This is a genomic window from Pseudomonas viciae (assembly GCF_004786035.1).
Lineage (GTDB): Bacteria > Pseudomonadota > Gammaproteobacteria > Pseudomonadales > Pseudomonadaceae > Aquipseudomonas > Aquipseudomonas viciae.
In genome coordinates, this window is sequence record NZ_CP035088.1 from 4,330,806 (window position 1) to 4,384,185 (window position 53,380).

General features: G+C 57.5%; 68 protein-coding genes and 1 tRNA gene (1 of these 69 running past the window's edge). 35 read left to right on the top strand and 34 right to left on the bottom strand.

What is annotated here, in order from left to right:
* Positions 1-194 carry the 3' end of a hypothetical protein gene (locus tag EPZ47_RS18700; protein ID WP_135846168.1) on the top strand. The gene continues 340 nt to the left of window position 1, outside the view, so only the last 194 of its 534 coding nucleotides appear in the window; the start codon falls outside the window, past its left edge; the stop codon is at positions 192-194.
* A gap of 132 nt (positions 195-326) precedes the next feature.
* Here EPZ47_RS18700 and EPZ47_RS18705 read toward each other — a convergent pair whose 3' ends face one another.
* A complete protein-coding gene (locus tag EPZ47_RS18705) occupies positions 327-872 on the bottom strand; it encodes a hypothetical protein (RefSeq protein WP_135846169.1) in 546 nt (181 codons plus the stop codon).
* Between the two features lie 306 nt (positions 873-1,178).
* Entirely contained in the window at positions 1,179-2,102 is a 924-nt protein-coding gene (locus EPZ47_RS18710; RefSeq protein WP_135846170.1) for a LysR family transcriptional regulator, read from the bottom strand.
* 504 nt (positions 2,103-2,606) lie between these two features.
* On the opposite strand from EPZ47_RS18710, the gene EPZ47_RS18715 reads away from it, so the two are divergent.
* The 11 genes from EPZ47_RS18715 (at position 2,607) to EPZ47_RS18765 (ending at position 13,929) form a co-directional block, all read left to right on the top strand.
* Positions 2,607-3,983 carry an MFS family transporter gene (locus EPZ47_RS18715; protein ID WP_135846171.1) on the top strand — a complete coding sequence of 459 codons (1,377 nt, stop codon included), beginning with the start codon at positions 2,607-2,609 and terminating at the stop codon, positions 3,981-3,983.
* Between the two features lie 427 nt (positions 3,984-4,410).
* Entirely contained in the window at positions 4,411-4,950 is a 540-nt protein-coding gene (locus tag EPZ47_RS18720) for a thiamine pyrophosphate-binding protein (protein WP_135846172.1), read from the top strand.
* Entirely contained in the window at positions 4,938-5,534 is a 597-nt protein-coding gene (locus EPZ47_RS18725; RefSeq protein ID WP_056854421.1) for a thiamine pyrophosphate-dependent enzyme, read from the top strand. The genes EPZ47_RS18720 and EPZ47_RS18725 overlap by 13 nt, the downstream gene beginning before the upstream one ends.
* A gap of 66 nt (positions 5,535-5,600) precedes the next feature.
* A complete protein-coding gene (locus EPZ47_RS18730; RefSeq protein ID WP_135846173.1) occupies positions 5,601-6,764 on the top strand; it encodes an acyl-CoA dehydrogenase family protein in 1,164 nt (387 codons plus the stop codon).
* A 74-nt stretch (positions 6,765-6,838) separates the two neighbouring features.
* Positions 6,839-8,041, top strand: a complete 1,203-nt coding sequence (locus EPZ47_RS18735) for a CaiB/BaiF CoA transferase family protein (protein ID WP_178084268.1) — start codon at positions 6,839-6,841, stop codon at positions 8,039-8,041.
* Between the two features lie 62 nt (positions 8,042-8,103).
* Complete coding sequence (locus EPZ47_RS18740) at positions 8,104-8,853, top strand: electron transfer flavoprotein subunit beta/FixA family protein (RefSeq protein WP_003179445.1); 750 nt, start codon at positions 8,104-8,106, stop codon at positions 8,851-8,853.
* A gap of 1 nt (position 8,854) precedes the next feature.
* A complete protein-coding gene (locus EPZ47_RS18745; protein ID WP_135846175.1) occupies positions 8,855-9,784 on the top strand; it encodes an electron transfer flavoprotein subunit alpha/FixB family protein in 930 nt (309 codons plus the stop codon).
* Between the two features lie 25 nt (positions 9,785-9,809).
* Positions 9,810-10,655 (top strand): HTD2 family dehydratase, encoded by an 846-nt coding sequence (locus tag EPZ47_RS18750; RefSeq protein ID WP_135846176.1) that lies wholly within the window; start codon positions 9,810-9,812, stop codon positions 10,653-10,655.
* The gene (locus tag EPZ47_RS18755) at positions 10,652-11,467 is read left to right on the top strand and encodes an HpcH/HpaI aldolase/citrate lyase family protein (RefSeq protein ID WP_135846177.1); all 816 of its coding nucleotides are present in this window, start codon (positions 10,652-10,654) and stop codon (positions 11,465-11,467) included. The genes EPZ47_RS18750 and EPZ47_RS18755 overlap by 4 nt, the downstream gene beginning before the upstream one ends.
* A 60-nt stretch (positions 11,468-11,527) precedes the next feature.
* Positions 11,528-12,919, top strand: a complete 1,392-nt coding sequence (locus EPZ47_RS18760) for an aldehyde dehydrogenase family protein (protein ID WP_135846178.1) — start codon at positions 11,528-11,530, stop codon at positions 12,917-12,919.
* Positions 12,920-13,014: 95 nt separating this feature from the next.
* On the top strand, positions 13,015-13,929 hold the full coding sequence (locus tag EPZ47_RS18765; RefSeq protein WP_135846179.1) for a transporter substrate-binding domain-containing protein: 915 nt from the start codon (positions 13,015-13,017) through the stop codon (positions 13,927-13,929).
* Positions 13,930-14,274: 345 nt separating this feature from the next.
* Here the strand turns inward: EPZ47_RS18765 and EPZ47_RS18770 are convergent, their stop codons facing one another.
* Positions 14,275-14,535: a hypothetical protein gene (locus EPZ47_RS18770; RefSeq protein ID WP_135846180.1), complete on the bottom strand. Its 261-nt coding sequence runs from the start codon at positions 14,533-14,535 to the stop codon at positions 14,275-14,277.
* Positions 14,536-14,914: 379 nt separating this feature from the next.
* On the opposite strand from EPZ47_RS18770, the gene EPZ47_RS30475 reads away from it, so the two are divergent.
* From EPZ47_RS30475 to EPZ47_RS18800, 6 genes are all read left to right on the top strand, one after another.
* Complete coding sequence (locus EPZ47_RS30475; protein ID WP_238346658.1) at positions 14,915-15,181, top strand: hypothetical protein; 267 nt, start codon at positions 14,915-14,917, stop codon at positions 15,179-15,181.
* Positions 15,178-15,360, top strand: a complete 183-nt coding sequence (locus EPZ47_RS18780) for a hypothetical protein (protein ID WP_135846181.1) — start codon at positions 15,178-15,180, stop codon at positions 15,358-15,360. The genes EPZ47_RS30475 and EPZ47_RS18780 overlap by 4 nt, the downstream gene beginning before the upstream one ends.
* Positions 15,361-15,365: 5 nt before the next feature.
* Positions 15,366-15,689 (top strand): hypothetical protein, encoded by a 324-nt coding sequence (locus EPZ47_RS18785; RefSeq protein ID WP_420825041.1) that lies wholly within the window; start codon positions 15,366-15,368, stop codon positions 15,687-15,689.
* Positions 15,690-15,727: 38 nt separating this feature from the next.
* Positions 15,728-16,291 (top strand): siphovirus Gp157 family protein, encoded by a 564-nt coding sequence (locus tag EPZ47_RS18790; protein ID WP_135846182.1) that lies wholly within the window; start codon positions 15,728-15,730, stop codon positions 16,289-16,291.
* 7 nt (positions 16,292-16,298) lie between these two features.
* Positions 16,299-16,892: a hypothetical protein gene (locus EPZ47_RS18795; RefSeq protein WP_135846183.1), complete on the top strand. Its 594-nt coding sequence runs from the start codon at positions 16,299-16,301 to the stop codon at positions 16,890-16,892.
* Between the two features lie 69 nt (positions 16,893-16,961).
* Positions 16,962-17,447, top strand: a complete 486-nt coding sequence (locus tag EPZ47_RS18800) for a hypothetical protein (protein ID WP_135846184.1) — start codon at positions 16,962-16,964, stop codon at positions 17,445-17,447.
* 53 nt (positions 17,448-17,500) lie between these two features.
* On the opposite strand, the gene EPZ47_RS18805 is transcribed toward EPZ47_RS18800, so the two are convergent.
* From EPZ47_RS18805 to EPZ47_RS18815, 3 genes are all read right to left on the bottom strand, one after another.
* On the bottom strand, positions 17,501-18,154 hold the full coding sequence (locus EPZ47_RS18805; RefSeq protein ID WP_135846185.1) for a hypothetical protein: 654 nt from the start codon (positions 18,152-18,154) through the stop codon (positions 17,501-17,503).
* Positions 18,155-18,239: 85 nt separating this feature from the next.
* Entirely contained in the window at positions 18,240-18,578 is a 339-nt protein-coding gene (locus tag EPZ47_RS18810) for a hypothetical protein (protein WP_135846186.1), read from the bottom strand.
* 116 nt (positions 18,579-18,694) lie between these two features.
* Positions 18,695-18,952, bottom strand: coding sequence for a hypothetical protein (locus EPZ47_RS18815; protein ID WP_135846187.1), 258 nt, complete (start codon positions 18,950-18,952; stop codon positions 18,695-18,697).
* A 312-nt stretch (positions 18,953-19,264) separates the two neighbouring features.
* Here EPZ47_RS18815 and EPZ47_RS18820 point away from each other — a divergent pair, with 312 nt between their 5' ends.
* On the top strand, positions 19,265-19,768 hold the full coding sequence (locus tag EPZ47_RS18820) for a hypothetical protein (RefSeq protein ID WP_135846188.1): 504 nt from the start codon (positions 19,265-19,267) through the stop codon (positions 19,766-19,768).
* Between the two features lie 110 nt (positions 19,769-19,878).
* Here the strand turns inward: EPZ47_RS18820 and EPZ47_RS18825 are convergent, their stop codons facing one another.
* The 3 genes from EPZ47_RS18825 to EPZ47_RS18835 form a co-directional block, all read right to left on the bottom strand.
* Positions 19,879-20,067, bottom strand: coding sequence for a hypothetical protein (locus tag EPZ47_RS18825; RefSeq protein ID WP_135846189.1), 189 nt, complete (start codon positions 20,065-20,067; stop codon positions 19,879-19,881).
* 91 nt (positions 20,068-20,158) lie between these two features.
* Positions 20,159-20,347 carry a hypothetical protein gene (locus tag EPZ47_RS18830; protein ID WP_135846190.1) on the bottom strand — a complete coding sequence of 63 codons (189 nt, stop codon included), beginning with the start codon at positions 20,345-20,347 and terminating at the stop codon, positions 20,159-20,161.
* 220 nt (positions 20,348-20,567) lie between these two features.
* Positions 20,568-21,089, bottom strand: a complete 522-nt coding sequence (locus EPZ47_RS18835) for a hypothetical protein (protein WP_135846191.1) — start codon at positions 21,087-21,089, stop codon at positions 20,568-20,570.
* A 96-nt stretch (positions 21,090-21,185) separates the two neighbouring features.
* Between EPZ47_RS18835 and EPZ47_RS18840 the strand changes: the two genes are divergently transcribed.
* Positions 21,186-22,109: a DNA cytosine methyltransferase gene (locus EPZ47_RS18840; RefSeq protein ID WP_135846192.1), complete on the top strand. Its 924-nt coding sequence runs from the start codon at positions 21,186-21,188 to the stop codon at positions 22,107-22,109.
* Positions 22,110-22,144: 35 nt separating this feature from the next.
* On the opposite strand, the gene EPZ47_RS18845 is transcribed toward EPZ47_RS18840, so the two are convergent.
* Positions 22,145-22,903 (bottom strand): hypothetical protein, encoded by a 759-nt coding sequence (locus EPZ47_RS18845; RefSeq protein ID WP_135846193.1) that lies wholly within the window; start codon positions 22,901-22,903, stop codon positions 22,145-22,147.
* Between the two features lie 107 nt (positions 22,904-23,010).
* Between EPZ47_RS18845 and EPZ47_RS18850 the strand changes: the two genes are divergently transcribed.
* The gene (locus EPZ47_RS18850) at positions 23,011-23,589 is read left to right on the top strand and encodes a phiTE_072 family protein (RefSeq protein ID WP_135846194.1); all 579 of its coding nucleotides are present in this window, start codon (positions 23,011-23,013) and stop codon (positions 23,587-23,589) included.
* A gap of 36 nt (positions 23,590-23,625) precedes the next feature.
* Here the strand turns inward: EPZ47_RS18850 and EPZ47_RS18855 are convergent, their stop codons facing one another.
* Complete coding sequence (locus tag EPZ47_RS18855) at positions 23,626-24,291, bottom strand: DUF4145 domain-containing protein (protein WP_135848035.1); 666 nt, start codon at positions 24,289-24,291, stop codon at positions 23,626-23,628.
* A 91-nt stretch (positions 24,292-24,382) separates the two neighbouring features.
* Between EPZ47_RS18855 and EPZ47_RS18860 the strand changes: the two genes are divergently transcribed.
* Genes EPZ47_RS18860 through EPZ47_RS18885 form a run of 6 tightly spaced genes read left to right on the top strand, consistent with a single transcriptional unit; the run spans position 24,383 to position 27,212 of the window.
* A complete protein-coding gene (locus EPZ47_RS18860) occupies positions 24,383-24,580 on the top strand; it encodes a hypothetical protein (protein WP_135846195.1) in 198 nt (65 codons plus the stop codon).
* 4 nt (positions 24,581-24,584) lie between these two features.
* The gene (locus EPZ47_RS18865) at positions 24,585-24,959 is read left to right on the top strand and encodes a hypothetical protein (protein WP_135846196.1); all 375 of its coding nucleotides are present in this window, start codon (positions 24,585-24,587) and stop codon (positions 24,957-24,959) included.
* 49 nt (positions 24,960-25,008) lie between these two features.
* Entirely contained in the window at positions 25,009-25,341 is a 333-nt protein-coding gene (locus EPZ47_RS18870; RefSeq protein WP_135846197.1) for a hypothetical protein, read from the top strand.
* A gap of 48 nt (positions 25,342-25,389) precedes the next feature.
* The gene (locus EPZ47_RS18875) at positions 25,390-25,851 is read left to right on the top strand and encodes a hypothetical protein (RefSeq protein ID WP_135846198.1); all 462 of its coding nucleotides are present in this window, start codon (positions 25,390-25,392) and stop codon (positions 25,849-25,851) included.
* Between the two features lie 36 nt (positions 25,852-25,887).
* On the top strand, positions 25,888-26,100 hold the full coding sequence (locus EPZ47_RS18880) for a hypothetical protein (RefSeq protein ID WP_135846199.1): 213 nt from the start codon (positions 25,888-25,890) through the stop codon (positions 26,098-26,100).
* Positions 26,100-27,212, top strand: a complete 1,113-nt coding sequence (locus EPZ47_RS18885; RefSeq protein WP_135848036.1) for a phage integrase Arm DNA-binding domain-containing protein — start codon at positions 26,100-26,102, stop codon at positions 27,210-27,212. Before EPZ47_RS18880 ends, EPZ47_RS18885 begins: the two co-directional genes overlap by 1 nt.
* An 89-nt stretch (positions 27,213-27,301) precedes the next feature.
* On the opposite strand, the gene EPZ47_RS18890 is transcribed toward EPZ47_RS18885, so the two are convergent.
* The 9 genes from EPZ47_RS18890 to thrS form a co-directional block, all read right to left on the bottom strand.
* A tRNA-Pro gene (locus tag EPZ47_RS18890) sits at positions 27,302-27,378 on the bottom strand.
* Between the two features lie 89 nt (positions 27,379-27,467).
* Positions 27,468-27,824: a MerR family transcriptional regulator gene (locus EPZ47_RS18895; RefSeq protein WP_003179985.1), complete on the bottom strand. Its 357-nt coding sequence runs from the start codon at positions 27,822-27,824 to the stop codon at positions 27,468-27,470.
* A complete protein-coding gene (gene ihfA / locus EPZ47_RS18900; protein WP_002553164.1) occupies positions 27,805-28,107 on the bottom strand; it encodes an integration host factor subunit alpha in 303 nt (100 codons plus the stop codon). Before ihfA ends, EPZ47_RS18895 begins: the two co-directional genes overlap by 20 nt.
* Positions 28,108-28,110: 3 nt before the next feature.
* Entirely contained in the window at positions 28,111-30,489 is a 2,379-nt protein-coding gene (gene pheT, locus EPZ47_RS18905) for a phenylalanine--tRNA ligase subunit beta (RefSeq protein ID WP_135846200.1), read from the bottom strand.
* 35 nt (positions 30,490-30,524) lie between these two features.
* Positions 30,525-31,541, bottom strand: a complete 1,017-nt coding sequence (gene pheS / locus EPZ47_RS18910) for a phenylalanine--tRNA ligase subunit alpha (RefSeq protein WP_135846201.1) — start codon at positions 31,539-31,541, stop codon at positions 30,525-30,527.
* Positions 31,542-31,650: 109 nt separating this feature from the next.
* Positions 31,651-32,007: a 50S ribosomal protein L20 gene (gene rplT, locus EPZ47_RS18915; protein WP_002553161.1), complete on the bottom strand. Its 357-nt coding sequence runs from the start codon at positions 32,005-32,007 to the stop codon at positions 31,651-31,653.
* A 30-nt stretch (positions 32,008-32,037) separates the two neighbouring features.
* Positions 32,038-32,232: a 50S ribosomal protein L35 gene (gene rpmI / locus EPZ47_RS18920; RefSeq protein WP_002553160.1), complete on the bottom strand. Its 195-nt coding sequence runs from the start codon at positions 32,230-32,232 to the stop codon at positions 32,038-32,040.
* Positions 32,233-32,292: 60 nt separating this feature from the next.
* Positions 32,293-32,844: a translation initiation factor IF-3 gene (gene infC / locus EPZ47_RS18925; RefSeq protein WP_178084319.1), complete on the bottom strand. Its 552-nt coding sequence runs from the start codon at positions 32,842-32,844 to the stop codon at positions 32,293-32,295.
* On the bottom strand, positions 32,844-34,766 hold the full coding sequence (gene thrS, locus EPZ47_RS18930) for a threonine--tRNA ligase (RefSeq protein WP_014337550.1): 1,923 nt from the start codon (positions 34,764-34,766) through the stop codon (positions 32,844-32,846). Before thrS ends, infC begins: the two co-directional genes overlap by 1 nt.
* A gap of 370 nt (positions 34,767-35,136) precedes the next feature.
* Here thrS and EPZ47_RS18935 point away from each other — a divergent pair, with 370 nt between their 5' ends.
* Both EPZ47_RS18935 and EPZ47_RS18940 read left to right on the top strand, forming a co-directional pair.
* Positions 35,137-35,439 (top strand): hypothetical protein, encoded by a 303-nt coding sequence (locus EPZ47_RS18935; RefSeq protein WP_135846203.1) that lies wholly within the window; start codon positions 35,137-35,139, stop codon positions 35,437-35,439.
* A gap of 289 nt (positions 35,440-35,728) precedes the next feature.
* Positions 35,729-35,941: a cold-shock protein gene (locus tag EPZ47_RS18940; protein WP_003179963.1), complete on the top strand. Its 213-nt coding sequence runs from the start codon at positions 35,729-35,731 to the stop codon at positions 35,939-35,941.
* A gap of 68 nt (positions 35,942-36,009) precedes the next feature.
* Here EPZ47_RS18940 and EPZ47_RS18945 read toward each other — a convergent pair whose 3' ends face one another.
* Positions 36,010-36,324 carry an I78 family peptidase inhibitor gene (locus tag EPZ47_RS18945; RefSeq protein WP_135846204.1) on the bottom strand — a complete coding sequence of 105 codons (315 nt, stop codon included), beginning with the start codon at positions 36,322-36,324 and terminating at the stop codon, positions 36,010-36,012.
* Positions 36,325-36,489: 165 nt separating this feature from the next.
* Positions 36,490-36,795: a hypothetical protein gene (locus tag EPZ47_RS18950; protein WP_135846205.1), complete on the bottom strand. Its 306-nt coding sequence runs from the start codon at positions 36,793-36,795 to the stop codon at positions 36,490-36,492.
* A 129-nt stretch (positions 36,796-36,924) separates the two neighbouring features.
* Between EPZ47_RS18950 and EPZ47_RS18955 the strand changes: the two genes are divergently transcribed.
* Entirely contained in the window at positions 36,925-37,122 is a 198-nt protein-coding gene (locus EPZ47_RS18955) for a hypothetical protein (protein WP_135846206.1), read from the top strand.
* Between the two features lie 48 nt (positions 37,123-37,170).
* Here the strand turns inward: EPZ47_RS18955 and EPZ47_RS18960 are convergent, their stop codons facing one another.
* From EPZ47_RS18960 to EPZ47_RS18990, 7 genes are read right to left on the bottom strand one after another with little or no spacing between them, the layout of a single operon-like run.
* Positions 37,171-38,199: a nucleoside hydrolase gene (locus EPZ47_RS18960; protein WP_135846207.1), complete on the bottom strand. Its 1,029-nt coding sequence runs from the start codon at positions 38,197-38,199 to the stop codon at positions 37,171-37,173.
* Between the two features lie 28 nt (positions 38,200-38,227).
* Entirely contained in the window at positions 38,228-38,632 is a 405-nt protein-coding gene (gene rbsD / locus EPZ47_RS18965; RefSeq protein WP_135846208.1) for a D-ribose pyranase, read from the bottom strand.
* On the bottom strand, positions 38,629-39,543 hold the full coding sequence (gene rbsK, locus EPZ47_RS18970; protein ID WP_135846209.1) for a ribokinase: 915 nt from the start codon (positions 39,541-39,543) through the stop codon (positions 38,629-38,631). The genes rbsD and rbsK overlap by 4 nt, the downstream gene beginning before the upstream one ends.
* Positions 39,544-39,566: 23 nt before the next feature.
* Positions 39,567-40,586, bottom strand: a complete 1,020-nt coding sequence (locus EPZ47_RS18975; protein ID WP_135846210.1) for a LacI family DNA-binding transcriptional regulator — start codon at positions 40,584-40,586, stop codon at positions 39,567-39,569.
* Positions 40,587-40,589: 3 nt separating this feature from the next.
* The gene (locus EPZ47_RS18980; protein WP_135846211.1) at positions 40,590-41,567 is read right to left on the bottom strand and encodes an ABC transporter permease; all 978 of its coding nucleotides are present in this window, start codon (positions 41,565-41,567) and stop codon (positions 40,590-40,592) included.
* Positions 41,564-43,117: a sugar ABC transporter ATP-binding protein gene (locus EPZ47_RS18985; RefSeq protein ID WP_135846212.1), complete on the bottom strand. Its 1,554-nt coding sequence runs from the start codon at positions 43,115-43,117 to the stop codon at positions 41,564-41,566. The genes EPZ47_RS18980 and EPZ47_RS18985 overlap by 4 nt, the downstream gene beginning before the upstream one ends.
* A gap of 58 nt (positions 43,118-43,175) precedes the next feature.
* Entirely contained in the window at positions 43,176-44,132 is a 957-nt protein-coding gene (locus EPZ47_RS18990; protein WP_135846213.1) for a sugar ABC transporter substrate-binding protein, read from the bottom strand.
* Between the two features lie 268 nt (positions 44,133-44,400).
* Between EPZ47_RS18990 and EPZ47_RS18995 the strand changes: the two genes are divergently transcribed.
* Positions 44,401-44,700 carry a DUF1654 domain-containing protein gene (locus tag EPZ47_RS18995; RefSeq protein WP_135846214.1) on the top strand — a complete coding sequence of 100 codons (300 nt, stop codon included), beginning with the start codon at positions 44,401-44,403 and terminating at the stop codon, positions 44,698-44,700.
* Between the two features lie 5 nt (positions 44,701-44,705).
* Entirely contained in the window at positions 44,706-45,395 is a 690-nt protein-coding gene (locus tag EPZ47_RS19000) for an endonuclease (protein WP_135846215.1), read from the top strand.
* A 97-nt stretch (positions 45,396-45,492) separates the two neighbouring features.
* On the opposite strand, the gene EPZ47_RS19005 is transcribed toward EPZ47_RS19000, so the two are convergent.
* Positions 45,493-45,858 (bottom strand): SPOR domain-containing protein, encoded by a 366-nt coding sequence (locus EPZ47_RS19005; protein ID WP_135846216.1) that lies wholly within the window; start codon positions 45,856-45,858, stop codon positions 45,493-45,495.
* 248 nt (positions 45,859-46,106) lie between these two features.
* Here EPZ47_RS19005 and csrA point away from each other — a divergent pair, with 248 nt between their 5' ends.
* Positions 46,107-46,301 (top strand): carbon storage regulator CsrA, encoded by a 195-nt coding sequence (gene csrA, locus EPZ47_RS19010; protein ID WP_003179932.1) that lies wholly within the window; start codon positions 46,107-46,109, stop codon positions 46,299-46,301.
* A 198-nt stretch (positions 46,302-46,499) separates the two neighbouring features.
* On the opposite strand, the gene EPZ47_RS19015 is transcribed toward csrA, so the two are convergent.
* From EPZ47_RS19015 to EPZ47_RS19025, 3 genes are all read right to left on the bottom strand, one after another.
* On the bottom strand, positions 46,500-46,955 hold the full coding sequence (locus EPZ47_RS19015; RefSeq protein ID WP_135846217.1) for a DUF2214 family protein: 456 nt from the start codon (positions 46,953-46,955) through the stop codon (positions 46,500-46,502).
* Between the two features lie 199 nt (positions 46,956-47,154).
* A complete protein-coding gene (gene cysS, locus EPZ47_RS19020; protein WP_135846218.1) occupies positions 47,155-48,537 on the bottom strand; it encodes a cysteine--tRNA ligase in 1,383 nt (460 codons plus the stop codon).
* Positions 48,538-48,558: 21 nt separating this feature from the next.
* Positions 48,559-50,256 (bottom strand): glutamine--tRNA ligase/YqeY domain fusion protein, encoded by a 1,698-nt coding sequence (locus tag EPZ47_RS19025; protein WP_135846219.1) that lies wholly within the window; start codon positions 50,254-50,256, stop codon positions 48,559-48,561.
* 249 nt (positions 50,257-50,505) lie between these two features.
* Between EPZ47_RS19025 and EPZ47_RS19030 the strand changes: the two genes are divergently transcribed.
* Both EPZ47_RS19030 and EPZ47_RS19035 read left to right on the top strand, forming a co-directional pair.
* Positions 50,506-51,009, top strand: coding sequence for a peptidylprolyl isomerase (locus EPZ47_RS19030; protein WP_135846220.1), 504 nt, complete (start codon positions 50,506-50,508; stop codon positions 51,007-51,009).
* Entirely contained in the window at positions 51,006-51,755 is a 750-nt protein-coding gene (locus EPZ47_RS19035) for a UDP-2,3-diacylglucosamine diphosphatase (RefSeq protein ID WP_135846221.1), read from the top strand. The genes EPZ47_RS19030 and EPZ47_RS19035 overlap by 4 nt, the downstream gene beginning before the upstream one ends.
* Positions 51,756-51,833: 78 nt before the next feature.
* On the opposite strand, the gene EPZ47_RS19040 is transcribed toward EPZ47_RS19035, so the two are convergent.
* A complete protein-coding gene (locus EPZ47_RS19040; protein WP_135846222.1) occupies positions 51,834-53,363 on the bottom strand; it encodes a DHA2 family efflux MFS transporter permease subunit in 1,530 nt (509 codons plus the stop codon).
* Positions 53,364-53,380: the final 17 nt, after the last annotated feature.

The window sequence follows — 53,380 nt, forward strand, 5'->3', positions numbered from 1 at the left end:
AAACCTACAAAGCACTTACGGCTTCTGATAAGCGCTGCGCACCTTATCGGGAGGACATCTCACGACTGGAAAGTAAACTCGCTATTTCGGCACTGGATGTATTCTCGTCTCGAGGAGAGCAGCGTAAAGAAACACTGGCGTCGTTGGAGCGAAGCAAAGACTCACTGGATGCATGCATGGGGATCAGACGCTGACAGCGCTTGACCTAAAAGGACCCTAACGGCCATGCGGTCATGGCCAATCAGCTCAATGGCTTTGAACACAAGCCGCCCTTTTGGGTACAACTGAAATACCCCCGCCTCCCCTTACTGTGCGGGTGTTGTCTCTCAGAAAAACTGGTCAAAGAAATCTGGACCTACTTTCGTGCGCGTAGAAGCTTTCGCCCACATTTTTAACGCCGCCAACAGTTGAGGTTTCCTGTCCCTCGCCGCTTCTGCTTGGGCGTTACGTCTTTCATCCTCCTTCGAAAACTTGGTGGTGGTTAATTTATAAAACATGATTGTCGCGGCATTGATATCTATAACCTTGTTAGACAACAGCACTGAGGATATGTAACCCGCCCCACCATCCGTCAAACAACTAATATGACAATGAGTTTCCCCGCTGTACTTCTCCGTTGCGCCTTTCGTTTTTAGAGTCTCATCCGCAAACTCATGGACAACATTATGAAGGACACCATCATTAATATCGCCAGACTGTTCTATAATGCTCGCACACTCCCCTTTACTGGACGCAATCAAGATATCCGTTGCAGCACGCAGTGTCGCCGGCACAAAAACATGCACGGTGCTTTTGCCGACCCCATGCTCCACTTTTCGAGATATAGCCACTACGCTATTAGCTGATAGCGTACCAATCAGACTTAAATGCACGAGCCTCACCTCACTAAAAAGACATAAGACTAATGACACCAGCACACAATGTTACCCACACACCAGATCAACGCAAACCATGAATAAAATTAAAGCCCAACATATTTACACATCAAAATATTGAACTTTACATTCATAATTGATCGCTCGGTTTCTGCAAGCATCAAACTACAATAGCAGCACTGTTAAATATCACCACGCCACCTGTCGCATCCGGTCACGGAGGGCGGTGCCTGACTGGAGAGATCCATGAGCAAAAAGCCAAAAAATGTTCTTCATAGGTTCATGGTCGAGGATTGATGCTGTTCAAAGCATGTGCCCCGCCCAGATTTTGCGACCTACTAGATCGGCGGCAATTTCGATGAACGCATCTCCAACAAATTTTGCGGCGAGGCTGACTCGCCTGTCTGCGGGAAATACCTGGACCAATTTACGCATGGGAATAGGGTCGACCAAAGGTGCAGCACTGAGCACTCCCGATTCAATCTGCGTATAAATCGATGCCAGTGGCAAAGCTGTCAAACCGAAGCCATTGCGAACCAGATCAATCATCGCGCCGAAGGAGTCAGCTTCAACGCTGGTTTTGAGCTTGATGCCAACTTCCCGCGCACAATTATCCAAAATCACGCGAAGACTGTGGCGGGCGCTGGGCAACACCAATTGCTGCTGGGCCAAAGACTCGAATGACACCGGCGCATCCAGGCGCAGATTGGCGCTGGCGGGCCCCACCAGTAGCAGGTTTTCCATCATCACCGGCACGATACGCAGCGTATGCAAGGGTTGGGGATCGTAAGAAATCGCCAGCTCCAATTCGCCACGCTGAACCCAATCCAGCAGGTAACCGCTAAAGGCGGAGGAGAACCTGATGGCGAGATTCGGATGCTCTTCCTTGATTTTTCGCACCAGCGGAACGGTGACAATTTCCGCAACCGTCGGTGTCGTACCGATCACCACCGTGCCCCGAAAAGAAGACTTCCCGCCCACGACCGAACTTCGAATGGACTCCATCTCTTCCATGATTCGGGTGGCATGCGCCAAAACTTCACGGCCGGCATCAGTAATCTCCATACCTCGACCATGCCGATCAAAAAGGTAGGCCCCGAGTTCTTTTTCCAACAGACGAATTTGCCTGCTCAGTGCCGGTTGTGCGATGTGAAGCCGGTCGGAGGCCTTGCTGAGACTGCCAAGCTCGGCCACATGAATTAGGGTCTTGAGTTGAACGACATCCATTACCAGGCCAGTCAAAGTCGGGCTCGGCGCGAAATGCGTCGAAGGTAGAATCAGTGTAAACGCATTAACACCCCTTGGAATGCCGCAGAAGCCGGGTCGCATGGGAAGTCGCGGCTTACGAGCGGCGGTATACCCTAGCCAGCCGGGGCTGCAAGCCAAGCTATAGAATTTCGGTATATCAGTTAGACCTGGCTGACGGCTTATTACCCTCGTCACTCTGCGGTAGCGTGCAATCAACGTCGACGCCAAGAGCGATCGACTGACTACAAGAATAAGATTCGAGGGCTTACGCCATGATTGACTACATTTCTCGTTACCTGACCGACCCGTCTGATACCGTCAGCGAGCAGCGGACCTCTCATATACATCCCCCCTCTTCATGTGCCTTGGTCGTCAAAGGATCACTGCAACTGCGTTAAGCATATCAACCCATCGAGCTAGCAACGTCGGACACGCATCAGCGTGGGCCTCGTATCGTCTCGCCTTGAAAAAAGGGTGAACAACATGTCTGCATCAACCAGCGACTCAACACTCCGCACTGAAAAGTCCGATCAGATGAAAAGTCCGAATCGCGTCAGAGCCATCATGGGTGCCTGCTCGGGCAATCTGGTGGAGTGGTACGATTTTTTCATCTACGCCTACACCGCCATCTACTTTGCGGCTTCGTTTTTTCCCAAAGGTGACACTACGAGCCAACTGCTCGCTACAGCCGGCGTTTTTGCCGTCGGTTTTTTCATGCGCCCTCTCGGTGGCTGGATTTTCGGCTGGATTGCCGACACCCGTGGCCGCAAGGTCTCAATGATCATTTCGGTGTTCATGATGTGCGCCGGTTCGTTATTGATCGCCGTCATGCCCACCTATGAAACGATAGGTGTGGCTGCGCCAGTCTTGCTCGTCGTCGCCAGACTGATTCAGGGCCTGTCCGTAGGCGCAGAGTACGGTACAGGTGCCACCTACATCAGTGAAATCGCGACGCCGGGTCGACGCTGTTTCTATGGGTCGTTCCAGTACTTCACCATCATCGCGGGCCAACTCCTGGCGCTGATGACCGTGGTCATTCTTCAACAAACCCTCACCGGCGAGGAGTTGCGCGAATGGGGTTGGAGAGTTCCGTTCTTTATCGGCGCATTGAGTTCCATCGTGGTCGTGTATCTGCGGCGCGCTATGCATGAAACCGCCACTAAAAAAGACATGAACCGCAAAGATGCCGGCTCTCTGCGCGGCATGTTCAAACACAAACGTGCCGTTGCACTGGTCGTGGCGTTCACCATTGGCGGTTCGCTCTACTTCTACACCTTCACCACCTATATGCAGAAATTTCTGGTGATCTCTGCGGGGTTCAGTCCGGAAACGGTGAGTTTCATCATGACGGCGGCACTGGTCGGCTTTATGTTCTGCCAGCCGCTCTTTGGTCTGCTCGCCGACCGTATCGGAATCAAGACCCACATGTTGTTGTTTTCCGGGTTCGCCATGTTGTTGGTGATCCCCCTGCTCTATTCGCTGCAATCCGTCAGCAGTCCATTTACCGCCTTCCTGCTGGTATTTGGCGGCCTGGCAATCGCATCGCTGTACACCCCGATTGCCGGGATCGTCAAAGCTGAGCTTTTCCCTCCTGCGGTACGTGCGTTAGGCGTGGGCTTTCCGTATGCGGTAGGCAATGCGGCATTCGGCGGCACTGCGGAATACGTCGCCCTGTCGCTGCGGTCACAAGGCATAGAGGCGTATTTTTTCTTCTATGTCGCGGCTGTAGTGACCATCACTTTCATAGCCGCCATGCTGATGCCGAACCTGTCGCGCTATGGTTACATCAGCGGTTCCGGTGAGATTGAAGAGCGAACCGGATTGAGGGGTTGGACTAAATCGCACGCTGCGAGGATTTGAAACACTGACGATTACTGCGGTTAGTTAAAGGGCCCCTGATGATTCCTGGGCCCTTTTTTTCATCCCTGTGTAGCGGATGCTACCTGCGTTGAAGGCACCACGCTCAACTGCCCCCCACCATCAACAGGGAGCTGGACGTGACTGAAACTTTCTGGTGAAGGCAAATCATTGACTCATTGAGCATGCACTGGATGAGCTTCATTGCGCCGGGCTTGCGAGGCGATCCGTACGCTCTGCTTCACCTCGCTACGTTAATCATTTCCCTTCCCATAATGCGTGGCTATCGCTATTACCCGGCAGGCCACGCATTCACCTTCCAGCTATACAAAACGGGCATATCTCAAAGACAAAAACGGTAGTCGTCCTTCTCCTCCATCCCTCCCAGAATGGGTGAAAACACAAAAGCAGCACTGCTTGGGAGATTGGCATGTCAACAGAAGCTGAACACACCGTGGGACAGGATTGGCAGGAGGACGTGTTCCACGTGCTCAAGGCCCACGACGTCAAACACGTGGTCTTCGTACCGGATGCAGGCCACTCGGCGGCGATCCGTATGTCGTATGCAGACCCGGACATCAAGGCCGTTGTCCTCACCACCGAGGAAGAAGGCATCGGCTATCTCGCCGGCGCATGGCTTGGCGGAGAGCGCGGAGCTCTCCTGATGCAGTCCAGCGGCGTCGGTAACTGCATCAACACCCTGGCACTTCAAGTCTGTGCCGGCTTCCCGCTGTTGATGGTGGTCACCATGCGCGGCGACTGGGCCGAATTCAACGCGTGGCAGAACCCGATGGGGCAGGCCACAGAAGCCTCCCTGAACCTGATGAAGGTCATGACCTGGCGCGCAGACGTTCCAGAAGACGTCGCCCCGCTGCTGCACGGTGCCGCGACCATGGCCTTCAACGGTGATTCGTCCACTGCCCTGCTGCTCGGCCAGCGCCTGATTGGAGAAAAGAAATGGGTCAAGTAAGCGCAAACCACACTCTGTGCCGCCGCGAAGTGGTCAAGGCCTTGCTGGCCGACCGCAAAGACGTGCTGGTCGTGACCGGCCTCGGTTCGGCGTCCTACGACGTCATGGCCGCCGGTGACAACGATCTGAATTATTACCTCTGGGCCGCCATGGGCAGCGCGATCACTGTGGGCCTGGGCCTGGCGAATGCGCAGCCAGACAAATCGGTGGTGGTGGTCACCGGTGACGGCGAATTGCTCATGGGCTTCGGCGCCCTGGCCACCGTCGCACTTCAAAAACCCGCCAACCTGACTATTGCGGTGTTGGATAACGGTCACTTTGGCGAGACCGGTATGCAGGTCAGCCATGCGGGGTTTGGAATTTCCCTGGACCAGGTCGCGAAAACTTGCGGCTTCAGCTGGACCGATGAAATCCGTGACATGGAAGGCGTACATAACTTGCGCGAGCGCTTTACAACTCGCGATGGCGTCAAGCTCGCGACGATCAAAATCAAGGCGGAAAACCCGCCACGGGTGCTGCCACCGCGCGATGGTCACTACATCAAAAATCGCTTTCGTGCCGCCCTGGGTTTCAACCCGATCTGACCACTCTATGCCCGTACCCGGTCACGCAGGGCAACTGTCGTGCGTGACGCGTTGAGGAGAACAATAATGACTGACCGCAACTGCGACGAACTCAATGCCATTCGCGAGGGCGTGCGCGCACTTTGCGCTGAATTCGATGCGGCTTACTGGCGTAAAGTCGACGAAGAAAAAGGTTTCCCGGAAACCTTCGTCAAGGCCCTGACCGATGCCGGCTGGCTGGCGGCGATGATTCCTGTCGAGTACGGCGGCTCCGGCCTCGGGCTGGCCGAGGCCTCGGTGATCCTGGAAGAAGTGAATCGCTGCGGTGGCAACTCCGGCACCGTCCACGGGCAGATGTACAACATGTTTACCCTGCTACGACACGGCAGCGAGGCGCAGAAAAGCTACTACCTGCCGAAACTGGCCAGCGGCGAATTGCGCCTGCAATCGATGGGCGTCACCGAACCCACCACTGGCACCGACACCACCAAGATCAAGACCACAGCGATCAAACGCGGTGACAAGTACGTGATCAACGGGCAGAAGGTGTGGATCTCACGGGTTCAGCATTCCGACCTGATGATCCTGCTGGCGCGCACCACGCCGTTGGCCGAGGTGAAGAAGAAGTCCGAGGGCATGTCGATCTTCCTGGTAGACCTGCGCGAGGCTATCGGTAACGGCATGACCGTGCAGCCGATCGCCAACATGGTCAACCACGAAACCAACGAGTTGTTCTTCGACAACCTCGAAATTCCTGCCGACAGCCTCATCGGCGAGGAAGGCAAAGGTTTCCGCTACATTCTGGATGGCCTGAACGCCGAGCGCACACTGATCGCCGCCGAATGCATTGGCGACGGACGCTGGTTTATCGAAAAAGCCAGCGCCTATGCACGTGATCGCGTCGTGTTCGGACGCCCTATCGGGCAGAACCAAGGCGTGCAGTTCCCCATCGCTGAAGCACACATTGAAATCGAAGCGGCTGACCTGATGCGCTGGCGTGCCTGCGAGGAATACGACAGCGGCATCAATGCCGGGGCCAGCGCCAACATGGCCAAGTACCTGGCGGCGAAAGCCTCTTGGGAAGCCGCGAATGCTTGCTTGCAGACCCACGGCGGTTTTGGTTTTGCCTGCGAGTACGACGTCGAGCGCAAATTCCGTGAAACCCGTCTGTATCAGGTGGCGCCCATCTCCACCAACCTGATCCTGTCGTACGTTGCCGAACACCTGCTCGAACTGCCGCGCTCCTTCTAAAGGATCAGCGTAAAGCCCAGTGCGTTTGCTTAAGCAGGCGCGACTGGGGAGCCATGACAAGAGAGATAATAATCATGAGCCAACCCAAAGGCATCCGTCCGCTCGATGGCATTACTGTCGTCAGCCTTGAGCATGCCATTGCAGCGCCCTTCTGCACCCGACAATTGGCCGACCTTGGTGCGCGTGTCATCAAGGTCGAACGCCCCGGCACGGGTGACTTCGCCAGGGCTTACGACCAACGCGTCAATGGTCTCGCCTCGCACTTCGTCTGGACCAATCGCTCGAAAGAGAGCCTGACCCTCGATCTGAAACAAGATTCGGCCACAGAGGTGCTAGACAGTTTGCTGGCCACTGCCGATGTCCTGGTGCAGAACCTGGCGCCGGGTGCCGCAGCACGAATGGGACTTTCATTTGAGGCTTTGCATCAGCGGTTTCCGCGCCTGATCGTTTGTGACATTTCAGGCTACGGCGCAGGCGGCCCCTATGAAAAGAAAAAAGCCTATGACCTGTTGATCCAGAGCGAAGGCGGTTTCCTGTCGGTCACCGGCGGACCGGGTGAAGAAGAAATGGCCAAGGCAGGTTGCTCGATTGCTGACATCGCGGCCGGCATGTACGCCTACACCGGAATTCTGTCGGCCGTGCTGTTGCGTGGACGCACTGGCGAAGGTAGCCACCTTGATGTGTCCATGCTGGAAAGCCTGGTCGAGTGGATGAACTACCCGATGTACTACGCCTACAACGGCTCTCCCCCGCCCCCTCGCGCCGGCGCCGCGCACGCCACGATTTACCCCTATGGTCCCTTCCCCATCGGTGATGGCACGACAGTCATGCTGGGTTTGCAGAACGAACGAGAGTGGCAGCTGTTTTGCGACAAGGTGCTGCTGACGCCTGAACTGGCGCAAGACGAACGCTTCTCTGCCAACTACAAGCGCGTCGAAAACCGTCAAGCGCTGCGGGCACTCATCGTTGAGTCGTTCTCCACACTCAATTTCGATGCCGTGTTTGATCGGTTGGAGCAGGCGCAAATTGCTAATGCTCGGGTCAATGACATGCAAGGTGTTTGGGACCATCCGCAACTTCAGGCACGTGATCGCTGGCGGGAAGTCGAAACCACTGCCGGCACGGTTCCAAGTTTGATACCTCCAGGCAGCAATAGCGCGTTCGAGCCTCGTATGGATGCCGTACCGGGCCTTGGCCAGCACACCGAACAGGTGCTCAGGGAACTGGGGCTAGGCACGGATCGTATTGAAAAAATGCGCGCAGCCGGAGCGATTTAGGCTTGATCTGAAAACTAAAAGCCTGCCCGCAACGATCAAAGTTTTTAAGAGGACACTGCCCAATGAAAGTCCTGGTAGCTGTGAAACGTGTGGTCGACTATAACGTCAAGGTTCGCGTCAAGGCGGACAACTCCGGCGTCGACCTCGCCAACGTCAAGATGTCGATGAACCCTTTCTGCGAAATCGCCGTAGAAGAAGCCGTACGCCTGAAAGAAAAAGGCGTGGCGACTGAGATCGTCGTCGTCTCCATCGGCCCGACCACCGCCCAGGAACAACTGCGTACTGCGCTGGCACTGGGTGCCGACCGCGCCATCCTCGTCGAATCCGCCGAAGACCTGACTTCCCTGGCCGTGGCCAAGCTGCTCAAGGCCGTTGTCGACAAGGAACAGCCATCGCTGGTGATCCTCGGCAAACAAGCCATCGACAGCGACAACAACCAGACCGGCCAGATGCTCGCGGCATTGAGCGGCTACGGTCAGGGCACGTTCGCGTCCAAAGTTGAAGTGTCCGGCGACAGCGTTGCCGTGACCCGCGAAATCGACGGCGGCGCGCAGACGGTTTCCCTGAAACTGCCGGCCATCGTCACCACCGACCTGCGTTTGAACGAGCCGCGCTATGCGTCCCTGCCAAACATCATGAAAGCCAAGAAGAAGCCGCTTGAAGTGCTGACTCCGGACGCTTTGGGCGTTTCCACCGCCTCCACCAACAAGACCGTGAAAGTCGAAGCGCCAGCTGCACGCAGCGCGGGCATCAAGGTCAAGTCGGTGGCTGAACTGGTCGAGAAACTGAAAAACGAAGCGAAGGTAATCTGACATGACTATCTTGGTAATCGCCGAACACGATAACAAGGTGCTGGCTCCGGCCACGCTGAACACCGTGGCTGCCGCTGCCAAAATCGGCGCTGACATTCACGTCCTGGTTGCTGGCCAGGGCATTGGCGCCGTGGCTGAAGCCGCCGCGAAAATCGCTGGCGTGGCTAAAGTGCTGGCGGCCGACAACGCTGCCTACGCGCACCAACTGCCGGAAAACGTTGCTCCGCTGGTAGTCGAGCTGGGCAAGGGCTACAGCCACATCCTGGCTGCCGCCACGTCCAACGGCAAGAATATCCTGCCACGCGTTGCCGCTGCGCTGGACGTCGACCAGATCTCCGAGATCATCTCGGTGGAAAGCGCCGACACCTTCAAGCGTCCGATCTACGCGGGCAACGCCATTGCCACCGTGCAATCGAACGCTGCGGTCAAGGTCATCACCGTTCGCGCCACCGGTTTCGACCCGGTTGCCGCCGAAGGTGGTTCGGCTGCCGTTGAAGCCGTAGGCGCTGCCCACGACGCCGGCATCTCCAGCTTCGTCAACGAAGAACTGGCCAAGTCCGATCGTCCTGAACTGACCGCTGCCAAGATCGTCGTTTCCGGCGGTCGCGGCATGCAGAACGGCGACAACTTCAAGCACCTGTACGCCCTGGCCGACAAGCTGGGCGCTGCTGTCGGCGCTTCCCGCGCGGCAGTCGACGCAGGTTTCGTACCCAACGACATGCAGGTCGGTCAGACCGGCAAGATCGTTGCGCCACAGCTGTACATCGCCGTCGGTATCTCCGGCGCGATCCAGCACCTGGCCGGCATGAAAGACTCCAAAGTGATCGTTGCGATCAACAAGGACGAAGAGGCGCCGATCTTCCAGGTGGCTGATTACGGGCTAGTGGCGGATCTTTTTGAAGTGATTCCAGAAATGGCCGCCCTGGCCTGATCACTGACCGATTGGAGCGAACGACATGAACAGCAGTTCCGATTTTTCCGCCTGGATTGGACGACGTCAGGAAAGCCAGGACCGGATCAGTTTCACTCTGGTCAGACGCATTGCCGCGACGTTGGGCGAGCCGGCACCACAACCTGGAGAGCCACTGCCGCCCCTGTGGCACTGGGCATTTTTTCAGGAGCCGGTGGACGCCTGCGAACTGGGACCGGATGGCCACCCAGCGCTTGGGGGCTTTTTGCCGCCGGCCCATAACCGCAATCGTATGTGGGCGGGTAGTCGACTTGAGTTTTACCAGCCATTGAAGGTGGAGGCTGACGTGACCTGTGTATCAACCATTCTCAACGTCGAAGAGAAGCACGGTCGCACGGGGTCCTTGTTGTTTGTCACGGTACGCCATGAGTATTTCCAGGACGGCAAACGCGTTCTTCAAGATGAGCAAGACATCGTCTATCGGGAGCCCACTGCGCCCAAACTGAGCGGCACCGAAGCACTCCCTGAAGGCCAATGGCAGGCACGGATCGAGCCCTCCGCGACCCTACTGTTCCGCTACTCCGCCGTCACCTTCAATGGCCATCGTATTCACTATGACTGGCCATACGTCACCGAGACCGAAGGTTACCCGGGATTGGTGGTGCATGGTCCTTTGATCGCCACCCTGAATCTGCGTGCCTTTACCAAAGCGCACCCGAACGCGCGCTTGATGCGCTTCACCTTCCGTGGCGTCCGGCCTTTGATTTCTCCTCACCCTTTTGAAGTCGGCGGACGTCTGATAGATAGCGGCAAGGCACAGCTCTGGGCAGGCAATCAGGACGGTACAGCGCAGATCGGCGAAGTCGAGTTCAGCGCAGGAGAAACGCCATGAATACGTCCATTGTTCGCTCCGCCCTGTTTGTGCCGGCCACTCGTCCAGAGCGCATACCCAAAGCCATCGCTACCGGTGCGGACCGGGTCATTGTTGATCTGGAAGATGCCGTGCAGGAAAACCTCAAGGAACAGGCCAGGGATAACCTGGAGCGTTTCTTGAGTGACCATCCGGACGCCCCGATTCTGGTGCGAGTGAATGCCCCGGACCACTGGGCTCACGTAGCAGATCTGGAGCTCTGTCGACGACACACCGGCGTGATCGGCGTTTTGCTGCCCAAAGCAGAAAGCGCGGAGCACGTCCTCACGGCTGCCAATACCCAAAAGCCGATCTGGCCCATCATCGAAAGCGCCAAGGGCCTGGCCGAACTCCAAGCGATTGCCCAGGCCCAGGGCGTTGAGCGCCTGTCATTCGGAAGCCTTGATCTTGGCTTGGACCTGAACTTGACCACCGGCAGCCATGCCGCCGAAGAGATCCTGAGTCACGCTCGATACGCAGTACTGCTCGCAACTCGAGTGGCTGGCCTCGCTCCGGCGCTGGATGGCGTGTTCCCTTCCATACAGGACACCGTCGGCCTGCACAGCACCGTTCAGTTTGCCCGCGACATGGGGTTTGGTGGCGCGTTGTGCATCCATCCGAGCCAGGTGGCAATCATCCATCAGGCGTTAAAACCAAGCCCTGAAGAATTGCGCTGGGCGCAACGCATTATCGAAGCCGCCAGCTCAGGTGGCGGCGTCTTCGTGCTGGATGGGCAAATGGTCGACGCACCGGTCATCGGTCGAGCGCGCTCCATTCTGGCACGCGCTACCTGACTCGGCAGCGGCAGTTTGCTTCGACGCTGCGCATTCATTCCCACCTCGCAGGACGGTGTCATGACTAATGTTTCCAGCCTTACCCATGCCATTTCGATCAACCCCGCCAATGGCGAACAGATCGGCCACTACCCATTCGAATCCGAGTCGGCACTGGAGGCGGCACTGTCGCGTGCCACTGCCGGGTTCTCGGTCTGGCGACGAAAACCCGTAGAAGATCGCTCGCAGTCGTTGATCGCTTTGGCTCAGGCACTACGCGACAACGCTGTAACAATGGCGAACATGATCACCCTGGAGATGGGCAAGCCCACCATGCAGGCGCGCGGTGAAATTGAAAAATGTGCACAGCTTTGCGAGTGGTACGCCGAACACGGCCCCGCCATGTTGGCCGCCGAACCCACGCAGGTTGAGGGCGGCAAGGCACGAATTGAATATCGTCCACTGGGCCCGATTCTCGCAGTGATGCCGTGGAACTTCCCCATCTGGCAGGTGCTTCGCGGCGCCGTTCCGGCGTTGATTGCCGGCAATACCTACGTCCTCAAACATGCGCCGAACGTGATGGGATGCGCCTATCTGCTGCAAGACGCGTTCAAGCGTGGCGGCTTTGCAGAAGGTGTGTTCGAAGTCATCAATGTCACGCCCGACGGCGTCTCCACTGCGATAGCAGATCCTCGTATCGCCGCAGTGACGCTCACTGGCAGTGTTCGAGCTGGCATGGCTATTGGCGCTCAGGCGGGTGCAGCCTTGAAGAAGTGCGTGTTGGAACTGGGTGGCTCAGATCCATTCATTGTGCTCAACGACGCCGACCTGGACGAAGCCGTCAAAGCCGCTGTGATTGGCCGCTACCAAAACACCGGACAAGTCTGCGCGGCGGCCAAACGCCTGATTGTCGAGCAAGGCGTTGTCGAGGAGTTTACCCGCAAGTTTGTCGAATCTACCCGCAAGTTGGTCATGGGCGATCCACTGGCCACAGACACTTACATCGGACCCATGGCCCGCTTTGATCTGCGCGATGAACTGGATCGTCAGGTCCGGGACACCCTGGAAGAAGGCGCGACCTTGTTGTTGGGCGGCAGAAAGGCTGAAGGGCCTGGCAACTTCTACGAGCCTACGGTGTTCGGAGATGTCACCGACCAGATGACCTCATTCAAACAGGAATTGTTTGGACCCGTGGCATCGATCATCACTGCGCGGGACACCGTACATGCACTGGAACTGGCCAATGACAGTGAATTCGGGCTCGCCTCGACCCTCTACACACGCAATGTCGAACTGGCCCAGAAGCTGGCCGGCGAACTGGAAACCGGAGGCGTGTTTATCAACGGCTATTGCGCAACCGACCCACGCGTCACTTTCGGCGGCGTAAAGAAAAGCGGGTTTGGCCGTGAGCTGTCGCATTTCGGTGTGCGCGAATTCTGTAATGCGCAGACCGTCTGGCTGGACCGTTACTAACAACAATCAAGTCGCCAAGCCTCGCGAGACCTCTCGCCGAGCCAAAGATGAGCGAGTCCGAAAAAACTCGCCTCACCCTTATGAGGAGTTTTTTGATGCGTACCTTTCCTGCAATCCTGGGTATTACCCTGACTGTGGCCTTAAGCAGTACCCCACTCATGGCTGCCGAACCCACCGGCACGCTCGAGAAAATCAAGACCTCGGGGACCATCACCCTGGGCCACCGAGACTCGTCCATTCCTTTCTCTTACATTGCCGACGGATCCGGTCAGCCGATGGGCTACTCCCATGACATTCAATTAAAGATTGTCGAGGCGATCAAGCAAGAACTCGGTATGCCCAAGCTGAACGTACGATACAACCTGGTGACATCACAGACACGAATCCCGCTGGTGCAAAACGGCACTGTGGATCTGGAGTGCGGCTCCACAACCAATACCGCCGAGAGAGCCCGGCAGGTCGACTTTTCGATCGGTATTTTTGAAGCCAGCACCCGCCTGTTGGTCAGGAAGGATTCGGTTTACAAAGATTTCCAGGATCTCCAAGGCAAGAACGTAGTGACGACTGCTGGCAGCACGGCCGAGCGAATGCTCAAGGTCATGAATGCCGAGAAAAAGATGAACATGAACGTCATCTCTGCCAAAGACATTGGCGAGTCTTATCAAATGCTCGAATCCGGCCGCGCCATTGCGTTTATGCAGGACGACGCATTGCTGGCGGGCGAGATGGCCAAGGCAAAAAAACCGGAAGATTGGGTGGTGACCGGCACCCCGCAATCCAACGAAATCTATGGCTGCACAATGCGTCGGGGGGATCCTGATCTCAAAAAGATCGTGGATGACTCGATCAAGTCACTTTTCGCCTCGGGCGAAATCAACGCCATCTACGATAAATGGTTTACTCAGCCCATCCCTCCCAGAGGCTTGAATCTCAAATTCCCCATGAGCACAGAGCTCAAAACAATCATCGCCCACCCCAATGACCAACCGGCGCCGGAAAAGGCTCTTTAGGGCGCCCCCTTCTGTTGGAGCGACCAAGACACAGCGAGGTTGTCTTTTTGCGCCATGGCCTTGGTATTAGCTGAAGATTCCACCCAGAGCCAGTCGTTTTGTAGGGTAAAAACGACCAAAAACAAAAAAGGGTCGCGAGATAAAATCTCGCGACCCTTTGAATTATATGGTCGGGACGGAGTGATTCGAACACTCGACCCCTAGCACCCCATGCCGGGAACTATATAAACATAACCTGCTGATAATAAAGAAATTTAATGCCATCATCGGATGCCAAATAACGCCATTTCTTGTGCTTATGCGAACGGTAGCCCGTGGTCTGTAGCGTAGGTTTTGCGCGAAGTTTTATCCAAACCTGATAGCACAGGAATCGCAATATTGACGTCCCGCCAACGTCTGATTGCTGCATTGTTGGTTGTAGCAGCCTTCCATCAATGATGGATCAACATGGTTTTTAAACACGCTCAGCTGTTTTTTTGTAAGTGAGTCGAGTCCTTCTGCCAAGACCAGTTTTGCGATCCCACCAGCTGCACCGTCCAGTCCCGCCTCGATAAGTTCCTTCAGTGCTTCCTCTTGATCTTCCTCAGTAAGTGTCTCGTAAATCACTTGCTCACCTCGAAGTCACTAAATGCTCATTTTTGAACGTGAAATAGGCCGCTTGCTACCTCACTCGTCTTTGTACCATCAAATTTTGACGTTACTCAACGTTCGAACTCATTACTCGGCAATCCTAGCCACCCGAATGAACTCCCCTCCGCGCCCAACGGCAACCAGCGCAAGGATCGTGTGCATCCGGAATTTGTTGGATCGACACCGTCCCCTGGAGGCAACAATGAACGCAGCACTGAAGATTTGTCAGGCCATGCACGACGGCCAGTAGCCTTCGACGGTGAGCGAAAGCCCTTGGGAGGTTGCGCGGGCTGAGTGGCCGTACAACGCGACTGAGGATCTGTTGCGGGGTGTGGATATGAAGGTCCAGCGCCGTATGCGTCAGCCTCAGGGTGTCACCGTGGCCGCCCTTGCCTTGGCCGTGGATGAGCACGTGAACAACCGGCTGGCGGACTGCAAGGTCAACACCCCTGCCCTGGGCTGGCTGCCGCTATCGGCAGATGGCCGGGCCGCCAGGAACGCCATGGCCGAACTCCTAGGCCCCAGCGCCCCCCTCGGCAAGCTCGTCGAAATCGCACAGACCCTACTTGAGACCTTGGTCGATGAGGCCTTGACCGCTCAGGCAGAGGACGCAGAACTGTGAGCCCTCACATCCTCATCGACCAGGCACTGGAAAGCCTGGAGCCCCCGGAGAGTCCTCCAGGATCCAGCAAAGTCGTGCTGCACATGATCACCAAAATGATGGAAGGCGGCGCCATCTCAGTCGAAGAGTTCAACCACTACTGCAAGCGCCTCCTGAAAATCACCAGGCAGCGCACGTAGGCGTTATGAGTCTGCACCGGTCTGACGCCATCAAGAAGGCCTTGTCGATGCTTGGCTTCAGCGCAGACGTGTTCCTGGGATTGTTCGACGATGAAACCTATGTCGAGCAGCTGAAGGAAGAACAGGCCATTGAGCAGGCTGTGGACAAAGACGCCGAGATCCTGCGCCAGAAACAGGAACGCCCTGACTGGCTCAACTCAGCGATCGAGACGATCGGCAAGGCCGTAACCAGCCACGAACTGAAGATGCTGAACGTCAAGTACATCCGCGAAGCGACCCGCAGCAACGAGCCGACTTTCATCGCCCCTATCACTCGCGCTTTTGAATAGCGCAAAGCCGTCCTGGAGCCAGGCAAGGAGAACGCAGCATGACCCAGCTCTACGCGCTCACCGGCAAGCTGGCTGAACTCCAGGCCATGGCCGACACGGATGATGAGGGCCTGAAAGAGGCCTTGCAGCACGCAATGGATGAGATCCAAGGCGAGTTCGAGGTGAAGGCCGACAACATCGTCATGCTGCGCCGGAACATCGAAAGTGATGTCACGGCCATCGAAAACGAAATCGAGCGCCTGGCCGAGCTCAAACGCATCAAGACCAACAGCGTGTCGCAGATCAGCGACTACCTTCGTCGGAACATGGAGGCTGCCGGCCTCAAGTCGATCAAGCGACCGCTGTTCACCATCACCCTGGCCCAGGGAAAAGAGAAGGTCATCGTCGACAACGAAGACGCGGTTCCGGACGAGCTGACTGCTGTGAAAACCAGCATCGCACCGGACAAAAACGCCATCGCCGCCAAGCTCAAGGAGATCCGTGAGCACAACGAGGCAGTCCGCAAGCGCATCGACGCCGGCGAAGACGCAGAACATGAACTGATCGAAGAGCCGGCCTGGGCGCACCTTGAGCGCGGCGACAGCTCGATCCGAATCAAGTGAGGCCCCCATGATCAGCAACCACCTAAGCATGGTCGAAGCCCTTCGGCCTGAACGCGAAAAGCTGGCGGCGCAGGCCGAGCAATACCTCGCCGCCGGCGGGAATATCGAGGAGGCCGAGCCTATCGGCTACAAGCCAAAGCCGATCAGCTACAGCAACCAGATGCCGCCGGCGCCAAAGCCGTTTGTTCGCCGACGCCCTCCGGCACCACCCCCACCAATGTCCGCCCAAGACCTTCGCCACCAGGCGCGGATGAAGCAGATCGAAAAAATTCGCGAGATGGCGCCGACTCACACACAGGCCGAGATCGTCGACGCCCTTGGCATAAGCCGCCGCACGCTCTACGGAATCGCCAAGGACCACGACCTGACCTTCAAGCGGCCGGCTCGGTTGCGCTCTGGCGGAGAAGGCCGAAACAAGCATTTAGAGGAGCGCGACGCGAAGTTTGCCGAGCGGATCCGCGCCTTCCTCGAGCTCGGCATCACCCGGCGACAGGCCTGCGGCCGACTCGGGATCGCCAACAAGACTTTCGAGCGAATTCTCGCCGAGCACGGCATCGACTATCCCAAAGCGCGGCGCGGCTGTACTTCATGCGCCGCATAGCCCGCACCCAACAACGCAAACGACAGACCTGGCTGGCGCTGCCGGCCAGCGGAATAGAAGAGGTAGGCCATGGCTGCCGAACAGAAGGAACGCACAGCCAAGCTTGCCGAGAAACGGCAGGAACTGGGCGAACAGGAATTGCGACACACGGTCCCGTACGGCACCAGGCAGATGCTCGACGAGCTGATGCTCTGGCATGAGATCGAGGAAGTCAGCGAGGCGGTGCAACTGCTGGTGCTGAATGGACGCGCCGAGGATCTGCCGCCGGCGCCGCTGAAGGTCAAAGGTCCGTCCGATATCATCCGTCACTACTTCCGACAGGGAATGCGTGACCGACTGGCAGCGCTCACCGCCGAACTGGGCGAGACGAAGGATCGGACGACCATTTGGCGATTGATCGCACATGCCCACGCACTGGGCACCGAGAAGTCCGCACCGCTATTCACAATTAAGCGCCACTTTATTGAGATATCCGAAAACGTGGCGCGCAAATTACGGCAAGCAGGATTCGCCGAATCGCTTCAGATGAACGCCCAAGACGACAGCGAAAATTAGATAGCGTCATCCAAAAAGCCAAAGTAATCCTGATCACCGCAAGAGATTTTTCATTATGCCCCCCCCGATCTGAGCTTCGAAATCGTATACCAGGTTTCATCCTCATGCCCAACTTTAGTAAGCTGGAATTTCTGGACTCCAGCATTCCCACTTACGCGTACGTATGTGATTACAACATTTACTTTATCGCTCCATCCATCAGCAACTGAAAACGTTGTATATGCATCATCATAAAGCGGCTCCGCCTTCAGGCTAAAGCTAAACTCATCTGACGAGATACTTATCGTCACATCCTCGCAGTAGGCACCCTTATTGATTACCTTGAACTGAAAATGAAAATCACCCTCTTCATCGTGCGTCCCCGGTATAGCTTGCAGAACTAGCAATGGGTCAAGTGAGCGCTCGTGGTTATCTAAGGTTATTTTCTGAGACTCAACCATCTTCGTCTGTTGTTCTACGGAAGCCCTGAGTTCCTCTGCTTGCAGCCTCAATGCATCAGTACTTAATTTCAGCTCTCTGCCTTGTTGCAAGAAGCCAAGAACCAACCATAGAAATGCAACGGGCCCAAAGGCTCCTGCAAGAAAGTCTCCCAGCTCATTAAGCTTGAGGCATAAGAAATCATCGAATTTGTAAGCGACAATGATGGCAATAATCACCAGGTACAAAGTGGTGACCAATGCCCCCCAAAACTCTAGCTTCTTTGCCAAACCAATCTCCTTAATCCGGCTCCATGCCGGTCACCCGCAATACCCCAACCAAAACCAAATTGCCACCACCGGTCACGGAGGGCTTTTATTCAAATTTAATCTTCATGCTGGGCTCGGCTTCCATGGTCGGACGACGCAACTCCGGATCGTTGGCGTCAAGACAACGGAACTGCACCTCGGCATTCGCATGGCGCCCGTAACCTTTGTCTATGGATGAATCTTTGAGCGGCATCAGCTGCTTGCCCTTACCCTCGCAGAAACCATTTGCCTGCTGATATAGCTCCGCCTTTACGGCCCCGCCACTGAAGGTAGTAAAGCTACCTTCCTTCGCGATCATGTAAGTGTCGCGCCCCATGGGCACGACGCCAGGTCCTGAGCAGCCTGAGATCAGAAGGGCAATCGTTGGAACCAGCAGTTGCCGCATTGAGGCGCTCCTTGCGTAGTGATTTTTCGTAGCCATCACTTTGCCACACCCAAGAAACCATAACCACTGCTGCCACCGGTCACGGAGGTCGGCGCCTGATTGGGTCAGGCCTGACTTCACTCCGGGACAATTGTTAGATGCGCCACATGGGCCGAGTCCACAACCATGGCTCGACCACCTTCAGTTTCGAAAATACTGCCAATGTATCTGGCGTTCGGTCCGGCTTCGAAAACCTGATCATCGTCGATACGGTAGAGCAACTCACCAGACCGACTTCGAACATATTCGTCTTCATCAATGCGACCGATCAGCTCACCTAGTGGCCCGCGCCCCGCGAAAACGTTGTAGCGACCTTTCGTGAAATCATTAGCCATCTGCTTCTCCTTGATTCGGCCTCATGCCGGGCCATCAACCAATAGCCCACAAACTCGAATCGCACCAACCAACGAGGATCCCAGCGTGGAAATCCTATGGTGCGGTCTATTCGGGCAACGAGGTGGCAGCGCTTACATGCGGGCCTCTCGGTTCGCGTGCAGTCGCGACCGAAAATCATAGTGATGGAAAGTGGTCGCGACAGCTTGAAGAGTTCGCGAAAAACCTAGATAGGCTCAGTGGGGTGCCGCATATCCCTATCTTGTGCTTTACTGCCTCATACACAGGGGTTTCCATAAACAGGGAGAGTTATTGTGCCAATGCCCGAAGAACTAAAAGACGCCAAAACAAATCACTCCATATTTTTATATTGCGAAACATTACGTGCAAACTGCAACGATTTAGCACAAATTTTAAAGGAAAAGAATTACTGGGAAATATGGGAACAAGAAGATATAACTCAAGCGCAAAAATATAGAGCACCAACTGTATGGTTAGTAGGCCATGGAGACTCTAAAAAATCTGGAATGCTTAACGATAACGGCGACATAGTTACCTCCATGGAAAATATAATTTTTTGGTGCAACACCAACGGTGTCACAAACTTGGTGGATACAGCCTGCTATCCTTCCGCCAGAATCAACGCAATAGAAACCCACAAAGAAAAACTAAGCTTTAATTACTATTGCAAGTCCACCGAAGCTGAAGTTAGCTCCATTGGCAAATACATTGTTGACGGCAAAAATAAGTCAATTGGCGATTTGGAAAAATGGTGGAATAGCGAAAGTTTTACACTAAAAGCAAAAAAATCAGTTTAGCTCCAACCCAGCTCCCAAGGCTCCTGCGTAGATAAATACGCAGGTTCGCCTCACGCTGCCGTAAATCGGCCACCAAGTTTTCGTGGATGGACCGCTTGCCTGACCCATTCTCACCTATAGCGCTGAAGACTCTGTAAATCGTCAATCGCCTTCCTGTAGGCAGCAAGCTCAATGATCTGCCGCAAGCAGACGACGACCTCCAGCTTCTGTTTGTCGTCGGGAATTCTCAATCGCTTCAGCATCATTTGAGCGTCTTCCTCGATTGCAGCGAGTGCATCGATATCACTTTGCAATCTCATATCGGCCTCCAGTGAAGGCTGAGCTCCACGTAGATGCATAGCCCACAAACTCGAATCACGCCAACCGGGCCACCTGCAAGCTGCGTGTGAATCAGTTGAACTCCAGCGCCTCAGAAAGCAGCCCCGCAGACTCGGTGTAGGTCGCCAGGTCAATGATCTGGCGAAGGAACACGACCATAGCCAATTTCTGAGCGTCGTCAGGCAGCCCTACCCATTTCAGCATTGCCCTCGCGTCTTCCTCTATTGCCGTGAGCGCATCTATGTTGCTTTGCAGTCTCATGTCGGCCTCCGGTCAGTGTGAGTTTGAACAAGTCATAGCCCTTAACTACGAATCACGCCAACCGGCGAGGATCCTTTGTGTCCGAACCATACCCAAAGACCTCGTACGTATTAAATTGCTTGGCTGCATCGGCGAAGTGCGCCAACTTGCTCCCGAAATCAGGCCCGCTCGCTCTTTGAAAATAGCGCAGGCTGGCCAGAATGAAATACTGGATACGGAGCTACGGAAAGCTTATTGGAGGAAAAGGTATCGGTGTTGGAGGTGTTTCGCGGGAATCAATCCGCCAATGCCTCTTTAGAGAAACATAACAACTCCGAAAATACGGGGCTAACCCCGGAATTTTCAGAATGCGTTCATAACAATCAACTTTCGTTCTCCAGTCGAGCCCACAAACAGCAAGCTCATATGAATAAAATGGGGCTGGATCAGCTTCAGCTTTTCTAAATAAAAACTCTACAACCGCAAAGAATCTGCGACCTGATTCAAATCCTGTATTTTGCTGATTCGATAGACGTTTTGAAAGGAAGTAGACATCTCCACTATCATGAATATACAGCAAGGATGTATTCCAATGAAGATGTTCAGGTTCCCAATCGGGAAGATCAAAAACGCCTAATGTTTGCCCAGTAGGGTAAGTAGTCCCGGTCCATTTCCCTCTGCACTCGACCCATTCACCAGTATCAGAGTCGAGCACAATGGCCCCTTGTGATATTGAGTGAGCTCTTAGTTCTGACTTTTCCATAGAATCACCATTAGTTAAGTTTAGATCCGGTAAATGACCGGTGTTCAGGTGTTAGGAAAGCTTAAATATCTAGATTTACAACCCACAGAGGTCAGAATGTTCACAGCAATCGATTTGTTCTCCGGTTTCGGCGGTTGGACGCGGGGCGGTAAAGACGCTGGCCTCGACGTCAAATGGGCTGCCAACCACTGGCCTGCCGCGGTCGAGTGGCACACAAAGAACAACCCCGATACGCAGCACGTATGCCAGGACTTGCACCAGGCGGACTGGTCAACAGTGCCGAAGCACGACGTCATGCTGGCATCGCCCTGCTGCCAAGGGCACACCAAGGCTCGCGGCAAGGCTGCCGGCAATCCTCAGCATGACAACTCACGATCGACAGCGTGGGCACCAGTGCAAAACGCCGAGGTCAACCGGCCGGAGTTCGCCGTGATCGAAAACGTACCGGAGTTCATGGACTGGATTCTGTACCCAGCTTGGGCCGATGCCATGCAACGCCTCGGTTACGCACTGGCACCGCACATCGTGGACTGCGCCGACCTTGGCGTTCCCCAGCACCGAGTGCGACTGTTCATGATCTGCTCCCGCAGTAAGGCGCCGTTGCATCTTCAGCTACCTCAGTGCCAGCACGTCCCTGCGCGCGACATCCTCGACTTCGACGCCGGCACGTGGAGCAAGATCGAAAAGCCCGGTCGCGCAGAGTCAACCCTGCTCCGTGTGAAGAAGGGCCGGGAGCGTTTCGGCGAACGATTCATCATGCCCTACTACGGATCGGGCTCGGGACTGACTGGGCGCAGCCTGAACCGACCGATCGGCACCATCACCACGCTGGACCGCTGGGCGCTTGTGCGAGGCGATGAAATGCGCATGCTTTCGGCGGACGAGGCCCTGGCGGCCCAGTCTTTCGGGCCAGATACCAAACGCCCGGACAACCACCGGCTGACCATGCACATGACCGGCAACGCGGTACCTCCGCTGGCTGGCAAGCGAGTCATCGAAGCTTTGATCGCGGCTGCATGACACTCAAAGTGACTGATCTCGCTACGGACAGCGGATCACCCCGCCTGTCGGTAGGAGTGATTATTCCAGGAACTAGTTAATATGGCCTCAACAAAGTCAGTGAATGCAAAATCAAATTCCCTCGACATCCCTCGATCACTTGATCTTCCCTCAATAAATGAAAAACTGCATAGCCCAGTTAACACCACACCCATAAGTGGAAGAACTCTTTTATAGTTAACAGACGAAATTCCTGTTGGGAGTCTATCGTCTAGATATATCTGCTTTTCTGACAATGGTAAGAAAGTACATTTCATGTAACCCGCTATACGCGCGAAGTCCGCAGCCCAGCTCTCCACTTCACGCCTACCAGGCTGCGCAGGGTAACAGGCAAGATCCGCAAGCTTAGTAAAGGATTGCTGCCAAGACTGTATTTCACGACTACCTACCTCGCTGAATTCAAGCGCGGGATTTCTATTGGATGGAAACATTGTTTCATATAGTTCATAGCGCCTGTAGAACTTTACCGCAAACTCAGACTCAATTCCGTCCAGCCATTCATTGAATGACTCAAAGTGCAATTTGTGGGTTTGTCTTCTTATCGATATCGCCGAGTCGAATGACTGCTTTTGAGCAGCGCTCGCTGCCTTCCACGCCGCGAACGCAGCAAAACCAGTCGCAACCGCGGAAATAATCGCGAACAAATCCACGATCTTGAACCCTTCAGAAGCTCCTCCCGAGAAGGCATAAGCGAATAGACCGCCAGTCAGAAAAAGACCGACGCAACCGCCCCAAATCACCCTGTCATTAATCACGATCTTATCCCCCGAGCTAAGTCGCGATTATGCCGAACTGCTGAGCCTGTTGGGAAATAACCCATCACCCTCCACCGCCCGGGCATGCCCCGGCATAGGACATAGCCATGCCCGCAGAAAACAAACAGGTCGTGCCGCCGAGCATTGAGCGGTCAACGGTAACGAAGCTGGTCATCACCGGCGCGCCAAGCCTCGACCCCGTCACCGTGTTTCTGGAAGACCTGGCCCCCTGCAAGGGCAAGATCACCGTCAGCTGCTGGGGCAAGAGCTGGACGGCGTATTGGGGCGGGATGTGGGAAGGCCTGAGCATCGGCCAGTTCTTCTGCGAGCTGAACACCAGCTACATCATCGGCTATTTCGATCAGGGGCTTCGCTCAAGGCGGTTCAGTGGCGAGGCTCTGGCGGACAAGGCCAAGCGCACAGTCCTGAAGGAAAGACGTATGTTCTGCTACGGGTTGGAGGAAGCCCGCGAGCTTTTCGATGAGGCTGAAGACCTGCGCTGCTCCCCATCAATTGAACACCTTCACGGCGCCCACAGCGAACTGATGACAAAGCTCTTCGGGGATGAGTGGTGGTATCTGACTGATGATGCCACCGAGCCGAATCCGGATTACGCCTACCTGGAGCGGATCATTCACGCAGTTCAGCAGGCATTAAGCAAGGAACGGCACCAGATGGCGGTATGAAGTTCGTCACTTTCTATGATCTACCGTTGAATAAAATCATGTTTTGAAAACAGTATCAGCCAGCCTTGGATGCAAATACGTACCGAGCAATAAGTGCTCAAGTACGTTCATCGCCAAGTCAAGCTGTTCTGGGCTACTTGGCTTTGCTTCATGAGCGGCTGTATTTCCTAGCGATCTTAATTTATGAAGAATCGAAACATCACTTTTAGTTATCGCACCCTTTACCAAAAGATCGTTTATTTTCTTGAATAAATTATCGCCCTCAGCCTTAAGATCAACGCAAATTGACTCAAGAACAACACGAATCCCTAGGCCTGCAAGAATTGTTTGGCCAGCATTCATAGCATCAACTAGTTCGTCATAGGCTTTACGAACGATGGGCGGTAGCAAGAATGAGTCTTTGATCTTGAACCTCCCTGCAGTTCTATGGGGAAAAATATCCACTGCAGTCCAATGAAAGTCTTCCCCTGTTTCCATATCATAAGCATGAGATTCAGAATCATCATACTCACTACGAAAACAGAGTGCTTCACAGTTAAGGCACTGAACTATTTGGTACGATTTTTGAGATTCAAAATTACTCTCATCAATGCAGTCTTCCATGGAAGTTAGCACTACATGATTTTGAGGAATGCGGCACTCTGCACATATCAGCTTTAGCTTTTCGCCAGCTGTTTTGTCTTTCTTTATTGTCCGTACCATCTCAATCAATCTCCTTGTAATTCCCTGAACTGTAACAGAACCCCCCCTCCCCCTTCAAAGTCAGCCGCTATAGCGGCAAGGACGAACTCGCATGAAAAAAATGTACTGGATCCTCGGAGCCGCTCTGTACATGCGCAGCGTTATGGGCTGGTGGAAGCCGAAAGACCTGGCCTTCTGCTGGGAAACGGGCGCCACCATCTACGACAACTACGAGTACGAGGGCCGGCTCAGCGAGATTGGCGAACCGGCCGAAGAGATCGCCGAAGAACTCAGTTGCTGGTCGGAGTGACGCAATGCGCAAGCGAGCGATTCACCTTTTTCCGTGGGACGGCGGCACCGAGGCTGATCAGGATCCGCCTGAGCACGTTTATTGCGGCACCGACGGTGACATGGCCGATGAACAGCTAACCAATGACTGGCGGTACGTCACCTGCAAGCGATGCCTGAGGATTCGGGACAAGGAATTGGCAACCCGGGCGGCGGAGGATCGAGACCAGAAGATCAAGCTGTTCGACGAAGCCCAGGCCATCAGCATCACCCTTGGCCACCGGAATATCTCGACATCCATCAAGGCTTTGGTCAGGGAGCGCGACGAGCTCAGAGATCAGCGAGATAACCTGCGCGCACACCGCGACGGCCTACTTGAAGCAGGAGCGCACCTACTATGATCCTCCCCCTGCTCTACATGGCCATGCTTGTGTATCGAGGGCCCAGGCCATGAACGATCAGCAATTGCTGGAACTTGCCGCCAAGGCCGCGAGCATGGATCCGCCATTCGATAAGAACGGCGTGTTCTCCGCCTGGGTCGGAACCGTTGAGCATGGCCACTGGTGGGATCCGCTAAATGACGACGGCGATGCGCTGCGCCTGGCCGTGCAATTGGACCTGCTGATCTACTCGTACTCCGCTGAACAGAAATGCGTCGCCAAGTGGTTCGCTGAAGGCTTCGTTGTCGAGTATTGGCACTGGAATCAGAGCCAGGGCCAGGGCGCCGCAATGCGCCGCGCCATCGTCCGAGCGGCCGCTGAAATCGGCAAAGCCACCCCCTAACCCCAATCCACCTACAGCCTGCCGGTGAACGGCGGGCGAGGAATTCCTATGCCTGATCAAAAATCTTTGCTGCGCGATGTGGCGATCGATGCGATTTCAGATATCGCCCAGCACTTGCCGCTCGACTGCCAAATGTTCCTGGTGGTGTGCCGCCCCGGGAAGGCCGACTTCGACCTGGTCCTGCCATCGCCCGAGGCAAACCTGAACAACGCGCTCGACGCGCTGCGCCGCCAGGGCCTGAGCATCGACGGCGACAACGCCTACAAGCGCGACCTGCTGGACGCAGCGGTCGGAGCGCTGGCCATGGGCGCGCAAAACTCCAACCCGCCACCAGCCGGGCACTGGGGCCAGCGCTTATGGGATATCGGCCGGGAGGAGCGCGCATCTGCCGAAGAACTGGTCGAGGTGCTGAAGGGCGTTGAGAAGCGCTGTGAAGGCATGGGCTACGTCGGGGTTGATGGCCAGTACCTGAAGGTCGTCCGAGCCACCATCGCAAAAGCCACCCAATAACCACCTTCTGCCGCCACGCGCGGCATGGAGCAAATCATGAAAAGAGAGCTGATCAAGATCAGTGAGTTTCAACGCCGTCGCTGGGGAGAGAATGGGACGCCTCCGTGCCCCCAGGCAATCCGAAACCACATCCGTAACGGCCAGCTACCAGGCGAGCAAATAGGCAAGCTCTGGTATGTTGACTGGGCGGCATTCTCGAAATCCGCCGGCAATGACCTGGTGGCGATGGTGATGAAAGGAGCTGCATGATGGCACCAAGGCCGCGCAATCCTGCGAACAAGAACCTCCCGCAGAACCTCTACTTCGATGCGCGGCGCTCGACCTATCGCTACCGCCGGCCAACCGATGGGAAATGGTTTCCGTTCGGTGCTGACAGGGTAAAAGCGATCGACGCTGCGAAACAGTTGAATCTGGAGTTCATGCATGGCGCTGACTTGGTGGGCACTGTGCTCGGTGCCTCCTCGGGTTCATTCGCCGCATTTCTCGACAAGTACGAAGCCGAAACGCTTCCACCACGCGAGCTGGCCAAGGGCACCCTTGGCCTGTACGCCGTCCACTTCCGGCGCTTTCGAAAATACTTCGAAGGTAAGGCGGTGGACCAAATTACAATCCGCATGATCGCGGAAATGTTGGACGCCCTCACCCCACGCACGGCGAATCAGTGCCGGGCCCTGCTGATCGACATACTCAATCACGCGGCCGCCAAAGGCCTGTGTCCGGACAACCCGGCGGCCAGCACGATCAACCGGATCGAGAAGAAGCAGCGCAAGCGGCATACCGTCGATGGGCTAAAGGCCATTCGAGAGAAATCGCCGGCCTGGCTGCAGAACGCAATCGACCTGGCACTGATATCCGCCCAACGCCGCACCGACATCCTGAATATGCGGTTTGATGGGATTCGGGAGGGATTTCTGTATGTGGTTCAGCAGAAGACGGCCAAGGCCAGTGACGCGGCCTGGATCCGGTTCAAGGTGACCGATGAGCTCCAGGCTGTGATCAGCCGTTGCCGGGATGACATCGTTTCACCTTACCTGATTCATCGCCGGCCTGATCGCAAGAAACAGAAACAGGCGCAGACAAAGGACCACTGGACGCAGGTCGAGGAACGATATTTGACGCGAGCATTCAAGGAAGCCAGAGAGGCGGCCGGATGCTACGCGGGATGGAAGGAGGAAGAGATGCCAGGCTTTCACGAAGTGCGCGCATTGTCGCTGCACCTGTACCAGAAAGCCGGAAAGGACGGGCAGAAAATAGCCGGCCATGCCAGCGAAACCATGACCAGAAACTACCAGAAGGACCACGCCGAAATCGTCTGGTCGGAGGCAATTCCCGACCTGAATATCAGCGAAATCACCGGGTAGTTTTGCGCCAGTTTTGCGCGGGTTTTGCGCAGGCACAAAAAAGCCGATCTATCTGATCGGCTTAAGTGTCTGATTTAACTCAGGAATAATGGTCGGGACGGAGTGATTCGAACACTCGACCCCTAGCACCCCATGCTAGTGCGCTACCGGACTGCGCTACGCCCCGACTAGGCGTGAATCTTGTTCCGCTTCTCAACGGAACGCTCAGGAATATATCGCAAGCTTTTGAAAACTGGAAGATTTAAAAGCAGAAATTTATTTCTTGAGCACCACCAGCACATCTTCAAGCTCGGCGATCATCTGGCGGATCATTTGTTTGTACTGGGTTGTGTCGTCTTTGGCTTCATCACCGGAGAGGCGCAGGCGTGCGCCGCCGATGGTGAACCCCTGATCATAAAGCAGCGCGCGGATCTGCCGGATCATCAGCACGTCTTGGCGCTGATAATACCGGCGGTTTCCGCGGCGCTTGACCGGGTTGAGTTGAGGAAACTCCTGCTCCCAATAGCGCAGCACGTGCGGTTTTACTGCACACAGCTCGCTGACTTCACCAATGGTGAAGTAGCGTTTGCCCGGGATGACGGGTAGTTCGTCGTTATGACTTGGTTCCAGCATAAGCCTCAACTCGGGCCTTCAACTTCTGCCCTGGACGAAAGGTGACCACACGGCGAGCCGTGATCGGGATTTCTTCTCCCGTTTTCGGATTGCGGCCAGGCCGCTGGCGTTTGTCCCGCAGGTCGAAGTTGCCGAAACCGGACAATTTGACCTGTTCGTTGTCTTCCAGAGCGTGCCTGATTTCTTCAAAAAACAGTTCGACCAATTCTTTGGCCTCCCGTTTATTCAGGCCCAGCTCCTCATACAGACGTTCCGCCATCTCAGCTTTCGTCAGAGCCCCCATACGTCACTTCCTTAACGTGGCGTTCAACCTGTTTTCGAGCGAGGTGAGGATGTTCTGCGTTGCGGTATTCACCTCATCGTCATTAAGAGTGCGCGATGGATGCTGCCAGGTCAAGCCGACTGCAAGGCTTTTTCTATGCGGATCAATGCCTTTACCCTGATACACGTCAAATAGCCTGAGGTCCGTGAGCCATTCGCCTGCATTTTCACGGATTACGTCCAGTACAGCACTGGAAGCAACGTCGCGATCAGCCAGCAACGCCAGGTCACGCCGCACTTCAGGAAAGCGCGATAACTCCTGGAATTTCGGCATTTTCCCCAACGCCACTTCGGCCAGGACCAGCTCAAAGACGAAGACTGGACGATCAAGGCCCAGGGTTTTCGACAGTTCAGGGTGAATCGCGCCCACATAGCCGACTTCGCGCCCGTCTCGCTCGATGCGTGCGGTCTGCCCCGGGTGCAACGCCGGATGCTTGCCCGGTACGAAAGTGAACGCGTCGAGTGCGCCGGCAAAACCCAGCACCGCTTCCACGTCAGCCTTGACGTCGAAGAAGTCGACGACATCGCGACCTTGCGCCCAGCCTTCCGGTAGACGGCTGCCGCAGACGACACCGGCCAGCATCGGCTCTTGTTTCAAGCCTTCCAACTGACCAACGAAGCGCAGGCCGCTTTCGAACAGACGCACGCGATCCTGCTGGCGGTTCAGGTTGTGCTGCAGCGACTTGACCAGGCCCGGCCACAGGGACGAGCGCATGGCCGCCATGTCGTTGGAGATCGGGTTGGCCAGCAACAGCGGCTCGACACCCGGGCTGAACAGTTCGAACTGACGCGGATCGATGAAGCTGTAGGTGATCGCTTCCTGATACCCACGAGCCACCAGCAGGCGGCGCAGTTCCGGCAGGTCGCTACGGGCTTCAGCCTTGGCCTGTGGGGCCAGGCGAGCTTGCGGGTAGCGAACCGGCAGGCGGTTGTAGCCGTACAGGCGGGCCAGTTCTTCGATCAGGTCGACTTCCAGGCTGATATCGAAGCGATGGCTTGGTACTTCGACACGCCACTGCCCTGCTCCATCAGCGCTGATGTTCAGGCCCAGGGCACTGAGCAGGCGCTCGACTTCGGCGGCGTCCATTTCCATGCCGAGCATCTGGGAGATGCGCTGGGCACGCAGGGTGATCGGTGCAATCTTGGGCAGGTGCTGTTCGCTGACGGTTTCGATGATCGGGCCAGCTTCGCCACCAGTGATCTCCAGCAGCAGGCCAGTGGCACGCTCCATGGCTTCACGGGCCAGTTGCCAGTCCACGCCACGCTCATAGCGGTGCGAAGCATCGGTGTGCAGGCCATAGGAGCGGGCCTTTCCAGCGACCGCAATCTGGTCGAAGAACGCGCTTTCCAGGAACACATCACGGGTCGTCGTGGAGACGCCGCTGTGCTCGCCACCCATCACGCCGGCAATCGCCAGGGCACGAGAATGGTCGGCAATCACCAATGTATCGCTGCGCAAGGTCACTTCCTGGCCGTCGAGCAGGACCAGCTTCTCGCCCTCTTCAGCCATACGCACGCGGATGCCGCCGTTGATTTCGGCGAGATCGAACGCATGCAGCGGCTGACCCAGCTCGAGCATCACGTAGTTGGTGATGTCGACGGCCGCGTCGATGCTGCGCACGTCGGCGCGACGCAGGCGCTCGACCATCCACAGCGGCGTCGGCTTCGACAGGTCGACGTTACGGATCACGCGCCCCAGGTAACGCGGGCACGCGGCCGGCGCAAGGACTTCCACCGAGCGTACTTCTTCGTGCACGGCCGGCACGGTCATGACCACAGGTCGTGTCACCGGGGCGGCATACAGCGCGCCGACTTCACGGGCCAGACCAGCCAGGGACAGGCAGTCGCCACGGTTCGGCGTCAAATCGACCTCGATGCTCGCATCGTCCAGGCCCAGATACTCGCGAATGTCCTGGCCCACCGGCGCGTCAGCCGGAAGCTCCATCAGGCCATCGTTGCCTTCGCCAATCTGCAGTTCGGCCTGGGAGCACAACATCCCGTTGGATTCAACGCCACGCAGTTTGGCTTTCTTGATCTTGAAGTCGCCCGGCAGTTCGGCACCGATCATGGCGAACGGGATCTTCAGGCCCGGGCGCACGTTCGGCGCGCCGCAGACTACCTGGAAGGTTTCCGTGCCATTGCTGACCTGGCAGACCCGCAGCTTGTCAGCATCCGGGTGCTGCTCGGTGCTCAGCACCTCGCCCACGACCACACCACTGAATTCACCGGCGGCCGGCGTCACGCTATCGACCTCAAGACCGGCCATCGACAGGCGAGCAACCAGCTCGTCCCGGCTTACCTGCGGGCTTACCCAGCCGCGCAGCCATTGTTCACTGAATTTCATCCTGCTCTCCTAATAGATTCGTTACCGGCTGCGACCTAGCGAAATTGCGCAAGGAACCGCAAGTCGTTGTCGAAGAACAGGCGCAAGTCATTCACACCGTAACGCAGCATGGCCAGGCGCTCGACGCCCATGCCGAAAGCAAAGCCGGAGAATTCTTCCGGATCGATCCCGGACATACGCAGCACGTTCGGGTGAACCATGCCGCAGCCCATGACTTCCAGCCAGCCAGTCTGTTTGCAGACGCGGCAGCCTTTACCGCTGCACATCACGCATTCCATGTCGACTTCAGCGGATGGCTCGGTGAACGGGAAGTACGAAGGACGGAAACGCACCGCCAGTTCTTTTTCGAAGAACACCCGCAGGAACTCTTCGATAGTGCCTTTCAGGTCGGCGAAATTGATGTCGCGATCAACCAGCAGGCCTTCGACCTGGTGGAACATCGGCGAGTGGGTGATATCGGAGTCGCTACGGTACACACGGCCTGGGCAGACGATGCGGATCGGCGGCTGCTGCGATTCCATGGTGCGGACCTGTACCGGCGAGGTATGGGTGCGCAACAGCATGTTCGCATTGAAATAGAAGGTGTCGTGCATCGACCGGGCCGGGTGATGGCCAGGGATATTGAGCGCTTCGAAGTTGTGATAGTCGTCTTCGACCTCAGGGCCTTCGGCAATGCCGTAGCCGATGTGGGTGAAGAACTGCTCGATGCGTTCCAGGGTCCGGGTCACCGGATGCAGGCCACCGGAAGTCTGGCCACGGCCAGGCAGCGTCACGTCAATGGACTCGGCGGCGAGCTTGGCAGCCAGATCCGCCTCCTCGAACAACGCCTTGCGCGCATTGAGGACCTCTGTGACACGCTCCTTGGCAACGTTGATCAGCGCACCGACCTGCGGACGCTCTTCGGCCGGCAAGTTCCCCAGGGTCTTCATCACCTGAGTCAACTCGCCCTTCTTGCCAAGGTAAAGAACCCGGATTTGCTCCAGGGCATTGATATCTTCAGCGCTTTGCACAGCCTCTAGTGCTTGAGAGACCAGCGCATCCAGGTTTTCCATGTACAGACTCCAGATACAAAATAGGGGAAGAGCTTTAAGGCTCTTCCCCTATTTATGACGTTTAACACCTGGGCCCACAGAGGTGGACCCCGGTGACTGCCGGGGGTACTTAAGCCAAGGTGGCTTTAGCTTTCTCGACAATCGCAGCAAACGCCGCTTTTTCGTTCACTGCCAGATCAGCCAGAACCTTACGGTCGATCTCGATGGACGCTTTTTTCAGGCCAGCGATGAAACGGCTGTAGGACAGACCGTTAACACGAGCACCAGCATTGATACGAGCGATCCACAGAGCGCGGAACTGACGTTTTTTCTGACGACGGTCACGGTAGGCGTATTGGCCTGCCTTGATTACCGCTTGCTTGGCAACACGGAATACGCGGGAACGCGCGCCGTAGTAGCCTTTAGCAAGTTTCAGAATTTTTTTGTGACGCTTACGGGCAATGACGCCACGCTTTACACGAGCCATGAGTTACTTCCTCTATTCTTGATCCAAAAATTAACGAAGGCGCAGCATGCGCTCGACTTTTGCCACGTCAGACGGATGCAGCAAGCTGCTACCGCGCAGTTGACGCTTACGCTTGGTCGACATTTTGGTCAGGATGTGGCTCTTGAAAGCGTGCTTGTGCTTGATACCGTTAGCAGTTTTCAGAAACCGCTTAGCAGCACCACTTTTAGTTTTCATCTTTGGCATGTTCGGATACTCCGCATTCAGTTGATAAACATAATCGCAAGGCCTGCCGTGCCCTGGTGATTACTTCTTCTTTTTCGGGGCGATGACCATGATCAGCTGGCGTCCTTCCATCTTAGGATGCTGTTCGACCGAACCGTACTCGAGCAGGTCTTGTTCAACCCGCTTGAGGAGTTCCATCCCCAGCTCCTGGTGGGCCATCTCACGGCCGCGGAATCGCAAGGATACCTTGGCCCTGTCCCCATCACTCAGGAAACGTACCAGGTTGCGCAGTTTTACCTGGTAATCCCCTTCCTCCGTCCCTGGACGAAACTTGATTTCTTTTACCTGAATCTGCTTCTGGTTTTTCTTCGCCGCAGCAACTTGTTTCTTCTTTTCGAAGATCGACTTGCCGTAGTCCATCACCCGGCAAACCGGTGGGACTGCGTCTGCGGAAATTTCTACCAGATCAAGCTTGGCTTCTTCAGCAATACGAAGCGCTTCATCAATCGAGACGATGCCAATCTGCTCGCCGTCAGCGCCAATTAACCGAACCTCGCGTGCCGAGATATTCTCGTTGATCGGGGCTTTCGGTGCAGCTCGTTTATCTTGTCTCATTTCACGCTTAATAATAATTACTCCAAATCTGGGCGACCACGCCGGGAAACCGCTTGCGCGAGGAACTCAGCGAATTCGGCGACGGGCATCGAGCCCAGGTCAGCACCTTCACGAGTACGCACAGCGACAGTCTGCATCTCGACCTCCCGATCTCCGATAACCAAGAGAAAGGGAACCTTGAGCAAAGTATGCTCGCGGATTTTAAAGCCGATCTTTTCATTTCTCAAGTCGGACTTGGCACGAAATCCGCTTTGATTGAGAGTTTTTTCGACTTCAGCGGCAAAATCTGCCTGTTTATCAGTGATATTCATGATCACTGCCTGGGTCGGTGCCAGCCACGCAGGGAACGCACCCTCGTAGTGTTCGATCAGAATCCCGACAAAACGCTCAAAGGAACCGAGGATCGCGCGGTGAAGCATGACCGGGTGCTTGCGGCTGTTGTCTTCGGACACGTATTCGGCGCCCAGACGGATCGGCAGGTTAAAATCGAGCTGCAGGGTACCACACTGCCACACGCGACCAAGGCAATCTTTCAGCGAGAACTCGATCTTCGGACCGTAGAAAGCCCCCTCGCCCGGCTGCAGGTCGTACGCAAGGCCCGCGCTATCGAGGGCAGCGGCCAGCGCCGCTTCGGCGCGATCCCACAGCTCGTCGGAGCCAACGCGTTTTTCCGGACGAGTGGACAGCTTCATTTCGACTTCGGTGAAGCCGAAGTCCCGGTAGACATCCATGGTCAGCTTGATGAACGCGGCGGATTCGGCCTGCATCTGCTCTTCGGTGCAGAAGATGTGCGCATCGTCCTGGGTAAACGCACGCACACGCATGATGCCGTGCAGCGCACCGGACGGCTCGTTACGGTGACAGGCACCGAACTCGGCCAGGCGCATCGGCAGCTCGCGGTAGCTTTTCAGGCCCTGGTTGAACACCTGCACGTGGCAAGGGCAGTTCATCGGCTTGATGGCGTAGTCGCGGTTTTCCGACTGGGTGGTGAACATGTTGTCGGCGTAGTTGGCCCAGTGCCCGGACTTCTCCCACAGGCTGCGGTCCACCACTTGCGGCGTCTTGATCTCGAGGTAGCCGTTTTCACGCTGGACCTGACGCATGTACTGCTCGAGCACCTGGTACAGGGTCCAGCCGTTCGGGTGCCAGAACACCATGCCCGGGGACTCTTCCTGGGTGTGGAACAGGCCCAGGCGCTTGCCGATCTTGCGGTGATCGCGCTTCTCGGCTTCTTCGATACGCTGAATGTAGGCCGCCAGTTGCTTCTTGTCGGCCCAGGCGGTGCCATAGACACGCTGCAACTGTTCGTTCTTCGCATCGCCACGCCAGTAGGCGCCGGACAGCTTGGTCAGCTTGAAGGATTTCAGGAAACGCGTGTTCGGCACGTGCGGACCGCGGCACATGTCGACGTATTCTTCGTGGTAGTACAGGCCCATGGCCTGTTCGTCCGGCATGTCTTCCACCAGACGCAGCTTGTAGTCCTCGCCACGAGCCTTGAAGACTTCGATGACTTCGGCGCGTGGGGTGACTTTCTTGATGACGTCGTAATCTTTCTCGATCAGCTGCTGCATGCGCTGTTCGATAGCGGCCATGTCGTCCGGGGTGAAAGGACGCTCAAAGGCGATGTCGTAATAGAAGCCTTCATCGATGACCGGCCCGATGACCATCTTCGCGCTCGGATACAGCTGCTTGACCGCATGGCCGACCAGGTGCGCACAAGAGTGGCGAATGATCTCCAGCCCCTCTTCATCCTTTGGCGTGATGATTTGCAGCGTGGCGTCGCTGTCGATGACGTCACTGGCGTCGACCAGTTTGCCGTTGACCTTGCCGGCCAGGGTGGCCTTGGCCAGGCCTGCACCGATGGATGCGGCGACCTCGGCTACGGAAACCGGGTGATCGAATGAACGTTGACTGCCGTCGGGAAGAGTAATAGTTGGCATGGCGCCTCCTCTCCTAGTGGTGACCCCTACCAAAGGTCACGTGGGTTGGGATGAGCCAGTACAAGATCCAGTCCAGGCCATTCAATGACGAACGCCTGCCTTACAGCGGCAGGAGCCTTGCGGCCAACCGGGAAAACCGAACCAGAGTGACTGGGATTCAAATCAGGGTTATTCGAATATTCGCCGCCGCCTGAACGTGTTGTCCGGAGCCTGTAAATACCCGAGCCCGGCATGCTAGCACAGATGAACGGTCATCACCGCGATCGAATTGAAGCGGGCGTAAATCCATGGTTTTTATGCCAGAGTGCTGAACTGAACCGAGCTCAACGCCTCAGATAACAAGACATCGACCCAAAAGGAGCATCCTCGCATGCGTCTGAATACATTGTTCGCAGTAGTCGCCCCCCTCGCCCTGCTGCTGCCGCTGACCGCCCACGCCGACTGGCCCAAAGGCGAGCGCGAGAAATACATGGCCCAATGCACCGAGGCGGCAACGCCCCAGATCGGCGCGGCGGCAGCCAAAGCCCATTGTGCCTGTGGCGCCGACGCCATCAAATCCTACCCGGCGAGTGATATCCAGGCGCTGATGGACAACAAGGCGACCCCGCAACTGCAAGAGAAAGCGCTCGGCCAGATCGCCAAATGCAAGGCCAACGCACCCGCAAAAAAATGACTGACCGAAGTCTTTGAGTCGGCTCAGCGCCGATAAAAAAGCCGAAAAACACCCTTTTTCGTACGATTTACTCAGGTTTTACAGCTTTTTTTATCGTCTTTACTTTCGGCTGAAAGCCTTTAAAACCGGGGCTTTCAGCCGGTCAAGGTGGTAAAGAAAACACGACTGATTGGCAAACAACGCGTCCGGGGGGCTCCCAAATCGAACATTTCGACTATGATACCCGGGTGTGCCCAGTTGGCCTGAGCAGCACAGTACACTGAAAATATATGTTTCTTGGAGATACACCATGTCTAATCGCCAAACCGGCACCGTTAAATGGTTCAACGATGAAAAAGGCTTCGGCTTCATCACTCCTCAAGGTGGCGGTGACGACCTGTTCGTACACTTCAAAGCTATCGAAAGCGACGGTTTCAAAAGCCTGAAAGAAGGCCAGACCGTTTCCTTCGTGGCTGAGAAAGGCCAAAAGGGTATGCAAGCTGCACAAGTTCGTCCTGAGTAATTTCTCGGCGCACTAAAAAAACCCCGTCCATGTGACGGGGTTTTTTATGGGCGATTGAAAACCGCCCGTCAGCCGCAGTTCACCCGATTGACCAGCAGGTTGGCATCGGTATTGAGATTCAGGCGATCAGAGCGGTATTCGAGCGTGACCATGTCGTTGGGCTTGAGGAACCGGGCAATCTGCGCGCCGGCACGAGTGCGGGCCTGTTCCAGCAGTTGCGGCGAGGCCTGTTTACCGATGGCGAACTCGGCAGCCTTTGCTTCGCAGCGGCCGCTACCACTCTCGGCGGCCACGGGGTCGGGGGTCGATTCAGAGGTGCTGCTGCAACCGCTCAAGAACGCGGCGGCCAGCAAAGTACTCAATGACACGAGCTTCCAAGGCATGAAGCCTCCTTTTTTTGATAAATAAACAGAGAGCGTGCGACAGCCCAAACAGTGCTTGGTTTCAACACGCGTGGCCATCAGCCTGCCCTCATCCAGAAAACCGGCAGTTTGCCTGACCCCGATCGACCTGGTCAGACATGAATCGTGACTGAATATGAACGACGCTCAATAAACGTCAATGTAATCAAAGGGCGGATTCGGCCAGTTGTCTTTCAGCGCGTTGTAGATCTGCATGACCCAGACCTCGTCACTGGCAGCGACCCGTCCGACGTACCCCGAACCTTTGGCCCACGTCTCAAGCCGAAACAGCAAGCCGTCGATGTCGACACCGCCCACCACGCCCGAAGACAAATAGGCGATCCCCCCCTTGGTCACACGCAATTGGGTGTGCTCGTCATCACTGGCAGAGGCCAGTAACTGACGAACTGCGTCCAAGGTCAGCCCGTCAGGCGCGTTCAAATCGATCTGCACGGCAGGGCTCCTTCGGCAACCAAAAAAACAAGTGTCGCACAGCCCTCCCTTGATGCCTAAGTCGCAGTGCCAACCCGCAGCAAAAATGGTTTACTCAGCCTACAGACCTCCCAACTCGCGAGCCCTGCCATGAGCACCGTCAGCATCGAAGCCACCATCAATGCCAAGTGGTCAGAGGGCCACAGTTCCTACAGCCCGGGTAGCCCGGAGGAATTGGCAATCATCGGCATAGAACTGTTGGTCAGGGAGCTGGGGACGGAGGTTGCCCGCAACTTCATCCAGCAGGCATTCGAGCGATACCCGAGCGCCATTGACGCTGCGGACTGAAGCTCACGCGCCCGCAGACCGAGGCCTGCGGGCACGCAGCAAGGCAGGTTACTTGAGGCGCGCCAGACGCTCGGTCAGCAGGTCAAAGAAGCCCTGGGCATCACCGTTTTCCACCCAGAAGGCATTCTTCGGCGCCTTCAGGCCGTCGTACCAGTCGACGATGGTCTGGCCGAAAGTCGGGCCTTCGCGACTGTCCACCACCAGGTTGACCGAACGACCGGTAAACAATTGCGGCTTGAGCAGGTAGGCAATCACCGTCGCGTCATGTACCGGCCCACCCGTCATGCCGTAGTGTTCCATGTCGCCCTTGACGTATTCGTTGAGGATATCGCCCACCAGCTTGCTGGCGTTGTTGTTCAGCGCGGCGATCTGCTTCAGGCGCGCTTCGCTGGTGAGGACCTTGTGGGTCACGTCCAGGGGCAGATACGTCAGCTTCAGGCCACTTTTCGCGACGATCTCCGCTGCCTGTGGATCGGCGAACAGATTGAATTCGGCCACTGGCGTGATGTTGCCGCCGTTGAAGTGCGCGCCGCCCATAATCACCACTTCCTTGATGCCCTGGGCGATGTCCGGTTCCTGGATCAGCGCCAGGGCCAGGTTGGTCTGCGGGCCGAGCATGGCGATGGTGATGCTGTGGGGCTTGGCGGCCTTGAGGGTATCGATCAGGTAATTGACGGCATTGCCCTTGGCCAACCCCTGCTTCGGCTCGTGCACGGTGACACCCGACAGGCCTTCCTTGCCATGGATGTTTTCCGCATAGATCGGCGTACGCATCAATGGCTTCGGCGCGCCAGCATACACGGGCACATCTTCGCGCCCCGCCCACTCCCGCGCCAGGCGAGCATTGCGAGAGGTCTTGTCCAGGCGCACATTGCCCGCCACCGTGGTCAGCGCGCGGATATGCAACTCCTCGGGGGACGCCAGGGCGAACAGCAGCGCCACCACGTCATCGGCCCCCGGATCGGTGTCGATGATCAGGTCGATTTTTTCCGCCGCCTGGGCGCTTGTAGCGGTGATCAAGGACAAAAGCAGCAGACTCCGGAACAGTTGATGCATTTTTTGAGCATAGCGGTACATGGCGCATTCCTTGTGCAGGGTTGTAGGGTTAGAACGTGACTCCAGCGATCAACACGATGTTGCAGTACGGCGAGCATTCTCCGGTGCGAATAATCGCCCGGGCTTCACGACTAAGATGCTTGAATTGTTCGTGACTGACCCGCTCCCGCGCGCCCAGCGCGCCTTCGGCGTGCAGTGCCTCCAATGTCGTCAGGGCCGAGGGTTGTTTATCGAAAATCTCCTCTGCCAGCACATGGCTTTCCACCTGCATTTCACTGAGCACCACGTTCAAGGTGCTGACAAAATCGGGAATACCCCGGGTCAGGGCCAGGTCGATCAATTCGACCCCGGGCGGCACCGGCAAGCCGGCGTCACCGATGACCACCTTGTCGCCATGGCCAAGAGAGGCGATCAGTCGCGACAGTGCCACATTCAACAACGGCGTCTTTTTCATGATTTGAAAGCCTGTACTTCCAGCAAGGTGGGAATGGAGGGCTGCGCGCCTGCGCGGGTGACCGACAGCGCTGCGGCGACCTGGCCGAAACGAATCGCATCGACCTGGCTGTTGCCGTTGGCCAGGGCCGCCGCGAAGCCACCGACAAAAGTGTCCCCCGCCGCCGTGGTGTCCACCGCCTTGACCAACGGCGCCGGGAAGTGTTCGAAACTCGCTCCGTTGGCGAACAGCAGACCCTGGGCGCCCAGGGTCACGATCACCTTGCCGGCGCCGGCGGCGATCAAATGCGTCGCGGCGGCTTCGGCGGTTTCCAAAGAGTCCACCGCCACCCCGCTGAGAACCGCCGCCTCGCTTTCATTGGGGATCAGGTAGTCGACGTAGGCGTACCAGTCGGCCGGCAACGCATGGGAGGCCGGCGCCGGGTTGAGGATAACGATTTTGCCTAACTCGCGGCCGCGCTTGAGTGCATGGCCGACGGTGGCGTCCGGTACCTCGAGCTGACAGATGATGACATCGGCGCTTTGCAGCACCTCATCGAAACGGTCCAGAACCTCAGGCGTCAGCACGCCGTTGGCGCCGGCGACGATCACGATCGCATTCTGGCTGTTGTCGTCGACGACGATCAGCGCCACGCCGCTGGAACCGTCCACGACGCTGACCGCCTGGCAATCGATGCCCTCGGCCAGCAGCGCCCCGCGCAATTGTTCGCCGTAGGCATCGCTGCCCACGCAACCGACCATGGACACCTGCGCCCCCAGGCGCGCGGCAGCCACGGCCTGGTTGGCCCCCTTGCCGCCCGGGATGGTGCGGAACGATTCACCGATCAGCGTTTCACCGCCCCGGGGCAGACGCGGCGCCCGGGTCACCAGATCCATGTTCAGGCTGCCTATTACCACTACTTTTGCTGGCATACATCATTACTCATCAATTCGGTTCAGCGGTATTGGGCGAATGTACCGGACAACGGTGCAGTCGACTCTCGCAAGACAATGCTGGGTGTCACGATCCGCTGCTCAGTGGCAATTGCCGGCGTAGCAATACGCCGCAGCAGCACTTCCGCCGCCATCTCGCCGAGGTGCAGGATCGACTGCCCCACCGTGGTCAACGCCGGGTAGACATAACGGCTCATTTGAATGTCATCGAAACCGATGACCGACAATTCGCTGGGCACGCGCACGTTGCGCTCGGCGGCGGCGCGCAGCACACCGATGCCGATCATGTCGTTGGCCGCAAAAATCGCGCTGGGCGGCTGTTGTTCAAGCAACTGGGCGGCGGCGCGGTAACCGCCGGTACTGGTGAAATCACTCTCAAGCATGCGCTCGACCGGCAATTCGATCCCCGCCTCTTTCAGAGCCCGGCAATAACCGGCCAGGCGCATTTGCGCCACACTGGTCTCGGCCGGACCGCCGATAAAGGCAATGTCGCGATGCCCCAGCTCGAGCAGGTGCCGGGTCGCCAGGTACGCGCCGTACTCATGGTCGATGCGCACCAGGTCCGCGTCGACGCCGTCGAGCCCGCGGTCGACGATTACCATGGGTGTGCGCACATTGGCCAACCCCTCGGCCAGGCCGATATCGCCGCCAGCGGATGCGACGATCAGGCCGTCGATGCGTTTTTCCAGCAGCACCCGCAAGTAACTGCGCTGCTTGTCCGGGTTGTCGTCGGAGTTGCACAGGATCACGCAGTAGCCGTTGCGCTCACAGTAATCCTCGATCCCCCGGGCCAATTCAGCAAAGTACGGGTTGAGGCTGTTGGGCACCAACAGGCCGATGGTCGCCGTGGTCTTGGCCTTGAGCGAACGGGCCACGGCGCTGGGCACGTAGTCCAGTCGCTCGATGGCCGCCTCGACCTTGAGCCGCACCTCTTCACTGACCGGCCGGGTCTTGTTCACCACGTGAGACACGGTGGTGTAGGAAATCCCCGCGAGCGCCGCCACATCCTTGATCGTCGCCATGGTTCAAGCCCGCCGACTGGCGCGCTGGCTGCGATAGGTATCGAGCACGACCGCCACCACGATCACCGCACCGGTAATGATGCGCTTGGTCGGCTCAGTGGCGCCGATCTGCGCCAGCCCCGCCGCCAGCACGGAGATAATCAACACGCCAAAGAAGGTACTGATGACCGAACCGCGCCCGCCCATCAGGCTGGTGCCGCCGATCACCACGGCAGCGATCACTTGCAGTTCCAGACCTGAGCCGGCGTTCGGATCCGCCGCCTCCAGGCGGGAAATCTGAAACAGCGCCGCCAAACCGGCCAGCAGCCCCATCAGACTGAATACCAGGATCTTGTAGGGCTTTGGATTGATGCCCGCCAGGCGCACGGCTTCTTCATTGGTGCCGATGCCGATCAGGTAGCGACCGAACACGGTACGGGTCAGCACTGCCTGGGCAATGAAGATCACCAGCAGGGCAATGATGAACGAGGGAGAAATGCCAAAGGCGATCGGGTTGGACAGCCAGGCGAAGGAGTCGCCGATGTAGGCCGTGCGCGAGCCGGTCATCTGGTACGCCAGGCCCCGAGCCATTTCCAGCACGCCAAGGGACACAATGAACGATGGAATCCGCCACGCCACGGTAATCGAACCGGTGACGGTCCCCGCCAGCGCCGCCACGGCCATGCCGAGCAAGGCCGAGGGCCAGACGCTCCAGCCCCAGCCGAGAACGGCCACGCTCACCGTCGATGCCGCCAGCGCCAATACCGAGCCCACCGACAGATCGATGCCGCCGATGATCAGGATGAAGGTCATGCCAACCGCCAGCACCATGAGGTCTGGGATCTGGTTGGCCAAGGTACTGAAGGTGTCATAGGAAAGAAAATGGCTACTCAGCGCCGAAAACAGCGCGACCATGGCCAGCAAGGCGCCGGCCAGGCCCAGGTAGGTGCCGAGGCCATAGAAGTTGCCACTCGATTTGCCGACGGCAGATGCGGTTTTCATGAAAGATCCCTAGGCGCTGCTTCGTTGAGCAACGCATCACGTTTCTGGTAGCCGGCGAATGCGGCGGCAAGCAAGTCATCCTGGGTCCAGCTGTCGCGCTCGAACGTGTCGATCAGGCGTCCGGCGGACAATACGCCAATGCGGTCACAGATCAGCATCAGTTCTCGCAGGTCACTGGACACCACGACCAGCGCCTTGCCCTGGCGCGTCAACTCACCGAGCAGGGCATAAATGTCGAATTTGGCGCCGACGTCGATGCCTCGGGTTGGCTCATCGAACAACAGTACCGAGCAATCGCGTTCGAGCCAGCGCCCAATCACCACCTTCTGTTGGTTGCCACCCGACAGTTCGGACACCAACTGGGTCGGACTGGAACTGCGGATGCGCATGGCGTCGATCTGCCGCTGCGCCAACGCCAGCTCTTCACTGCCATTGACCAAACCGGCGCTGGAAATTTCCGGCATGTTGCCCAGGGCAATGTTCGCGGCGATGGACTGAGTCAGCAGCAGGCCTTCGCCCTTGCGGTCCTCGGTAATCAAGGCGATGCCATGGGCCACCGCATCGGCCGGGGAGCGGATGCTGACCACATTGGCAGGTGAGCCCAGCGCCACGGTGCCGCTGTCGGCTGCATCGGCGCCGAAGATCAGCCGCAACAGTTCGGTGCGCCCTGCCCCAATCAGGCCGGAAATACCGAAGATCTCACCACTGCGTACTTCAAAGGACACATCGCGAACCTTGTCCGAACGGCTCAGGCCTGTGACGGTCAGGGCCGGCGCGCCGATCTGGCGTGGGCCCAGGTCGATGTGCTCGCCCAGCTCCCGGCCGACCATCAGGGTCACCAGTTGCTCGCTGTTGTAGTTGGCCATCGGCTCTACGCAGACCAGGTTGCCGTCACGCAGCACCGCAATGCGTTGGGCCACCTGCGCCAGCTCTTCGAGGCGATGGGAAATGTAGATGATCGACACGCCCCGAGCCTGCAGGCGAGTAATCTGCTCAAAGAGCATCTCGACTTCCCGGGCCGTCAGCATGGCGGTCGGCTCGTCGAGAATCAGCACACGGCAATCGCCGATCAGGTTGCGGGCGATTTCAACCATCTGCTGATGACCGATACCCAGCTCACCCACCAGGGTGTCGGGGTCGATCGCATCGAGCCCGACCTGGGCCATGGCCTCGATCGCCGCTTTGCGCAATTGCTTGCGGCTGATCCAGCCACCGACGCTGGGCAGGTTGTCGAGAAACAGGTTTTCCGCCACGGACAGGGTCGGCAGTAAATTGAGCTCCTGCATCACCATGCGCACGCCCAGCTCTTCAGCCTGGGTACGGCTGCCAGGACGGTACTCCTGCCCCAGAAATTGCATCTGCCCGGTGGTCGGCGTCACCAGCCCCCCAATGATCTTGGACAAGGTGCTTTTACCGGCGCCATTTTCGCCGGTCAGCGCCAGCACTTCACCGCGCATCAACGTCAAGTCGATGCCGGTCAGTACCGGCTGGGCATAGGTCTTGCCGATACCGCTGACAGACAGGACAGCGTTCGGGTCGGGAACGGACATAAAAAACTCTCCAATACGCCCGCCCGAGTGGGCGAGCGCCGTTGTGTCGCCAGGATAACTACTTGGTCACCAGCTCGACCGGAGTTTCGATAACACCGTTGGTACCATTGTCGACTTTTTCGCCCTTGAGAATCTTCAAGGCCGTCTCGATGCCGAATACCGCTTGCTTGGCGGCGAACTGGTCGGCAGTCGCCAGGACGCGACCGTCCTTGAGCATGGGCTTGATAGCATTGATGTTGTCGTAGCCGACCACTTGCACCTTGCCCGCCTTGCCCGCCGCGCGCACGGCCGATACCGCGCCGACCGCCATGCTGTCGTTACCGGCCAGCAGGGCCTTGATGTTCGGATATTCGCTGAGCATTGAGGCGGCAACCTGGTTGCCCTTGTTGATTTCCCAGTCGCCCGATTGCAAGGAGACGACCTTGATCTGCGCCGCTTCCATTGCATCCTTGAAGCCCGCAGTACGCGCCTGGGCGTTGGTGGTGGTGGACACACCTTCGATGATGCCGACCTCGTCACCGGCCTTGAGCTGCTTGGCCAGGTACTCACCGACCAGGCGCGCGCCCTTGCGGTTGTCCGGGCCTACGAACGGCACGTTGATGTTCTTGCTCTTGACCACGGCCGGATCGAGCTGGTTATCGATGTTGATCACCGTGATGCCAGCGTCGACGGCTTTCTTGATCACCGGCACCATGGCCTTGGAGTCCGCAGGCGCGATGATCAGGGCATCGACCTTGGACACGATCATCTGCTCGACGATACGGATCTGGTTGGCAGTGTCGGTTTCGTCCTTGATCCCGTTGGAGATCAGGTCGAAATCGGCGGAGTGTTCCTTCTGATAAGCCTTGGCGCCGTCTTCCATGGTCAGGAAGAATTCGTTGGCCAGGGATTTCATGACCAGGGCGACCTTGGGTTTTTCAGCGGTCTGGGCGAATGCCGAGGAGAAAGGCAGCGCAGCGGATGCGGCCGCGAGCATGGCAACAGCGAGAAGGCGTCCAGCGAATGGCAACTTCATGGGTTCACTCCGATCTTATGATTATTGTGAGCAAATCATTGCACGGAATGCCGCGCAAACGTTTGCGTGGAGTGAACTATGGTAAGGCTTCGCGGTTTTGTCAACGTCGTGGGCCTATCTCCGCAAGCCAGTCTACCGGGTTGACCAACATACTCGAACCCCGATTGGCTTGCCTGTTTAAACCCGCCGATAAAAAAGTCACCTCTCCTACATCAAAACTGAAAAAGCGCTGTCAGAGGATTTTCTTGAATTTTAAGCAGTTGCGTAAATGCCTACAGTTAAATACTGTATGCCCGTACAGCTTAATAAGGATAATCCTGTGGCCACGCCCTCCGCTGCAACTACCCCTTTAGATTCCTATGCGCGACTCGGCCTGCGCGTTTCAAAAATCATCAACTCCCCTACCGCACAAAAAGCCAAGGCTGCCCTGATCTTCCGTCTCCCCGACGAGCCGGTGGATGAGTGGGAGCGCCTGCTGGAAGAAATCGACGAGAACGACAACGTGACCCTCGCCTATCGCGACGACGGTGGCGTGCAGGTTTTCTGGGTTGTGCCGAAGGAAGATTGAGTCTGATGATCGTACGTGGTTTTGCTTTATTGCTTGTATTCGTCGCCCTGGGGGCACAGGCCGGCGCTCCCCGCACCTTCAACGAAGCCAAGAAAGTCGCCTGGAAGCTCTACGCACCGCAATCCACCGAGTTTTACTGTGGCTGCAAGTACACCGGCAACCGCGTGAACCTGGCGGCCTGCGGTTATGTGCCGCGCAAAAATGCCAAACGCGCCGCCCGCATCGAATGGGAACATATCGTCCCGGCGTGGCAGATCGGGCATCAGCGCCAATGTTGGCAACAAGGCGGGCGCAAAAACTGCACCCGCCACGACCCGGTCTATCAACGGGCCGAGGCCGACCTTCACAACCTGGTGCCGAGCATCGGGGAAGTGAATGGCGATCGCAGCAATTTCAGTTTTGGCTGGCTGCCAGTGCAAACGGGTCAGTACGGTTCCTGTTTGACCCAAGTGGATTTCAAGGCCAAAAGAGTCATGCCTCGCCCCTCCATCCGGGGCATGATCGCCCGGACGTATTTCTACATGAGCAAACAATACGGCCTGCGCCTCTCGAAACAGGACCGGCACCTGTATGAAGCCTGGAACAAGACCTACCCGGTCGAAAGCTGGGAGCGCCAGCGCAACCAGAGCGTGGCGTGTGTCATGGGACGCGGGAACGAGTTCGTGGGCCCGGTGGATATGAAGGCCTGCGGCTGACCTCACCGTTGTGAACAGCGCAAATCGACTGTGGGAGCAAGCTCGCTCCCACAGGTTTTGTGGCTTAAGGCTTCCTGCGTCTTTTTGTCCTACCCGATTATTGGGCGGCTGGGTAATCCACCAGCAACGTCTCGATGTTGCGTTTTTTCGCCCGGACCAGGGCGGCAGTGACCTGTTCTTGCTTGGCCTCGGCCTCAGCCTTGGAGCTGAAAGGACCGACCAGGACCCGATCCTTGCCATTTTCCCGCACCACGCTCGACATGAAACTGTGCTCGATGAGCCACCCAGTCAGGTCACTGACGGCCTGCGGGGTCTCGCCTCGAACCTCGACGGCCCACTGTGGCGCAGCAGCGGCTGCCGGTGCGGAGGTCGCGGCGGGTTTGGGCTTCGGTGCCTGGACATCACGCCCTTCACCGCATCCTGCCAGCACCAATACCGCAATAACCCAAGCCAATTTACGCACAACGTTTCCCCTGGAAGACATGAGGCAGGGATTTTAGCACTCACACCCACCAAGAACGCCGCAAACAGTGCTCAAAACACGAGAATCCTGCCCGGCGTCTCTGTATAGTCGCACCCTGGGAATTAATGCTGCGTCTGCGCGTCAGAAAGAGGCACCCACATTGTGACACTTAGCACTAATCTATAAGCAGTACCGACATCTGCACTGTCTGAATCAGGTGCCCTAATAAAGCAATCAAGGAGAACACCATGCTGATACTCACCCGCAAAGTCGGTGAAAGCATAAACATTGGTGACGACATCACGATCACCATTCTGGGCGTTAGCGGCCAACAAGTCCGGATCGGCATCAACGCCCCGAAGAACGTTGCGGTGCATCGCGAAGAGATTTATCAACGTATTCAGGCGGGTCTTACCGCCCCCGACAAACCGCAGACTCCCTGAACCTTGCGGTAGTCCGTAGCCAGCCCGTTTGCATCACCGCAATGGCTGGCTAAAGATTCTGGCCGACCGGCCTCACCCTGCTCCACCCCGCCTTTGATTTTTTCGTCCAGCCCATGGAACCGATCCTAATGGCATGGCTCGTAGCATGGCTGTCAGACGTTTCGTTTTAATGGCGTTGAAGCAGGTGTTCGTGGCCGGTCAGCCCAGGCTCACGCCGCGAGCCATTCCTGTGGCAGCGATCACCATCAATACCAGCAACAAGGCTTCGATGTGGCTGATCCGTGCAAACCGACCGGCCTTCGAAGGATCGATCGCCGCCCCTTTGCCCAGCGCTATCCGCCATTTGATCAGGGCGATCATCGGCGCGATTTCAAGCAACAGGATCAGCAGGAACACAGTCATTTTCAGGTGAAACAGCGGTTGGTGCAGGTAATAATCCGAGCCCTTTTCGTACCCAGCGAAAGCGCGCATCCCACCGGTCACCAGCAGCACCAACGCCGACAGCCCCCACACGTTATCCGCGATCAACACATTGCGCACCGCATCCACACCGCCCGCCAGGCGTCGTAACGCCGTGCCGCGCGTCAGCACCGCCCAGAACCCGAGGGCGAACGCCAGAAGATGAATTGCCGCCAGAGACCAATGAGCCAACATGGAAGAACCCTGTCAGAGAGAACGTCGAATCGACCTGACAGTACTAGCTCATAAAACAATGATTGCCAGAACTGGAATGCAAAAAAGTGGGAGCGGGCTTGCTCGCGAAAGCGTCATCATAGTCAACATTGCCGTGACTGATATGCCGCGTTCGCGAGCAAGCCCGCTCACACAGGGGTATTGCCAGCGCTAAAAGAACTCAGTCCGCCAAACGCCAGGTCGTGCCACCCTTGCCATCTTCCAGCACCACGCCCATGGCGGTGAGCTGGTCGCGGATCCGGTCGGATTCGGCCCAGTCCTTGTTGGCCCGTGCGGTCAGGCGCGCCTGGATCAGTGCATCGACCTCGGCGGCATCCACACGGCCTTCGGCACCGGCTTGCAGGAATTCGTCAGCCTCAAGCTGCAACACTCCCAGTACGCTGGCCAGTTCCTTCAGACGCGCCGCCAGGCCCGCCGCCGCATTGAGATCGCTCTCTCGCAGGCGGTTGATCTCGCGCACCATCTCAAACAGCACCGCGCAGGCTTCCGGCGTGCCGAAGTCGTCGTTCATCACCTCGGTAAAACGTGCCACAAACGCTTCGCCACCGGCGGCCGGCACATTCGGCAGGCCTTTCAATGCGTGGTAGAAACGCTCCAGGGCGCCCTTGGCGTCCTTGAGGTTGTCTTCCGAGTAGTTGATGGCGCTGCGGTAGTGGCTCGACACCAGCAGGTAACGAATGACTTCCGGGTGGTACTTCTCCAGCACGTCGCGGATGGTGAAGAAGTTGTTCAAGGACTTGGACATCTTCTCGCCGTTGATCCGGATCATCCCGCAATGCATCCACGCATTGGCGTAGGTCTTGCCGGTGGCCGCTTCGCTCTGGGCGATTTCGTTTTCGTGGTGTGGGAACTCCAGGTCGCTGCCGCCACCATGAATGTCGAAGGTCTCGCCCAGGCAGCAGGTCGACATCACCGAGCATTCGATGTGCCAGCCCGGACGCCCGGCGCCCCACGGCGACTCCCAGCTCGGCTCACCCGGCTTGGCGGCTTTCCACAGCACGAAGTCCAGCGGGTCCTGTTTCGACTCGTCGACTTCGATGCGCGCGCCGATGCGCAGGTCTTCGATTTTCTTGCGCGACAGCTTGCCGTAGCCCATGAACTTGGCGACGCGGTAGTACACGTCGCCATTGCCCGGTGCGTAGGCATAGCCCTTGTCGATCAAGGTCTGGATCATGCTCAACATGCCAGGGATGTGGTCCGTGGCACGGGGTTCCAGGTCCGGCTTGAGGATATTGAGGCGCGCCTCGTCCTCGTGCATGGCCTTGATCATGCGCTCGGTCAGCGCATCGTAAGGCTCGCCGTTTTCCCGGGCACGGTTGATGATCTTGTCTTCGATGTCGGTGATGTTGCGCACGTAGGTCAGGTCATAACCGCTGAAACGCAACCAGCGGGTCACCAGGTCGAAGGCGACCATGCTGCGACCATGGCCGATGTGGCAGTAGTCGTACACGGTCATCCCGCAGACGTACATGCGGACCTTGTTGCCATCCAGCGGCTTGAAGACTTCTTTGCTCTTGGTGAGCGTGTTGTAGATCGTAAGCACAGGGTTTCCCTTAAGACTTGATCACTGACCCCAGGAATCGCGCAAGGTCACGGTACGGTTGAATACCGGAGCACCGGGTTTCGAGTCCTTGATATCCGCGCAGAAGTAGCCTTCGCGCTCGAACTGGAAACGGTCTTCCGGCTGTGCGTTGCCCAACGAAGGCTCGGCACGACAACCAGTGAGTACTTGCAGGGAGTCAGGGTTGATGTTGTCCAGGAAGCTGGCGCTGTCTTCGGCCTTCTCCGGGTTCGGCGAACGGAACAGGCGATCGTACAGGCGCACTTCGCACTCGACGCTGGCGGCGGCCGGCACCCAGTGGATCACGCCCTTGACCTTGCGACCTTCCGGGTTCTTGCCCAGGGTGTCGGGGTCGTACGAGCAACGCAGCTCGACGATGTTGCCATCGGCGTCCTTGATCGCTTCGTCGGCGCGGATCACGTAGCTGCCGCGCAGGCGCACTTCGCCGGTCGGCTCCAGGCGCTTGTAGCCTTTTGGCGGCTCTTCCATGAAGTCTTCACGGTCGATGTAGATTTCCCGGGCGAACGGCAGGACGCGCACGCCCATGTCTTCTTTCGGGTGGCGCGCCAGCTCGAGGTTCTCGACCTGGCCTTCCGGGTAATTGGTGATCACGACTTTCAGCGGACGCAATACACACATGGCGCGCGGGGCGCTGTGGTCGAGGTCGTCACGGATGCTGAATTCCAGCATGCCGAAGTCCACCACGCCGTCGGAACGGTTGGTGCCGACCATCTCGCAGAAATTACGGATCGACTTTGGCGTGTAGCCACGACGACGGAAGCCCGACAGCGTCGACATGCGCGGGTCGTCCCAGCCGTTGACGTGCTTCTCGTCCACCAGTTGCTTGAGCTTGCGCTTGCTGGTGATGGTGTAGTTCAGGTTCAGGCGGCTGAATTCGTACTGGCGCGGGTTGGCCGGCACTGGCAGGTGCTCGAGGAACCACTCGTACAACGGACGGTGGCTTTCGAACTCCAGGGTGCAGATCGAGTGGGTGATGCCTTCGATGGCGTCCGACTGACCGTGGGTGAAGTCATAGTTGGGGTAGATGCACCACTTGTCACCGGTCTGGTGGTGATGGGCATGACGGATGCGGTACATGATCGGGTCGCGCAGGTTCATGTTCGGCGAGGCCATATCGATCTTGGCCCGCAGCACCCGTGCGCCGTCCGGGAATTCGCCGGCGCGCATGCGGGCGAACAGATCCAGGTTTTCTTCCACGCTGCGATCACGGAACGGGCTGTTCTTGCCCGGCTCGGTCAGGCTGCCACGGTATTCCTTGGCCTGCTCGGGGGTCAGGTCGCAGACGTAGGCGTTGCCGGCCTTGATCAGCTCCACCGCCCAGTCGTGCAACTGGTCGAAATACTGCGAGGCGTAGCGCACTTCACCGGACCATTCGAAACCCAGCCACTTGACGTCGCTTTCGATCGCGTCGATGTATTCCTGGTCTTCCTTGGCCGGGTTGGTATCGTCGAAACGCAGGTGCGTGACACCGCCGAATTCCTGGGCCAGGCCGAAGTTCACGCAGATCGACTTGGCGTGGCCGATGTGCAGGTAGCCGTTGGGCTCCGGCGGGAAGCGAGTGACGATCTGTGTGTGCTTACCCGAGTCCAGGTCCGCCTGGATGATCGGGCGCAGGAAATTGACCGGCACGGCCGGGCCGGTCTTGGAATTCGAGGTAGGGTCGACAGTGGGCTTGCTCATAGGATCCTTGAACGTACAAGTGCGCGGCCGGGTGCGGCCTGATAAATCAAAGCCCGTATCATAGCCGATGCTGTCAAGCCGCTGACAGGCCAGGCCGGTAAACGATTGAATTTAATCGACGGTCAGATGAAAAACAGCCTCGAAATTCGTGCCTGGCGCGCTAAACTGCCCAGCCTGGCTCAGTGCAGCCAGACCGGTTGCGGGCATCAAAGCCCCAAAACCCACGAATTCCTTGAAAGAGTACCGATCATGACCCAAGTCAAACTGACCACCAACCATGGCGACATCGTCCTGGAACTGAACGCTGAGAAAGCGCCACTGACCGTTGCCAACTTCGTTGAATACGTCAAGGCCGGCCACTACGAAAACACCGTGTTCCACCGCGTCATCGGTAACTTCATGATCCAGGGCGGCGGTTTCGAGCCAGGCATGAAAGAAAAGAAAGACAAGCGCCCAAGCATCCAGAACGAAGCCGACAACGGCCTGCCGAACGAAAAGTACAGCGTCGCCATGGCCCGTACCATGGAGCCGCATTCGGCATCCGCGCAGTTCTTCATCAACGTGGCGGACAACAGCTTCCTGAACCACAGCAGCAAGACCACCCAGGGCTGGGGCTACGCAGTATTCGGCAAAGTGGTTGAAGGCACCGACGTGGTCGACAAGATCAAAGGCGTTTCCACCACTTCCAAGGCCGGCCACCAGGACGTGCCAGCAGAAGACGTGATCATCGAGAAAGCCGAGATCGTTGAGTGATACTGCTGATTTCAGATTTGCATCTGGAAGAGGAGCGCCCGGACATTACCCGGGCGTTTCTGGATTTAATCGCCACACGCGCCCGCTCGGCGCAAGCTTTATACATCCTGGGCGACTTCTTCGAAGCCTGGATCGGCGACGATGCCATGACGCCGTTCCAGCGTTCCATCTGCCAAGCCCTGCGCGAATTGAGCGACAGCGGCACGGCCATTTTCCTGATGCACGGCAATCGTGACTTCATGCTGGGGCAAGCCTTCTGCAAAGCGGCCGGCTGCACCCTGCTCAAGGACCCGTGTGTCGTGCAGTTCAACGGCGAACCGGTGCTGCTGATGCACGGCGACAGCCTCTGCACCCGCGACGAAGGCTACATGAAGCTGCGGCGCTGGCTGCGCAACCCGGTCACGCTGTTCATCCTGCGCCACCTGCCGCTGGCCAGCCGCCAGAAACTGGCGCGCAAACTGCGCAGCGAAAGCCGCACGCAAACGCGGATGAAAGCCAATGACATCGTCGACGTCACGCCCGAAGAGATCCCGCGGATCATGCAGGAGTACGGCGTGAAGACCCTGATCCACGGCCATACCCACCGCCCCGCCATCCACAAACTGCAACTGGGCGAACACGCCGCCCGGCGCATTGTGCTGGGGGATTGGGACAAGCAAGGCTGGGCGTTGCAGGTGGATGAGCAAGGGTTTGCGTTGACGCCGTTTGGGTTTGGCAATGCGCAGTTGGCGTTGCCAGGCAACTGAAGCGCGCAGATGTCCCCTGTGGGAGCAAGCCTTGCTCCCACAGCCCCGCTCCCACAGTGGATTGCATTCACCTCTGAATCAGTGCCCCGCCGACGCAGGCCCCGCCTTCGCCGCAAACGGCGGCTTCGCCAGCCACACCAGCACAATCAAGCCCATGAACGCCCAGCCCAGCAACGTGAAGTAATCCACGGTGGAGAGCATGTACGCCTGGCTGGTGAGGATCTGGTCGAGCTGGGCATAGGCCGGCATGCTCGCGCCGCCGAGCTGGTTGAGCGCCTCGCGGGTGGCCGGTTCGAAGGTGCTGATGCTTTCGCTCAGGTAGGCATGGTGCTGGTCGGCCCGGCGGATCCAGATCCAGGTGGTCAGGGACGCGGCGAAGCTGCCGCCCAGGGTCCGCAGGAACGTCGCCAGCCCGGCGCCGTCGGCAATTTGGTGCGGCGGCAGGTCCGACATCAGGATGCTCAAGGTCGGCATGAAAAACAGCGCCACGCCGATGCCCATGAACAATTGCACCAGGGCGATGTGCTGGAAATCCACTTCGTTGGTGAACCCGGCGCGCATGAAGCAACTCAGGCCGATGGCCAGGAACGCCAGCCCGGCCAGCAGGCGCAGGTCGAACTTGTGGGCGTATTTGCCGACGAAGGGCGACATCAGCACCGGCAGGATGCCGATGGGCGCCACCGCCAGCCCGGCCCAGGTGGCGGTGTAGCCCATCTGGGTCTGCAACCACTGCGGCAGGATCAGGTTGATGCCAAAGAAGCCAGCGTACCCCCCCACCAACACGATGGTGCCGATGCGGAAGTTGCGGTAAGCGAACAGCCGCAGATTGACCACCGGATGACGGTCGGTCATCTCCCAGATCACGAACACCGCCAGGGCAATCAGCGAAATCACCGCGCCAATGATGATGAAATTCGACTCGAACCAGTCCAGGTCGTTGCCCTTGTCGAGGATCACCTGGAGCGCACCGACCCCGATGATCAGGGTGATCAGCCCAACGTAGTCCATCGGCTGGTAGCTGGTGACGACCGGCCGCGCCTTGAGCTGCTGGCGCACCACCATCACCGCAAAGACGCCGATGGGCACGTTGATGAAGAAGATCCACGGCCAACTGTAGCTGTCAGTGATCCAGCCCCCGAGGATCGGTCCGGCAATCGGCGCCACCACCGTGACCATCGCCAGCAGCGCCAAGGCCATGCCGCGCCTGGCGGGCGGGTACACGGCAATCAGCAAGGTCTGGGTCATCGGGTACAACGGCCCGGCCACCAGCCCCTGGAGCACGCGAAAACCAATCAGCTCGGGCATCGAGGTGGAAATGCCGCACAGAAACGAGGCGAGCACGAACAGCATGGTTGCCCACAAAAACAGCTTCACCTCGCCAAACCGCCGGCTGAGCCAACCGGTCAGCGGCAATGCGATGGCGTTGCTCACCGCGAACGAGGTGATGACCCAGGTACCCTGCTCCGAGCTGACGCCCAGGTTGCCGGAAATGGTCGGCAAGGCGACGTTGGCAATGGTGGTGTCGAGCACTTGCATGAACGTCGCCAGTGACAGCCCGATGGTGCTGAGCAACAGGCTGGGCGGCGTGAAGGACGCATTATTGCTCATTGCGAAATCCTATGAAG

Excerpts from the sequence above, each read along its gene's own strand:
- EPZ47_RS18885 (WP_135848036.1), top strand. The coding sequence starts at position 26,100 with ATGGCACCAAGGCCGCGCAATCCTGCGAACAAGAACCTCCCGCAGAAC.
- rpmI (WP_002553160.1), bottom strand. The coding sequence starts at position 32,232 with ATGCCAAAGATGAAAACTAAAAGTGGTGCTGCTAAGCGGTTTCTGAAA.
- EPZ47_RS18935 (WP_135846203.1), top strand. The coding sequence starts at position 35,137 with ATGCGTCTGAATACATTGTTCGCAGTAGTCGCCCCCCTCGCCCTGCTG.
- EPZ47_RS19040 (WP_135846222.1), bottom strand. The coding sequence starts at position 53,363 with ATGAGCAATAATGCGTCCTTCACGCCGCCCAGCCTGTTGCTCAGCACC.
- EPZ47_RS18955 (WP_135846206.1), top strand. The coding sequence starts at position 36,925 with ATGAGCACCGTCAGCATCGAAGCCACCATCAATGCCAAGTGGTCAGAG.
- EPZ47_RS19015 (WP_135846217.1), bottom strand. The coding sequence starts at position 46,955 with ATGTTGGCTCATTGGTCTCTGGCGGCAATTCATCTTCTGGCGTTCGCC.
- EPZ47_RS18870 (WP_135846197.1), top strand. The coding sequence starts at position 25,009 with ATGAACGATCAGCAATTGCTGGAACTTGCCGCCAAGGCCGCGAGCATG.
- EPZ47_RS18865 (WP_135846196.1), top strand. The coding sequence starts at position 24,585 with ATGCGCAAGCGAGCGATTCACCTTTTTCCGTGGGACGGCGGCACCGAG.
- EPZ47_RS18850 (WP_135846194.1), top strand. The coding sequence starts at position 23,011 with ATGCCCGCAGAAAACAAACAGGTCGTGCCGCCGAGCATTGAGCGGTCA.
- rplT (WP_002553161.1), bottom strand. The coding sequence starts at position 32,007 with ATGGCTCGTGTAAAGCGTGGCGTCATTGCCCGTAAGCGTCACAAAAAA.
- EPZ47_RS19000 (WP_135846215.1), top strand. The coding sequence starts at position 44,706 with ATGATCGTACGTGGTTTTGCTTTATTGCTTGTATTCGTCGCCCTGGGG.
- EPZ47_RS18755 (WP_135846177.1), top strand. The coding sequence starts at position 10,652 with ATGAATACGTCCATTGTTCGCTCCGCCCTGTTTGTGCCGGCCACTCGT.
- EPZ47_RS18895 (WP_003179985.1), bottom strand. The coding sequence starts at position 27,824 with ATGCTGGAACCAAGTCATAACGACGAACTACCCGTCATCCCGGGCAAA.
- EPZ47_RS18765 (WP_135846179.1), top strand. The coding sequence starts at position 13,015 with ATGCGTACCTTTCCTGCAATCCTGGGTATTACCCTGACTGTGGCCTTA.
- EPZ47_RS19030 (WP_135846220.1), top strand. The coding sequence starts at position 50,506 with ATGACCCAAGTCAAACTGACCACCAACCATGGCGACATCGTCCTGGAA.
- EPZ47_RS18715 (WP_135846171.1), top strand. The coding sequence starts at position 2,607 with ATGTCTGCATCAACCAGCGACTCAACACTCCGCACTGAAAAGTCCGAT.
- EPZ47_RS18815 (WP_135846187.1), bottom strand. The coding sequence starts at position 18,952 with ATGGCTAATGATTTCACGAAAGGTCGCTACAACGTTTTCGCGGGGCGC.
- EPZ47_RS18960 (WP_135846207.1), bottom strand. The coding sequence starts at position 38,199 with ATGTACCGCTATGCTCAAAAAATGCATCAACTGTTCCGGAGTCTGCTG.
- EPZ47_RS18840 (WP_135846192.1), top strand. The coding sequence starts at position 21,186 with ATGTTCACAGCAATCGATTTGTTCTCCGGTTTCGGCGGTTGGACGCGG.
- EPZ47_RS18740 (WP_003179445.1), top strand. The coding sequence starts at position 8,104 with ATGAAAGTCCTGGTAGCTGTGAAACGTGTGGTCGACTATAACGTCAAG.
- EPZ47_RS19025 (WP_135846219.1), bottom strand. The coding sequence starts at position 50,256 with ATGAGCAAGCCCACTGTCGACCCTACCTCGAATTCCAAGACCGGCCCG.
- EPZ47_RS18985 (WP_135846212.1), bottom strand. The coding sequence starts at position 43,117 with ATGTCCGTTCCCGACCCGAACGCTGTCCTGTCTGTCAGCGGTATCGGC.
- EPZ47_RS18875 (WP_135846198.1), top strand. The coding sequence starts at position 25,390 with ATGCCTGATCAAAAATCTTTGCTGCGCGATGTGGCGATCGATGCGATT.
- EPZ47_RS18800 (WP_135846184.1), top strand. The coding sequence starts at position 16,962 with ATGGCTGCCGAACAGAAGGAACGCACAGCCAAGCTTGCCGAGAAACGG.
- rbsK (WP_135846209.1), bottom strand. The coding sequence starts at position 39,543 with ATGCCAGCAAAAGTAGTGGTAATAGGCAGCCTGAACATGGATCTGGTG.
- EPZ47_RS18880 (WP_135846199.1), top strand. The coding sequence starts at position 25,888 with ATGAAAAGAGAGCTGATCAAGATCAGTGAGTTTCAACGCCGTCGCTGG.
- EPZ47_RS18790 (WP_135846182.1), top strand. The coding sequence starts at position 15,728 with ATGACCCAGCTCTACGCGCTCACCGGCAAGCTGGCTGAACTCCAGGCC.
- EPZ47_RS30475 (WP_238346658.1), top strand. The coding sequence starts at position 14,915 with ATGCGTCAGCCTCAGGGTGTCACCGTGGCCGCCCTTGCCTTGGCCGTG.
- EPZ47_RS18825 (WP_135846189.1), bottom strand. The coding sequence starts at position 20,067 with ATGAGATTGCAAAGTGATATCGATGCACTCGCTGCAATCGAGGAAGAC.
- EPZ47_RS18735 (WP_178084268.1), top strand. The coding sequence starts at position 6,839 with ATGAGCCAACCCAAAGGCATCCGTCCGCTCGATGGCATTACTGTCGTC.
- EPZ47_RS18940 (WP_003179963.1), top strand. The coding sequence starts at position 35,729 with ATGTCTAATCGCCAAACCGGCACCGTTAAATGGTTCAACGATGAAAAA.
- EPZ47_RS18945 (WP_135846204.1), bottom strand. The coding sequence starts at position 36,324 with ATGCCTTGGAAGCTCGTGTCATTGAGTACTTTGCTGGCCGCCGCGTTC.
- EPZ47_RS18980 (WP_135846211.1), bottom strand. The coding sequence starts at position 41,567 with ATGAAAACCGCATCTGCCGTCGGCAAATCGAGTGGCAACTTCTATGGC.
- EPZ47_RS18990 (WP_135846213.1), bottom strand. The coding sequence starts at position 44,132 with ATGAAGTTGCCATTCGCTGGACGCCTTCTCGCTGTTGCCATGCTCGCG.
- EPZ47_RS18745 (WP_135846175.1), top strand. The coding sequence starts at position 8,855 with ATGACTATCTTGGTAATCGCCGAACACGATAACAAGGTGCTGGCTCCG.
- EPZ47_RS18995 (WP_135846214.1), top strand. The coding sequence starts at position 44,401 with ATGCCTACAGTTAAATACTGTATGCCCGTACAGCTTAATAAGGATAAT.
- EPZ47_RS18830 (WP_135846190.1), bottom strand. The coding sequence starts at position 20,347 with ATGAGACTGCAAAGCAACATAGATGCGCTCACGGCAATAGAGGAAGAC.
- EPZ47_RS18730 (WP_135846173.1), top strand. The coding sequence starts at position 5,601 with ATGACTGACCGCAACTGCGACGAACTCAATGCCATTCGCGAGGGCGTG.
- EPZ47_RS18785 (WP_420825041.1), top strand. The coding sequence starts at position 15,366 with ATGAGTCTGCACCGGTCTGACGCCATCAAGAAGGCCTTGTCGATGCTT.
- EPZ47_RS18975 (WP_135846210.1), bottom strand. The coding sequence starts at position 40,586 with ATGGCGACGATCAAGGATGTGGCGGCGCTCGCGGGGATTTCCTACACC.
- EPZ47_RS18810 (WP_135846186.1), bottom strand. The coding sequence starts at position 18,578 with ATGCGGCAACTGCTGGTTCCAACGATTGCCCTTCTGATCTCAGGCTGC.
- EPZ47_RS18795 (WP_135846183.1), top strand. The coding sequence starts at position 16,299 with ATGATCAGCAACCACCTAAGCATGGTCGAAGCCCTTCGGCCTGAACGC.
- thrS (WP_014337550.1), bottom strand. The coding sequence starts at position 34,766 with ATGCCAACTATTACTCTTCCCGACGGCAGTCAACGTTCATTCGATCAC.
- csrA (WP_003179932.1), top strand. The coding sequence starts at position 46,107 with ATGCTGATACTCACCCGCAAAGTCGGTGAAAGCATAAACATTGGTGAC.
- EPZ47_RS18760 (WP_135846178.1), top strand. The coding sequence starts at position 11,528 with ATGACTAATGTTTCCAGCCTTACCCATGCCATTTCGATCAACCCCGCC.
- EPZ47_RS18725 (WP_056854421.1), top strand. The coding sequence starts at position 4,938 with ATGGGTCAAGTAAGCGCAAACCACACTCTGTGCCGCCGCGAAGTGGTC.
- EPZ47_RS18750 (WP_135846176.1), top strand. The coding sequence starts at position 9,810 with ATGAACAGCAGTTCCGATTTTTCCGCCTGGATTGGACGACGTCAGGAA.
- EPZ47_RS18860 (WP_135846195.1), top strand. The coding sequence starts at position 24,383 with ATGAAAAAAATGTACTGGATCCTCGGAGCCGCTCTGTACATGCGCAGC.
- EPZ47_RS18835 (WP_135846191.1), bottom strand. The coding sequence starts at position 21,089 with ATGGAAAAGTCAGAACTAAGAGCTCACTCAATATCACAAGGGGCCATT.
- EPZ47_RS18710 (WP_135846170.1), bottom strand. The coding sequence starts at position 2,102 with ATGGATGTCGTTCAACTCAAGACCCTAATTCATGTGGCCGAGCTTGGC.
- pheT (WP_135846200.1), bottom strand. The coding sequence starts at position 30,489 with ATGAAATTCAGTGAACAATGGCTGCGCGGCTGGGTAAGCCCGCAGGTA.
- EPZ47_RS18720 (WP_135846172.1), top strand. The coding sequence starts at position 4,411 with ATGTCAACAGAAGCTGAACACACCGTGGGACAGGATTGGCAGGAGGAC.
- EPZ47_RS18855 (WP_135848035.1), bottom strand. The coding sequence starts at position 24,291 with ATGGTACGGACAATAAAGAAAGACAAAACAGCTGGCGAAAAGCTAAAG.
- ihfA (WP_002553164.1), bottom strand. The coding sequence starts at position 28,107 with ATGGGGGCTCTGACGAAAGCTGAGATGGCGGAACGTCTGTATGAGGAG.
- rbsD (WP_135846208.1), bottom strand. The coding sequence starts at position 38,632 with ATGAAAAAGACGCCGTTGTTGAATGTGGCACTGTCGCGACTGATCGCC.
- pheS (WP_135846201.1), bottom strand. The coding sequence starts at position 31,541 with ATGGAAAACCTGGATGCGCTGGTCTCTCAAGCACTAGAGGCTGTGCAA.